Raw genomic sequence first — 57,671 nt, 5'->3', positions numbered from 1 at the left:
CACCCCCGTAATTGTCGTTATTCGAAACAGGGCAGATAACTGTCGGCGCTGTCGTACACCATGGTCAGGACGACGGTGTCGGTGGGCAGTTCCGGGGCGAGCCTGGCGATGGCTACCATATTGGCGGCTGACGACAGCCCCAGGCTGATGGCATCGGTACGCATGATGCGCTTCATCATTTCCAGGCAGTCGAGGCGCGAAACCTTGAGCATGCCGTCCAGTACATTCAGGTTGAGAATGCTCGGGATCAAGCCGATGGACAGGCCCTGGATATGGTGCGGCGCATGGCGGTCGCTGAGCAGGTCGCACTCCTCGGGTTCGACCCCCATCACGCGGATCTGCGGCCAGGTGGCCTTGAGGGTTTCACCGATACCGGTGATATGACCCCCGGTACCGATGCCGCTGACAAAATAGTCGACCTGGCGCTCGCCAAAGGCGCGGATGATTTCCGGGGCGGTGGTGTCGCGATGGGTCTGGGGGTTGGCGCCGTTACGCTGTTGGTTGAGCATGACGAAGCTGGGGTTTTCCAACTGCAGTTCCATGCACTTTTCGCCATGGGAGTTGTTGCCCAGGCGGCTGTCCGACAGCACCACCTTGGCTCCATACAGGCGCAGCAGTTTCTGCTTTTCGGGGCTGTAGTTGTCGGGAATCACCAGCACCACTTTGTAGCCCAGCACATTGCCGGCCATGACCAGGCCGATACCCGTGTTGCCACCGCTGGGTTCGATGATGGTTTGCCCCGAATCGCGAATCAGGATGCCCCGGCGTTCGGCGTCGAGGATCATCCCCAGGGCGATCCGCGCCTTGTGGCTGCCGCCCGGATTCAGGGATTCGAGCTTGGCAAAGACCTCGATGCCGAGGTCTTCGGAGAATTGTTCCAGGCGCACGATGGGCGTTTGGCCAATGGCGTCGAGTATGGAGTTATGCAGCATCAGATAAGTACCCCCAAGGCCCGTGATCAGTACAAAGGCATGTCGGGTTCGACGTCGCGCACCCAGTGTTTCATGCCGCCTTCCAGCACCCGGGTGTTGGCAAAGCCCGCTGCCAGCAAGGTACTGGCGGCTTGCTCGGCGCGGATGCCGGCGTAGCAGATCAGGTAATGGGTATTGTCACGGCTGAGGGTATCGAGCTGATCGTCGAGCTGGGCCAGGGGGATGTGCACCACGCCGGGGAGTTGGCACACCTCCAGCTCGCTGGCGTCGCGCACATCCAGCAGGATGTCGGCGCTGCTACGGCGTTCCAGCAACTGCTTGAGCACCTGGGGCTTGATGTAGTGTTCTTCGGCCAGGCTGGGGGCGTTGCGGATGGCATCGGCACACACGGCGGCTGTGGGTTGGTGCTCATCGCGCAGTTCGGAGCAGCACGGGCAATCGGCGCGACGCTTAAAACGGATTTCACTGAATTTCATGGCCAGGGCATCAAAGCGCATCAACCGACCTGACAACGGTTCGCCCAGACCGATCAGCAACTTGATTGCCTCGGTGGCCTGGATCATCCCGACCACCCCGGGTAGTACACCGATGACCCCGCCGGCGCTGCAATTGGGCGCCAGTTCCGCCGGTGGCGCGTGGGGGTACAGGCAGCGGTAGCAGGGCCCGCCTTGATAATTGAACACGCTGATCTGGCCATCGAAACGATAGATTGCGCCGTACACCAGCGGCTTGCCCAACTGTACGCAGGCATCGTTGACGAGGTAGCGGGTCTCGAAATTGTCGGTGCCGTCGATCACCAGGTCGTAGGCACCGACCAGCTCCAGGGCATTGTCGGCATTCAATGCGGTGTCGTAGGTGTTGATTTGGATATGGCGGTTGAGGTCTTGCAGGCGCTGCTTGGCGGATTCGACCTTGGGCAGGCCCAGGGTGCTGTTGCCGTGGACAACCTGGCGTTGCAGGTTGCTGCTTTCCACCACGTCGAAGTCCACCAGCCCCAGGGTGCCGATGCCGGCGGCGGCCAGGTACAGGCTGATGGGCGAGCCCAGGCCACCCGTACCGATGATCAGCACCTTGGCCTTCTTCAGGCTCAGTTGCCCTTCGCGGCCAACGCCGGGCAGGGTGATATGACGCACATAGCGCTGCACTTCCTCGTTGCTCAGCGAGTCGATATCCATGCCACCGGAGGTGGCCAGCAGCACTTCGATTTTTACCTTTTCGGGTAGCGGCTCGTCGGGGCCGATCAGTTCTTCCCCCGCCGTGAACAGGAAGTGCTCCTTGAGCTGACCGTTGTTTTCGTGGAACAGGTGCGCCCGCAGTTGCGGGTAGCGGGTGCAGGTGTCTTCAATGACTTCGCGCAATGTCGATCCGGCACCCTCAAGGGTCGATTCTGGCAACTTGGCCACGCGCACCAGGATGTCGGGGAAAGAGACAGCGTTCATGTACAACTCCGTTTGCAGGTCGTTGAAGGGGTTGAGGGCGAAGTGCGTGCCATCCCAGGCAAACAGTTTCGACCCAAGGGCCTTGCCCTGGCGGACATCCACCACCAGGTAGCTGACGGGGTAGATGGGTTCCCCCATGTACAGGGCCTTGTCCTGATCCTCGTCGCTGAAGTACGCACCGACATCCGGGTGGGAGTGGTAGATCACCACCACCGGGTTGTCCGTGCGAAAGGCCTTGTTCATCAGCAGCGTGTCGGTCACCGAGAAGGTGTAGCCGTTGGCCGCGCTGCGTGGGTACATCTCTGGGTTCTTGCGGTGCAACTCGTTCTGGATATTGCTGCCCAGGTACACACTGCCGTCGGCGAAGACAAAGCCGCAGCACTCTTCGGGATAGGTGCTGGCGGCGTGGGCGTAGATCTGTTCCAGGGTGGTTTGGCGGAGGACGTCCATGTTTCTCTCGCGTGGTGGGGAAAGGGTCAATTGGGCTTGGCCAGGAGCTTTTCGATGGGCAACTTGGTGATTGCAAAGCCGGCCAGCAGGATCGCGGAGTACAGCATCAGGTCCCGGGACAGCTCCAGGCCTTCGTACCAGGCGCCGATGATCACGGCGAACACCGGGAAAATGATAAAAACGAACGACAGGATGATCGGGCTCAGGCGCTTGAGCAGCATGAAATACACGATAAAACCGCCGACCGATGCCACCAGGCCCAGGTACAGCAGGGCGCTCCAGGAGCGCAGGGTGATGGCCTCGAAGGTCGGGGCTTCGAACCATAGGCCGGCGACGAACAGCATCAGCCCGGCAATCCCGATGGGCAGGGTGTTGTAGGTGATCACGCTGATGGCGCTGCCTTTTTGCTTGGTAATGACATAGCACAAGGCATGCATGATCGCGGCGGTCAGAATCGCCAGCACGCCGAAGAACTCGGCATGGTCAAGGTGCAATCCCTGGCTCCTGATGATCATGTACAGGCTGCCGAAACCGATCCCAATCCCCACGACCTGGGAAAAGTAGATGCGCTCGCGCAGGAACAGCGCCGAGAAAATCAGGATAAACACCGGCATGCAACTGAACAGCAGGGCGGTGAGGCCGGACGAGACGTGCATTTCGCCATAGTTGAGCAGGTAGTAGGGAACACTGAAGTAGCAGAGGGTCACGAATACAAAGAACCAGCGGCTTTCCCGTGGAAACAGGATCGGCTCGCGACGCACCAGGGCAAAACACAGGAACAGTGGAAAGGCGATCAGGAAGCGCAGGCCCGCCGAGGTCAATGGCGGCACGCTTTCCACCGCGATCTTGATCCCCAGCCAGGTGGTGCCCCAGCTCAGGCAGACAATCAGGAACATTACACTGGTGATCAGGCCAGCCAGCCATTGTTTGTGTGATTTGGTTTTTTCGGCATTTTCGAGAACGGCGGACATTGGCATCGTTTATTGCTTCCCTGAGCCGGAATTGAACTCTATATTGAACTTGTAATTAGAGGTTTTACCCGGTGATTGAACCCGTAAAAGCACACTATTAGGGCGAAAGATGGCTGTCAAAACAAATATTGACATGGTGTCAATTATGCGAGAGGGACTGTCCAGCGGGCAGGGCGTGAAGTACAAGCGCCTGTCCGACGTCATGGAACGGGGCATCCTCGAAGGCTTGATCGAGCCGGGACGAAAGCTGCCGCCTCACCGGGTGCTTTCGGACAACCTGGGGGTGACCATCGGTACCATCAGTCGTGCCTACGGCGAACTGGAACGCCTGGGCCTGGTAGTGGCGCGGGTGGGTGATGGAACATTCGTGCGCAAGCGTGGGATGGAGCGCCAGCGTGACGAGGGCTTTCGCAATTTCAGCGAGGAGCCGCGCCAGTACTTCGATATGAGTCGCAACATGCATATTCCGGGTCAGGAAACGACCTTCCTGGCCCAGAGCTTCCAAACCCTGTCGACCAACGCCAAGTTTCTCCAGGACATCAGTGCCTATACTCCGGACGCCGGTTTGCCCCGCTACCGCGAGGCGGGGGCGCAATGGCTGGTGCAGCGCGATTTTCATCCGATTCCAGAGCAGGTCATCTGTGTCAATGGCGGCCAGCATGGGTTGCTGTGCGCCTTGATGGCCTTGGTGCGCGCGGGCGACACGGTGGTGACCGAGCAGCTGACCTACCCTGGCCTGATCACCGCCGCACGGATGCTCGGCATCCGGCTGATTGGCCTGGAAATGGATGAGGAGGGCGTGTTGCCCACGGCGCTGGACGAAGTCTGTCGCAATCACCGGGTGTCGGCCCTGTATTGCACGCCGACCATCCAGAATCCCACGACCGCCGTGTTGTCGGTGGCCCGCCGTGAGGCGCTGGTGAAGGTGTGTCGCGAGCACAACCTGTTGATCCTGGAAGACGAGGCACATGGGGTGCTGGTGGAGGACCGGCCGCCACCTTTGAGTCATTTTGCCCCGGAGCGCACGATTCTGATCAGCAGCCTGAGCAAGGCTGTGTCGGCGGGCCTGCGGGTGGGGTATGTACATGCGCCGCCGGCGCTGGTCAGCCGTATTTCTGCGGCCTTGCGCTCAACCTGCTGGATGGCCACGCCGGTGACCCTGGAGCTGGCCACGCAGTGGATTGAAAACGGCACGGCAGAGTATTTGTTGCATCAGCAGATCAACGAGATCAGCCGCCGCAAAACGTTGGTTGAGGACCTGTTGATGGGCCTGGAGTACCGAACGCACTCCAACAGCCCGCACTTCTGGATTGAAGTCCCGGAGCCCTGGCGTGCGTCGGAAATCGAGGCTGAACTCAAGCAGAACAATTACCTGATCGCCACGGCAGAAGCCTTTGCGGTAGGACAGACGGCGGTGCCGCAGTTCATTCGGGCAAGTATCTGCAATACGTCCGGGGACGATCAGCTGTTACGTGCGGGATTTGATGCGTTGGCCACGGCGCTGGGGCAGGGTGGCGACCGGTTTCATCTGTGAGACCGCGTTATCGTTTATCCCAGGCAAGCCAGCGCCCACATTTTGATGCGTGAACCCCATCAAGTGTGGGGGCTGGCTTGCCTGCGATAGCGATGGACCAGGCAATGAAAACTACTTGAAACGCCGCTCAACACCTTTTTCTACCAGGATCTTCGCCGAAATCTCTTCCACCGAAAAATGCGTGGAATTGATGTGCGCAATATTTTCCCGGCGGAATAGGTTCTCTACTTCCCGCACCTCGAATTCGCACTGGGCATAGCTCGAATAGCGGCTATTGGGCTTGCGCTCATTGCGGATGGCCGTCAGACGATCCGGATCGATGGTCAGGCCAAACAACTTGTGCTGGTGGGTACGCAGCACCGCCGGTAGCTGCAGGCGCTCCATATCGTCTTCGGTCAGTGGGTAGTTGGCCGCGCGGATGCCAAATTGCATGGCCATATACAGGCAGGTCGGGGTCTTGCCACAACGCGACACGCCGACCAGGATCAGGTCGGCCTTGTCGTAGTAGTGGGTGCGGGCGCCGTCGTCGTTATCCAGGGCGAAGTTCACCGCCTCGATCCGCTCCATATAGTTGGAGTTATGGCCAATGGAGTGGGACTTGCCCACGGAGTACGAGGAGTGTTCACTCAGCTCCTGTTCCAGGGGCGCCAGGAAGGTCGAGAAGATGTCGATCATGAAACCATTGGAAGTCGCGAGGATCTCACGAATGTCCTGGTTGACGATGGTGTCGAAAATGATCGGGCGCATCCCGTCTTTTTCGGCGGCCAGATTGATTTGTTGTACCATGGCCCGCGCTTTATCCACGTTATCGATATAAGGCCGGGTGAATTTGGCGAAGGTAATGCTTTCGAACTGCGCCAGCAGGCTTTGACCCAGGGTTTCGGCGGTAATGCCGGTGCCATCGGAGATAAAGAAAGCAGATCGTTTCATTTGAGCCTTGGGCCTTAAGCTGATGACGAATCTTGGATATGATAGGCGCGATTTTGCCGTCCCACAGTGGGCCGCATTCTCACTTATTTTCCAGGTCCAGGCCACAAACGCCGGTAAATGCTCCTATTGAGCCGCCGGCGCCCTGAGCTTTTCCAACACAGTTAGTGGAGAGATCACCTTGGTAGAGTACGTAGTTTCCCTCGATAAGCTCGGCGTCCATGATGTAGAGCATGTGGGGGGCAAGAACGCATCCCTCGGCGAGATGATCAGTAATCTTGCAGGCGCTGGTGTCTCGGTGCCCGGTGGTTTCGCCACCACGGCCCAGGCATACCGCGATTTCCTCGAACTGAGCGGTCTCAACGACCAGATCCACGCTGCCCTGGACGCGCTGGACGTCGATGATGTCAACGCCCTGGCCAAGACCGGCGCACAGATCCGTCAGTGGATCATGGAAGCCGAGTTCCCCGAGAAGCTCAACGCCGAAATCCGCACTGCCTTCGCCAGCCTGTCGGCCGGCAACCCGGACATGGCTGTCGCCGTGCGTTCCTCGGCCACCGCCGAAGACTTGCCCGACGCCTCCTTCGCCGGCCAGCAGGAAACCTTCCTGAACATTCGCGGCGTGGAAAACGTCATCCGCGCGGCCAAGGAGGTGTTTGCCTCGCTGTTCAACGATCGCGCCATTTCCTACCGTGTGCACCAGGGTTTCGACCACAAGCTGGTAGCCCTGTCTGCCGGTGTGCAGCGCATGGTGCGTTCGGAAACCGGTACCGCCGGCGTGATGTTCACCCTGGATACCGAGTCGGGCTTCCGTGACGTGGTGTTTATCACCGGCGCCTACGGCCTGGGCGAAACCGTCGTACAAGGCGCGGTCAACCCGGACGAGTTCTACGTCCACAAGCACACGCTTGAAGCCGGTCGCCCGGCGATCCTGCGCCGCAACCTGGGCAGCAAGGCCATCAAGATGATCTACGGCGACGAGGCCAAGGCCGGTCGCTCGGTGAAAACCGTTGATGTGGACAAGGCCGAACGTGCCCGGTTCTGCCTCAGCGATGCGGAAGTCAGTGAATTGGCCAAACAGGCGATGATCATCGAGAAGCACTACAAGTGCCCGATGGACATCGAATGGGCCAAGGATGGCGACGACGGCAAGCTGTACATCGTCCAGGCGCGTCCGGAAACCGTGAAGAGCCGTACGTCGGCCAATGTCATGGAACGCTACCTGTTGAAAGAAACCGGCACCGTGCTGGTGGAAGGCCGTGCCATCGGCCAGCGCATCGGCGCCGGCAAGGTGCGGATCATCAAGGACGTGTCCGAGATGGACAAGGTCCAGCCAGGTGACGTGCTGGTCTCCGACATGACCGACCCGGACTGGGAGCCGGTGATGAAACGCGCCAGCGCCATCGTCACCAATCGTGGCGGGCGTACCTGCCACGCGGCGATCATCGCCCGTGAGCTGGGGATCCCGGCAGTCGTCGGTTGCGGCAACGCCACCCAACTGCTCAAGGATGGCCAGGGCGTCACCGTATCCTGCGCCGAAGGCGATACCGGCTTCATCTTCGAAGGTGAGCTGGGCTTCGATATCAAGCAAAACTCTATCGATGCCATGCCTGACCTGCCGTTCAAGATCATGATGAACGTCGGCAACCCCGACCGCGCCTTCGACTTCGCGCAGTTGCCGAACGCTGGTGTGGGCCTGGCCCGCCTGGAGTTCATCATCAACCGCATGATCGGCGTGCACCCCAAGGCCCTGTTGAACTACGACGGCCTGCCGGTGGAAATCAAGGACAGCGTCGACAAGCGTATCGCCGGCTACAACGACCCTGTTGGCTTCTACGTCGAGAAGCTGGTGGAAGGCATCAGCACCCTGGCGGCGGCCTTCTGGCCGAAGAAAGTCATCGTGCGCCTGTCGGACTTCAAGTCCAACGAGTACGCGAACCTGATCGGCGGCAAGCTCTATGAGCCGGAAGAAGAAAACCCGATGCTGGGCTTCCGTGGCGCTTCGCGCTACATCAGCGAAGCGTTCCGTGACTGCTTCGAGCTCGAATGCCGTGCGCTCAAGCGTGTGCGCAACGAGATGGGCCTGACCAACGTCGAGATCATGGTGCCATTCGTGCGCACCCTGGGCGAAGCGAGCCAGGTGGTTGACCTGCTGGCCGAGAACGGTCTGACCCGTGGCGAAAATGGCCTGCGCGTGATCATGATGTGCGAGCTGCCGTCCAACGCGATCCTGGCCGAGGAGTTCCTGGAGTTCTTCGATGGTTTCTCCATCGGTTCCAACGACCTGACCCAACTGACCCTGGGCCTGGACCGCGATTCCGGGATCATCGCCCACCTGTTCGACGAGCGAAATCCTGCGGTCAAGAAGCTGCTGGCCAATGCCATCCAGGCCTGTAACAAGGCCGGCAAGTACATCGGTATCTGTGGCCAGGGCCCTTCCGATCACCCGGACCTGGCCAAATGGCTGATGGAGCAGGGTATCGAAAGTGTTTCGTTGAACCCTGATTCCGTACTGGAAACCTGGTTCTTCCTGGCTGAAGGCCAAGCCTCGGCGTAATCGCCATTTGCCGGCCAGCCATTGTGGCTGGCCGGCATTTCTCATTCTGTACAGGGCGGAACTCCCTCCGGACGCCGCCCTTTTTTGTGCAAGAACATTATGCAGAGCAGCAGTAACCTGTTTCCCGTCGCCCTGATCAGCGCTGAGCGTCGTGGCGACCTGAGTGAAGATGTCTATCGCCTCAAGCCTGGCAACAGTCCCGACAGCACCGTAGAGCTGGCGGTGACACGCCTGGGCCTGGCCGATGTCGCGCAAAGCCGTGGTGTCCCGGTGGTGCTGGTGCATGGCAGCTTCTCCAATCGACGTTTCTGGTATTCGCCCAAAGGCATTGGTCTGGGGGCGTATCTGGCGCGCCAGGGCTTTGATGTATGGATCCCGGAAATGCGTGGGCACGGGCTTTCCCGGCGCAACCAGGATTACGCCAAGAATCGTGTCGCCGACTATGCTCGATACGACTTGCCCGCCATCGCCGCCTTTGTGCGTGAGCAAAGCGGGCAGATCCCGCACTGGATCGGCCATTCGCTGGGTGGCACGACCTTGGCGGCAGCCTTGGGTGGCCAGTACCTGGGCGCGCCGGCGGTGGCATCGGTGGCACTGTTTGGCTGCCAGGTCAGTCGTACTTACTGGCCGTTGAAAATTCCGCCGGTGGAGTGGGGTGGGCGCTTGATCCTGAAGCGCTTTGCCCAGCTCTCCGGCTCGCGGCTCAAGCGTGGTCCGGAAGACGAGCCCATTGGGTTGGCCCTGGAAAGCATGCGCTGGCATGGTTTGTTCGGGCGTTTTGGCGATGCCGAGCGCGATTGGTGGAAAGGTCTGGCTGAGGTCGATGTGCCGCTGTTGGCGGTGAGTGCCGCGGGTGACCATCAAGATCCGGACTGGGCCTGCCGCAAGCTGTTTGAACAAGTGGGCAGCGAGCATCGTCAATACCTGTGCCTGGGGCGCCAGCAAGGGTTCAGCGGTGATTTCGGGCATGTCGAGATGCTGGTCAGTAAAGCCGCCCAGGCCGAGGTGTGGCCACTGGTGCTGCGTTGGCTGAAAGATCCATTGACACCCTTGGTGGGCGCGCAGGCGCAGGTGCCCGTGACAGTCTGAGATAAGGCTCTGAGACGGGCGTTTCGCTTGATGGGACTTGCGGCTAAGATATGACGCACCAGGCTGTTCTGGTCATATTCAGTCGCGCAGTGGTTATTGCGTTACAGGCTGGTGGGTCTGATCATTGCGGCCCACGAGGCGGCAGGTCTTAAAGAATGCCCGTTGCGATGCGTTTTCTTGATGTGGCTGTGGATGTTCGACACCTTCTTTCACCGACAGGAGTTTTTCGATGAACCATTACGTTACCCCCGACCTGTGTGACGCCTACCCGGACCTGGTGCAGGTGCTGGAGCCGATGTTCGCCAACTTTGGTGGTCGGGACTCCTTCGGTGGCCAGATCGTGACCGTCAAGTGCTTTGAGGACAACTCCCGCGTCAAGGAGCAGGCCGAGTTGGACGGCACCGGTAAAGTGCTGGTGGTCGACGGTGGTGGTTCGCTGCGCTGCGCCTTGCTGGGTGACATGATCGCCGATCGCGCCGCAAAAAATGGCTGGGAAGGGTTGGTGATCTACGGCTGTGTACGGGACGTTGATGTCCTCGCCCAGACTGACCTCGGCGTGCAGGCCCTGGCCAGCCATCCGAAAAAGAGTCATCGCCAGGGTGTGGGCGACCTGGGCGGGGCCGTGACCTTTGCCGGCGTGACATTCCGTCCAGGCGAATATGTCTATGCCGATAACAATGGCGTGATTGTTTCGCCCAGCCCGCTGAAAATGCCTGAATAACCGCAGTAATCGACGGGGTGAGGATGTTCGAGGAAGAAAACGCGCAGTGGGGGCTGGTGCATGCCCTGGTGCTGGACGGTAAAGGCGGTGCGCGTTCGATTGCCCGGACAGAGCTTGATGACCTGCAACTGCAGCCTCAGGAAAGCCTGTGGCTGCATTGGGACCGCAGTCATCCCCAGACCCAGACCTGGCTGCGCAAATCCAGTGGCCTGAGCGAGTTCGCTTGTGACCTGCTGCTGGAGGAGAACACGCGACCACGGCTGTTGCCGTTGCCGGACGACGAGTTGCTGCTGTTTCTGCGCGGAATCAACCTCAATCCGGGGGCCGAGCCGGAAGACATGGTGTCGGTGCGTATCTTTGCTTCGGCCGACCGGGTCATCTCCCTGCGGCTGCGGCCTTTGCGCGCCACGGACGAGTTGCTGGTGCAACTGGAGGATGGAAAAGGTCCAAGGACTGCTTCCGAACTGATCCTGTGCATGGCGCAATACCTGACCAACAAAGTGCAGGATCTGGTCAGTGACCTGTCTGAAATCGTCGATATCGAAGAAGAAAAACTGGATACCGACGAACGGTATACCCCAGAGCATGGCAGTGTCCTGCAGATCCGTCGGCGTGCCGCCGCGCTGAAGCGTTTCCTGGCACCGCAGCGCGATATTTTTGCGCAACTGACGCGCATAAAACTGCCCTGGTTCGTCGATGACGATGCCGACTATTGGAATGAATTGAACAACAGCCTGACCCGTTACCTGGAAGAGCTGGAACTGAGCCGGGAGCGCGTGGGGCTGGTGCTGGAGGCCGAGGATAGGCGTTTGAGCCTGCGCATGAGTCGCACCATGTATCGCTTCGGGATCATCACCGGGATCTTTTTGCCGATGAGTTTTCTGACCGGTTTGCTGGGGATCAACGTGGGGGGCATTCCGTTCTCCGAGAGCCCCTATGGCTTCGTGATTGCCTGCTTGTTGATGGTCTCGGTGGCCCTTGGGCAGTGGTGGTTGTTTCGACGTTTACGCTGGGTTTGACCTGAACGTGACCTGAACCGCGGGTGAGGTCATGTGACCCGATGAATTTTGCCCTCGTCTTTTAAATCACTTGCGAGAGGTCCCTATGCACGATCCGTTTGAACAGTCTTTGCGTGACATGCTTAACGCTTCGCCGTCCAACCGTGACGACGATGCTTGCCTGGGCCGCGTACTGAAAACCGCCAACCGCCAGGTAGGCGCGGGCGACCTGTTCGGTCTGCTCGGTCGCTGGCTGCCGGCACTGATGATGGCGCTGAACAACGGTTCGGCCCATGTATCACCTGTTTCTCGTCGTAAACCTATTGCTCGCACTGCTGATAAGGCTGATTGAATATGGAACTTGATCTCTGGACGCAGAGTCTGGTCACTGCAATGACTGCGTTGTGGACCAAGGTGGCGAATTTCATTCCCAACCTGTTTGGTGCGCTGGTGCTGGTGTTGCTGGGCTTTGTCGTGGCCAAGCTGCTCGACACCCTGCTTTCCAAACTGCTCGCCAAGCTGGGCCTCGACCGCTTGATGGCCGGCACCGGATTGACCAAGCTGCTGGGGCGCGTCGGGCTGCAAGTGCCGATCTCGACGTTGATCGGCAAGATCGTCTATTGGTTTGTTTTGCTGATTTTTCTGGTTTCTGCGGCGCAATCCCTTGGACTTGAGCGAGTTTCAGCTACGCTCGACATGCTGGCGCTGTATTTGCCGAAAGTATTCGGCGGCGCGCTGGTGTTGCTGGTAGGGGTTTTGCTGGCGCAGTTGGCCAATGGCCTGGTACGCGGTGCTGCCGAAGGTGTCGGCCTGGACTATGCCGCAGGCCTGGGGCGAATTGCCCAGGGGTTGGTGATCATCATCAGTATTTCGGTGGCGATCAGCCAGTTGGAGGTCAAGACTGACCTGCTCAACCATGTGATTGTGATCGTTTTGATTACCGTTGGTCTGGCCGTTGCGCTGGCCATGGGTTTGGGAAGCCGGGGAATTGCCGGGCAGATTCTTGCGGGAATCTATGTGCGTGAGTTGTATCAGGTGGGGCAACACGTGCGTGTTGGCGAGGTCGAAGGGCAGATTGAAGAGATCGGTACGGTGAAGACTACGGTGCTGACCGATGATGGCGAACTAGTGTCGCTGTCCAATCGGGTTCTGCTGGAACAGCAGGTCAATAGCCGCTAACCCGGTAAACCCTGCTAATGTACGCCGCCGCAATCCTGGCAACCCAGGGTGTGGCGGACATTGACCTGACTGTCGGCACGACTTGTTTTGAATAAAGCCCAAACGCTGTCCACGCGCTATGACCCCCGTGAGCTCTCTGATGAGGAGTTGGTCGCGCGCTCGCACACGGAGCTGTTTCACGTAACACGCGCGTACGAAGAATTGATGCGCAGGTATCAACGCACTCTGTTCAACGTTTGTTCAAGATATTTAGGGAACGATCGTGATGCGGATGATGTCTGTCAGGAAGTGATGCTCAAGGTGTTGTATGGCCTGAAGAACTTCGAGGGTAAATCGAAGTTCAAAACCTGGCTCTACAGCATCACGTACAACGAGTGCATCACGCAGTATCGTAAGGAACGGCGAAAGCGTCGCTTGATGGACGCGTTGAGCCTGGACCCCCTTGAGGAGGCGTCTGAAGAAAAGACGCCGGCACCCGAGGAGAAGGGCGGGCTTGATCGCTGGTTGGTGCATGTGAACCCAATTGACCGGGAAATTCTGGTGCTACGATTTGTCGCAGAACTGGAATTTCAGGAAATTGCTGACATTATGCATATGGGTTTGAGTGCTACAAAAATGCGTTACAAACGTGCTCTTGATAAATTACGTGAGAAATTTGCGGGCAGTACTGAAACTTAGTTCGGTGCAAATATCTCTTACGTGTAGGCAAGTTCTGTTAGACTTGTCGCCGAGTTGTCCCCCGGTATGTGGGACTGCTTTACAATCACCAGATGGGGATTTAACGGATGAAACTGAAAAACACCTTGGGCTTGGCCATTGGTTCTCTTATTGCCGCTACTTCTTTCGGCGTTCTGGCACAAGGCCAAGGCGCAGTTGAAGGCGAGCTGTTCTACAAGAAGCAGTACAACGATAGCGTCAAGCACATCGAAGACGGCTTCAATCCTGGCGCTCGCATCGGTTACTTCCTGACCGACGACCTGTCCTTGAACTTGTCCTACGACAAAACCAACCACACCCGTTCGAACGACGGTACTGGCAACCAGAAGATCAAAGGTGATACCGGCAGCCTGACTGCTCAGTACCACTTCGGTCAGGCTGGCGTCGACTCCCTGCGTCCATACGTAGAAGGTGGTTTCGGTCACCAGAGCCGTACCAACGTACTGGCTGACGGTCACAGCGGTCGCGATCAGACCACTCAAGCCATCATCGGTACTGGTGTTAAGTACTACTTCACCAACAACCTGTACGCTCGTGCCGGTGTTGAAGCTGACTACGGTCTGGACAACGGCAAGTGGGATTACTCCGCACTGGTCGGCCTGGGCGTAAACTTCGGCGGTAACGCTGGCGCAGCCGCTCCAGCTCCTACCCCAGCACCAGCTCCAGAGCCAGTTCCAGAGCCAGAAGCTCCGGTTGCTCAGGTTGTTCGTGTTGAGCTGGACGTTAAGTTCGACTTCGACAAGGCCGTTGTTAAGCCTAACAGCTACGGCGACGTGAAAAACCTGGCCGACTTCATGGCTCAGTACCCAGCTACCAACGTAGAAGTTGCTGGTCACACTGACTCCGTCGGTCCAGACGCTTACAACCAGAAGCTGTCCCAGCGTCGTGCTGACGCTGTTAAGCAAGTCCTGGTTAAAGACGGCGTTGACGCTGGCCGTATCACCTCCGTAGGTTACGGCGAATCCCGCCCAGTTGCTGACAACGCAACTGAAGCTGGTCGTGCTGTTAACCGTCGCGTAGAAGCATCGGTTGAGGCTCAAGCTCAGTAATTACTGAGTGGTAGAAAAAAGCCCGGCTCTTGAGCCGGGCTTTTTTTCGCCTGCGATTTACCTCAGGCGCTGGCCAACAATGCAGCTTCACCCGCTGTTGCCGCCACGGCACCGATTACCAGGATAGCCGGGCTCTTCAAGGCGAATGCCTTGGCATCATCCTGCATGCACGCCAGGGAACTGCGGCACTCACGCTGCTGGGGCAGCGAGGCATTCTCGATCATCGCCACTGGCATATCTGCAGCCATGCCACCGTCCAGCAACTGCCGGGCAATCTCTGAAAGCTTCGCCACGCCCATGTAGACCACCAGTGTCGTGCCACCCTCGGCCAAGGCCCGCCAATTGAGGCTGCTGTCGTCCTGGGTATGGGCCGTGACCAGCGTTACGCCGCGACTGATCCCGCGCAGTGTCAGCGGTATATCGCAATGGGTCGCACCTGCCAGCCCGGCGGTGATGCCATTGACCAACTCCACGCTCACGCCTCGCTCCCTGAGCCAGGTCGCTTCTTCGCCGCCACGGCCAAAAATGCACGGATCACCGCCTTTGAGGCGCACCACACATTTACCCTGTCGCGCATAACGCAGCATCAAACGATGAATGAAATCCTGGGGCGTGGAACGGCAGCCGCCGCGTTTGCCGACGGTAATCACCCGCGCGTTCGGGCAATGCTCAAGCACCGCCGGGTTGACCAGGTCATCTATCAACACCACATCGGCCTCGTGCAGGGCCCGTACCGCCTTGAGGGTCAACAGCTCCGGATCACCCGGCCCTGCGCCTACCAACCAGACTTTTGCGCTCATATTCATTGCCCTCACACACTGATTGCGATTGGCTGCGAGGTGCTCGCCAATAGCCGTTTGATTTCTGGCACGCATGAGCCACATTGCGTGCCGCAGCCCAGCTCCTGCTTCAGTCCATCCAGGCCCAGGCCGCGGCTGATGCCTGCACATATCGCGTGTTCACTGACGTTCTTGCAGTTGCAGAGGATTTTGTTGCTGCTCGTACCCGCACCGGGTGGCGCGCTTAACGGGGCCAGCAGCCAGCGGCGCAGTTGTTCATCGGCCCGGCCTTCCAGCCACAGGCTTTGCAGCCAATGGCGGGCCAGGGTTTCGCCGGCCAGACGGATCGCGGTAATCCGGCCTTTCTCGATTTTTACCCGTTTGCCGATGGAGCGCCGTGGGTCGTCATAGGCCATGACCGGGCCGTCGTTGAGGCCCAGCAATTGGTCGATGTTCTTGAGCAACTGCAGGTCCGGCGCCTCGGTATGGGCAGCACGCACCAACAGCGCCGGCCGTTCACGCCCGGTCAAGCTGAGGCTGACGTAGGCAAAGCGCTCGCACAAAGGGCGCAAGGCTTCGAAGTGTTGCTGGACGTCCCCTTCGATCAGCGCAAACAGCTGCCAAGGCAATTGCACCGCTTCCAGGCGCACACCGCTGTGCTTGAGTTCGGGTTGTTTCGACAAGGGGTCGAATGCCGGCTGAGTCAGCAGGTTGACGCCGCCCTTGAGGAAGCGATCACCCCAATGCATTGGCAGGAACGCCTGGCCGGGCCGCACGCTGTCATCACTGGTCACGGCCACAATCACATGGCCACGCCGACTTTTCAGGCAGACCAGATCGCCCTCTTTGAAGCGGTGCCGGCGCAGTTCGTCCGGGTGCAGGCCAAGCAATGCTTCGCTGACGTGGCCGAACAGTTGCGCCGCCGTACCGGTGCGGCTCATGCCGTGCCATTGGTCGCGCAGGCGGCCGGTGATCAGGGTCAGTGGAAAGCGTGCATCACGTTGTTCTTTGGCGGCGCGATAAGGCTCGGCGATAAAGTGCGCGCGGCCACTGTCGGTCGGGAAGATACCGTCGGTGTACAGCCGTGGCGTGCCGATTTGCGCCTCGGCGGGAAACGGCCATTGCTGCGGGCCGATCCGGTCGAGCAGGGCATGGCTGATGCCTGACAGGTCCAGGTCCCGACCGCGTGTCAGCAGTTTGAACTCATCAAAAATCTGCGCCGGTTGCGCAAAGGCAAACAGGCTCGGTAGGCCAGGTCGCAAACGTTGCTCCAGGCGCTGTGCGAAATCCACGGTAATCGCCCAGTCCGACCGCGCCTCACCCGGTGGGGCAATGGCCTGGCGTACGTGGGAAATGCGCCGCTCGGAATTGGTCACGGTGCCTTCTTTCTCGCCCCAACTGGCGGCTGGCAATAGCAGGTCGGCAAAGGCCGCCGTTTCTGTGGTGCGGAAGGCTTCCTGCAACACCACGAATGGGCACGCGGCCAGGGCCAGGCGCACGTTGTTCTGGTCTGGCAACGATTGCGCAGGGTTGGTGCAGGCGATCCATAACGCTTTGATCTTGCCGGCCTGTACCTGCTCGAACAGCTCGATGGCGGTCAAGCCGGTGCTCGATGGCAGTTGCTCAACCCCCCAGTAGGCGGCCACTTGTGCGCGGTGCTCGGGGTTGTTGGCGTCACGATGGCCCGGCAGCAGGTTTGACAGGCTACCGGTTTCCCGGCCGCCCATGGCGTTGGGCTGGCCGGTCAGGGAAAACGGCCCGCAACCTGGGCGGCCAATGGTGCCGGTGGCCAGGTGCAGGTTGATCAGGGCGCTGTTTTTCGCACTGCCGGCGGTGGACTGGTTAAGCCCCATGCACCACAGCGACAGAAAGCTCGCCGAGGTGCCAACCCACTGCGCACACTGGCGCAGTTGCTCGACGCTGATCCCGCACAATTGCGTGACCATCTGCGGCGTGTAGTCGTGGACCAGGCGTTTGAGTTCGACCAGGCCATCGGTATGAGCCTGGATAAAGTCGCGATCGATCCAGTCTTCCCACAGCAGAAGATGCAAAATCCCATGGAACAACGCGACGTCAGTGCCCGGCAGGATTGCCAGGTGCATATCGGCCAGGTCACAGGTATCGGTGCGCCGTGGATCAATGACCAGCACTTTCATATCCGGGCGGCGCGCCTTGGCCTCTTCCAGCCGACGAAACAGTACCGGATGGGCGTAGGCCATATTACTGCCGACGATCATCACGCAATCGCTGGTCTCCAGGTCCTCATAGCTGCACGGCGGCGCATCGGCCCCCAGGCTGCGCTTGTAGCCGACCACCGCCGAGGACATGCACAGCCGGGAATTGCTGTCGATATTATTGGTGCCCACCAGCGCCCGGGCGAGTTTGTTGAAGCTGTAGTAATCCTCGGTCAGCAACTGCCCGGAGATATAGAACGCCACACTGTCGGGGCCGTGCTCGGCGATGGTGTCGGCGAACACCTGGGCGGCGTGGTCCAGGGCACTGTCCCAATCGGTACGGCCACGGGCCAGGCCTTTGCCCAGGCGCAACTCGGGGTACAACGCCCGCGCTGCCAGGTCGCCAGTCAGGTGCAGGCTGGACCCCTTGCTGCACAGTTTGCCGAAGTTGGCCGGGTGCGTCGGATCGCCACTGACCCCGAAGATCTGTGTGCCATCATGCTCGATCAGCACGCCGCAGCCGACCCCGCAGTAGCAGCAGGTCGATGCGGTGGTCTGGCGCTCCATCAACCGGCGTCCCGCAGGGCCAGCATCACCCGGCCGTTTTCAACCCGGGCGTGGTGATGGTGGGCGCAACCGATATCCGGGGCCTGGGCTTCGCCGGATGCCAGGTCGATCTGCCAGTTGTGCAGCGGGCACGCCACGCGTTTGCCATAGATTAACCCTTGGGACAGTGGCCCGCCCTTGTGCGGGCAGCGGTCGTCGAGGGCGAAGACTTCGTCGTCGCTGGTACGAAAAATCGCGATTTCACCTTTCGGGCCACTGATGATGCGCGAGCCCAGGGCGTTGATTTCGTCGAGGGCGCAGATATCCAGCCAGTTCATAGCACTACCTCCAGCTGTTTGACGGCGATGGTGTCGAATTCCTTCTTCAGCAACGGCTGTTCCAGACGTTCTTTCCATGGGTCTTGTTCGAACGACAGGGAGAACTGCAGGCGCTCGTTCAGGGCCTGGCGCCGTGCCGGGTCTTCCAGTACGGCCTTCTTGATATGGTCCATGCCGACCCGCTGCATGTAGTGCACGGTGCGCTCCAGGTAGAAGGCTTCTTCGCGGTACAGCTGTAGGAAGGCGCCGTTGTATTCGCGCACCTCCTCGGCGGTCTTGAGCTTGACGAAGAACTCCGCGACCTCGGTCTTGATCCCGCCGTTGCCGCCGATATACATCTCCCAGCCCGAGTCGACGCCGATAATGCCCACGTCCTTGATCCCGGCTTCCGAGCAGTTGCGCGGGCAACCGGAGACTGCCAGCTTGACCTTGTGGGGCGACCACATATTGAACAGGTCATGCTCCAGCTCAATGCCCAACTGTGTGGAGTTCTGCGTGCCGAAGCGGCAGAACTCGCTGCCTACGCAGGTCTTCACGGTACGAATGGATTTGCCGTAGGCGTGCCCGGAAGGCATGTCGAGGTCTTTCCACACACCGGGCAGGTCCTGTTTCTTGATGCCCAGCAAGTCGATGCGCTGCCCGCCGGTGACCTTGACCATCGGCACGTTGTACTTGTCGGCCACATCGGCAATCCGCCGCAGTTCGGAAGGATTGGTCACACCGCCCCACATCCGCGGGACTACCGAGTAGGTGCCGTCTTTCTGAATGTTGGCGTGGGCCCGTTCGTTGATCAGGCGTGATTGCGGATCGTCCTTGGCTTCCCCTGGCCAGGTGGAGATCAGGTAGTAGTTCAATGCCGGGCGGCAAGTGGCGCAGCCGTTGGGGGTACGCCAGTTCAGGTAGCTCATGGTGTCGGCGATGGTCAGCAGGTGCTGGTCGCGGATCGCCTGGCGAATTTGCCCGTGGTTCAGGTCGCTGCACCCGCAGATGGCTTTTTCGCTCTTGGGTTTGACGTCAGCCGCACCGCCCACGGTGTTGATCAGGATCTGCTCCACCAGCCCGGCGCAGGAGCCGCAGGAACTGGCGGCCTTGGTGTGTTTTTTCACCTCATCGACGCTGAACAGGCCCTGTTCCTGGATCGCCTTGACGATGGTGCCCTTGCACACGCCGTTGCAGCCGCAGACTTCGGCGCTGTCGGCCATGCTCATGGCTTTGTCCTGGCCTTGGTGGCCGACGTCGCCCAAGGCGTTTTCGCCGAACATCAGGTGGTCGCGGATCTCGCCAATGCCATGGTTCTCACGGATCTGCCGGAAATACCAACCGCCATCGGCGGTGTCGCCGTACAGGCAGGCGCCGACCAAGATGTCGTCCTTGATCACCAGCTTCTTGTAGACGCCGCCGATGGGGTCGGAAAGGGTGATGGTTTCGGTGCCTTCGCCGCCCATGAAGTCGCCAGCGGAAAACAGGTCGATACCGGTGACTTTCAGCTTGGTGGAGGTCACCGAGCCTTTGTAGGTGGCGAACCCCAGCTGGGCCAGGTGGTTGGCGCAGACCTTGGCCTGCTCGAACAGCGGCGCCACCAGGCCGTAGGCAATCCCGCGGTGGCTGGCGCATTCGCCGATGGCATAGATACGCGGGTCGTAGGTTTGCATCGTGTCGTTGACCAGGATCCCACGGTTGCACGGGATACCGGACTTTTCCGCCAGTTCGGTGTTGGGGCGGATCCCGGCGGCCATCACCACCAGGTCGGCGGGAATCACGTCGCCGTTTTTGAACTGCACCGAACCCACACGGCCATTGCCGGCATCGTGCAAGGCCTGGGTCTGTTCGCACAGGCGAAACACCAGGCCGCGGCTTTCCAGTTCGGTTTGCAGCAACTGGCCACTGGTCTTGTCCAGTTGCCGCTCCAGCAGCCATTCGCCGATATGTACCACGGTGACGTGCATGCCGCGCAGCATCAGGCCGTTGGCCGCTTCCAGGCCGAGCAGGCCGCCACCGATGACCACGGCGTGCTTGTGGGTCTTGGCGGTGTCGATCATGGCTTGGGTGTCGGCGATATCGCGGTAGCCAATCACGCCCTGCAAGGTATTGCCAGGGATCGGCAGAATGAACGGGGTCGAGCCGGTGGCGATCAGCAGGCGATCGTACTCGGCCTCGGTGCCGTCTTCGGCGATGACTTTGCGTTTGACCCGGTCGATCTGCACCACCTTGCGGTTGAGCAGCAACTTGATGTTGTTTTGCAGGTACCAGTCGAGGTCGTTGAGCACGATCTCTTCGAAGGTCTGCTCACCAGCCAGCACCGGCGACAGCAGGATGCGGTTGTAGTTGGTGTGGGGCTCGGCGCCAAAGACTGTGATGTCGTACAGCTCAGTGCTCAGCTTCAGCAGTTCTTCAAGGGTGCGAACCCCGGCCATGCCGTTGCCGATCATCACCAGTTTGAGTTTCTTCATGTCGTTCTCCGCAATGGCTCGACCAATCACGCGCAAACAAAAAAAGGCGTCCCGCTAGTTGCCTAGCGAGGACGCCTTTGTCCTGGTCCCGTTCTCTCGGGAAAGCCCCACCTTCGTCGTTGAAGGGTGGGCTGTATGTGGGGTGTTGCAGGAGCTAATGCAGTGGTTGTGCCAAGTCGTGAAAAGCCGGATTTACTGAGGTTCTGGCGGATGTCGCAAGGCTTTTTCGCACCATTTAAAGGCGCGACGCCCACAACTGGCGCGCCGACCACCTACAGGGATAACAGATACAGCAACACCAGATTGATCAGCAGCGACACCAGCGCCAGGGTTTGCCAGACCTTGAGAGGCTCGCGCTCCAGCAGCGGCCGGGGGCGCAGGCTCAGCTCGCGGCGGTCGGCCTGTTCCAGTACCAGCAGCCATTCCTCGGCGGTTTCGTAACGTTGATTCGGTTGTGCCGCCACCGAGCGTTCCAGGCTTTGCTGCAACCAGTCGGGCAGGTCCGGTCGATACCGGCTGGCGCTGACCGGCGTGTTGAAACGGGGCCGTTGGAAGGCTTCGATTTCACCGTAGGGATAGTGCCCGGTCAGCAGGTAATACAGGCTCACGCCGACACTGTACAAATCCTGCTGCGGGGTCGGACGTTCACCACTAAAGGCTTCAGGCGCGATAAAGCTGGGGGTGCCGGGTAGCAGATGAGCGCGGTCTTCGGATAACCCAGGGCAATAGGCCAGGCCAAAGTCCAGCACCCGCAATTCACCGTCGTCCCCCAGCAGCAGGTTTTCCGGTTTGATGTCGCGGTGCAGGATCTGCCGGCGATGCAGCATGCCCACCGCGCGCAGCAAACGCTCGGCGATGGACTGCCATTGCGCCAGCGGTAACGGGCCCTGGTGCTGGAACAGGGCGGCCAGGGTTTGCCCGCTGTATTCGCGCATCACATAGTACAAATGCTGGCGCCCGCTGGCCGGATGGACTTCAGGAAACGCCCGTCCGGCCACCCGGCGCAGAAACCACTCCTCCGAAAGCAATGCCTGGGCGGCGTCGTTGTCATCATCGTGGCCAGGGGGCAGGGTTTTCAGCAGCCAGGGTTGCTGCTGGGTGTCGCGTACCCGGTACAGCAACGACTGGCGACTTTGCGCCAGCACACTTTCCACCTGCCAGCCTTCAAAGGATTGCCCAGCCTTCAGGGGCGGCGGCAATGGCCATTGCTGCAACTGCACCAGCGCATCGCCCAGGGTCGCCGCGCCGAGCTGGTCAATGCGCACCAGCAAGGCGCTGGCATTGTCCTGGCTACCTGCCAGGTGGGCGGCACTGACGAGCGTATTCACGGCAAGGTTAAGGTCAGCCTGTTCGCGCAGGATCGCACGGATGCTGTGATCGGCCAGGGTCGACCACACGCCATCGCTGAGCAGCAGGAAACATTCGCCCTGGCGCAGTTCACCGTCGAGAAAGTCCACCACCAGATGCTGATCCAGGCCCAGGGCGCGCTTGAGCACATGCTGCATGCCCGGTTGCTCCCAGACATGCTCTTGAGTGATGCGCTGCAACTCGCCATCGAACCAGCGATACACCCGGCAGTCGCCGACGTGGGCCAGGGTAAAGCGCTGGCCACGAAACACCACGGCGCTGAGGGTGGTCAACAACGGCTGGCCGCCGCCATTGGCCTGCAGCCAGCGGTTCTGGGCCAGCAACAGCCGGTCCAGGGCCTGGGCCACGCTCCAGGTCTGCGGCGTGGCGTAGTAGTCCAGGGCCAGGGCCTGCAAGGTCGAGCGCGCGGCCAGGCCACCGTCGGCACATTGGCTGACGCCGTCGGCGATAGCACACAGGTAGCCTTTGCTCGCGGCCAACTCCAGGGCCGGGGTGACCAGGCGCAGGGCGTCCTGGTTTTCTTCCCGTGGCCCGATGGCGCTGGCCTGGGCAAAGCTCAGTTGCAGGCTCATCAGACCCGCGCTGCGGTGACGGCAGCCGAACCCCAAGTGGTCCTCCAGCGCCGCTTCACGCCATACAGGCCGAACCACGCCAGCACGCCCAGGCTGGCGAACAGCCACAATGCCAACTGGTAGCTACCGGTGCTTTGTTTGATTGCGCCCATGCCCGCTGCCAGGGCGAAGCCGCCGATGCCGCCGGCCATGCCGATCAGCCCGGTCATCACACCAATCTCCCGGCGAAAACGCTGCGGTACCAGTTGGAATACCGCGCCGTTGCCGGCCCCCAGGCCGAGCATGGTGCATACGAACAGCGCCAGTGCGGCGTAGGAACTGGGCAGGTTGAAACCCACGGCAGCGATGCACACGGCCGCTACGCCGTACATGCCCAGCAGCGTGCGGATCCCGCCGAAACGGTCAGCCAGGGCACCGCCCAGAGGGCGCATCAGGCTACCGCCGAACACGCAGGCGGCGGTGTAGTAACCGGCGGTGACCGGGCTCAGGCCATATTGGTCGTTGAAGTAGCCGGGCAGGGCGCTGGCCAGGCCGATAAAACCGCCGAAGGTCACGCTGTAGAAGAACATGAACCACCAACTGTCGCGGTCACCCAGGGCCTTGAAATAGTCGGCCATGGATTTGGCTTTTGGCCGTTCGGGGGCATTGCGCGCCAGCCAGGCGAAGACGATCAGGGTCAGGATCAACGGGATCAGGGCAAAGCCGAACACATTGCTCCAGCCAAATGCGGCGGCGATCAACGGCGCCAGCAGCGCGGCAAATACGGTACCGGAGTTGCCGGCCCCGGCGATGCCCATGGCCTTGCCTTGGTGCTCGGCGGGGTACCATTGGGACGCCAGCGGCAGGGCAACGGCAAACGAGGCCCCGGCCATACCGAGGAACAGCCCCAGCAGCAGCGCCTGTTCATAGCTGTGGATCCCCAGCTTCCAGGCAAAGAACAGCGCCACAATCACGATCACCTGGCCAATCAGCCCGGCGGTCTTGGGCGACAGCTTGTCGGCCAGCATGCCCATCAAGAAGCGCAGGATCGCCCCCGCCAGGATCGGCGTGGCGACCATCAGCCCGCGTTGCTGGGTGGTCAGTTGCAGGTCGGCGGCGATCTGTACCGCCAGTGGGCCCAATAGGTACCAGACCATGAAACTCAGGTCGAAATACAAGAACGCGGCAAACAAGGTCGGGGTGTGCCCGGATTTCCAGAAGCTTGATTTCATCACGCACCTCACGATTGGGGATCTTGTAGAAGGCCTGGTGATGGAACGGCCAGCAAAAGCCGCCCCACCAAAACGAAAAAACGCCGCCACCGGGTTTGTGTATGCAAACCGGATGTGCGACGTCTTTGTCGTGGAGGGGCAACCGCCGTTGGCTACCTGTGATGTTTACATAGCAAGTCTTGCGCCAACCGTGACACCGCTATCTCAGCCCAACAACTCACTCATGGCAATAATCTGCTCGGCCACCTGGATCAGCTTCTGCTGGCGGCTCATGGCCTGGCGGCGCATCAGGGTGTAGGCCTGTTCCTCATTGCAGTCTTTCATCTTCATTAATAGGCCCTTGGCCAGTTCGATGCGCTTGCGTTCTGCCAGTTGCTGGTCGCGGGCTATGAGCTGCGCGCGCAAGGCCTGGTCGCTCTCGAAACGGGCCATGGCCACATCGAGGATCGGTTGCAGGCGCTGAGCCTGGATGCCTTCGACGATATAGGCGCTGACCCCGGACTTGATCGCCTGGCGCATCACGCCGGGGTCATGTTCGTCGGTAAACATCACGATGGGCCGGGGCTGGTCGCGGCTGACCAGCACCACTTGCTCCATCACATCGCGGCCGGGTGACTCGGTATCGATCAGAATCACGTCCGGGCGCACCGTTTCGACGCGCGCCGGCAGGTCGATGATCAGGCCGGACTCGTCGATCACTTCAAAGCCGGCCTCGGTCAGCGCGCTCTTGAGGCGCCCGACTTTGCGCGGGGTGTCGTTGATCAGCAGGATTCGCAACATGGGTCGGTCTCCCATCAGCGCAAGGCGTGGCGGACGACATCGTCGGCCAGGGCATGCAGGCGGAAGCTGCGGGCATAGGCGGCCGGGTCCGAGCCATCCCAGACCTTGCCGTCGATCAATTGGCTGCTGCGCATTTCCTCGCCCCAGGCGGCGACGCCCACGGCTGTCGCGGCCTGGCGATAGATATCCAGTTGTTGCACCTGGCGAGCAACGGCAAGGTAGTCGGGGTCTTCACGCAGCAGGCCCCAGCGGCGAAATTGGGTCATGAACCACATGCCGTCGGACAGATAAGGCAGATTGACCTCGCCACCCGCGTGGAAGCGCAGTGCGTGGGCGTCCTGCCAGTGATTGCCCAAGCCGTCGTTATACAGGCCCAGCAGGCGCGGCTCGATGCAGTCGAGTGGGGCGTCCAGGTAGTCCCCGGCACTGAGCAGTTGCGCAGTGGAGCGGCGGTTCTCGATGCTGTCGTCGATAAAACGGCTGGCCTCCAGAACCGCCATCACCAGCACGCGTGCGGTGTTGGGGTATTGCTCGACAAACGCCTGGGTGCAGCCCAGGACTTTTTCCGGGTGGTCCGGCCAGATCGCCTGGCTGGTGGCAAGGGTGAAGCCCTGGTTCTGCTGCACCGCGCTGGCACACCAGGGTTCGCCGACGCACAGGCCATCGATCCGCCCGGCTTGCAGGTGCGCGACCATTTGCGGCGGTGGGACCACCACACTTTCGACATCGCGCAGCGGATGAATGCCCTGGCTGGCCAGCCAGTAATACAACCACATGGCGTGGGTGCCGGTAGGAAACGTCTGGGCGAAGGTGAGTTTTGTTCGGCTTTGGTGCGCCTTGCGCTCCAGTGCCTCAGGACTGGTCACGCCCTGTTGTTGCAGGCCCTGGGACAGGTTGATGCCTTGGCCGTTCTGGTTCAGGCCCATCAGCACCGCCATGTCGGTCGCAGCGACCCCGCCGATGCCCAGGTGGACCGCATAGATCAGGCCGTACAGGCTGTGGGCGGCGTCCAGTTCGCCGCTGACCAGCTTGTCCCGCAGGCCGGCCCAGGATGACTGGCGCTTGAGGTTCAATGTCAGGCCGTACGGTTGGGCAAACCCCTGTGTCGCCGCGACCACCAGCGAAGCGCAGTCGCTCAGGGCCATGAAGCCCAGGTCGAGGCTGCTCTTTTCCGGGGCATCGCTGCCGTTGACCCAGGCCAGGGGATTGGTTGCCTGGCTGTTGCCGACCTGATCACTCATCAACACCTACCTTCTGTGTGAAAAAGGCGTCGTTCCGTAGGGTGGCTTGCAAGCCTCCTGCCGGTAACGACGCCTTTGTCTTTGCGCCCGTTCCGTCATTGGCACGGGCCGCCATAGCCAAGGCAAAGCAAGGCACATGCCACGGTGTGCAAGTGGGCACTGGAAGGTCAGAATTTCATCAAGATTGCACTACGGGGGCCTTTCACTATGGCGCTCCTTCATGCAAGACCATTCAGGAATCCCCCGCGTGCTCCTTGACCGATATGCCGCAGCGACCTGCCGGGCCTTTTTGCAGCGCTGGTTGCTTGGCGGGCTGTTGCTGCTCAATGCCCTGCCTGTGGCGGGCGAGTCCTACCTGGTGTGGAACGAGAGCCTGCAGGGCTTCTTCTCCCGGCTCGCGGTGCCCCTGGGCCAGCCCATCGTGGTCAGCAAGCTGGCGGCGGGTAAGCGTATTACCGGGCAGTTTGATTTTGCCGACCCGCAAGCGGTCCTGGAGACCGTGGTGTTGCAGCACGAACTGATCTGGTACAGCGACGGCCAGGTGCTGCATCTCTACGACGCCAGCGAGGCCAAGAGCTCCGGGGTAACCCTGCGGCACATGACTGTCGACCGGTTGCGCAAAGTCATGCGGCGCTCGGGACTCGACGAGGCGCGCTACCCCATTCGCAAGGCCGGTCCTCGATTGTTTTATGTGTCCGGGCCTGCCAATTATGTCGATCACGTATTGCGCCTGGCCCAGCTCATGGATCGCCAGCGTCCAGCGCGCCGGCAGGCGTTGCCCGGCGTCGGTGTTGTCCAGGTGCTTAATGCTGACGTCGCGGACCATCAGTACGACAGAGGGGCGCAAACGATCACCGTGCCCGGCATGGCGACGATGGTCGAGCGGCGGCTTGCCGAGCTTGGGCGCAAGGCCGGTGCGGGCGCTGCGGTCATAGCCTACCCGCAGCTCAACAGCCTGTTGATCAAGGGCAGTGAACAGCAGTTGAAACTTATCAAAACGCTGGTGACTGAGCTGGATAACCCTGCGCCTGCCGTGGTCGAGGGGCGCGTCGCTTCGGTCCCCCTGAGCACCGAGCAGTACGAGCGTGTACGACGCGCATTTGCACGGGTAGCCGAGCAGTAAAGCGAGGCGCAAGGGCTGGTGTCGTACAGGCTTCGAAAGGTCCTACGCGATACTCCTGGAAAACTTCGAAGCAGCGGGCTTTTTCCTAGCGTGAAATTGGCTGCGGGTTTTTATAGTCGCGACATCTCCCAGGCGGTGCGATATGTCCGCAGACAGGTATAGAGGTTTGAATGGTTGTTGCAATTGAGGGCTTGATGATGGCGTCCCTCGTCTTTGGGCAGTGGACGTTGCAAGGGGATGGCAGGCTGACCACCCAAGGGCGCGATGTTCAATTGCCACCCAAAGAGTGTCATGTCTTGCGCCTCTTGCTGGCCACGCCCGGCATACTGGTCACCAAGGACTGGTTGCTGGAGCAGGTGTGGCCCGATATCGATATCGCCGAAGAATCCCTGACCCGGTGCATCTACTCGTTGCGCAAGCAATTGCAGAGTGACCGGGGCTTGATTGCGACGGTGTATGGCCGCGGTTATCGCTTCAATGGCAGGGTACGGATGGTTGAGCTGCCTGGCCAGGCAGCGCGAACTGCGGGGACACCACCGCGTTTTTGCCCGGCCTGTGGATGGGGCGCCGAAGTGGATGTCGACCTGGCATGAAGCGGGCCTGTTGGCTGGGGCTGCTGTTCATCGTGGGCGTGGCAAGTGAGGCCAGGGCTTATTGCTGGGCAGAGGCTGCTCGCCAATACGATATCGAGCCGCAACTGTTGCAGGCGATTGCTGCCGTAGAGTCCGGCTACCGCGCCGAGGCCATGAACTACAGCAATACCAATGGCTCCCGTGATATTGGCCTGATGCAAATCAACAGCATTCATTTGCCGCGCCTGCTCAAGCAGGGGATTACCGAGCAGCGGTTGCTGGATGAGCCGTGCCTGTCGGTGGAAGTGGGGGCGTCGATCCTGGCCGACTTCATCAAGCAGTTCGGCTACAACTGGACCGCCGTAGGTGCCTATAACGTCGGGCCCGGGGCAGGGGCCGAGCGTGATGCACTGCGCCTGCGTTATGCGCAGAAGATCTGGAGCCGTTATGAAGAGTTGATGGCCCATGGCAGTGGATGATCGACCGGCGTTGTGTCACGCCTCGCACGGACTCGCCACCCCGGCTATAATCGCCGCCACCTTTCGCCGCCATCCGAGTCAAGCCCGCCCATGTATACCCTGGCCCGCCAGCTGTTGTTCAAACTCTCCCCGGAAACTTCCCACGATCTGTCCCTGGACCTGATCGGCGCGGGCGGCCGCCTGGGGCTCAATGGCCTGGTGTGCAAGGCGCCGGCGAAAATGCCGGTCTCGGTGATGGGGCTCGATTTCCCCAACCCGGTTGGCCTGGCGGCTGGCCTGGACAAGAACGGCGCGGCCATCGACGGCTTTGCGCAGTTGGGGTTCGGTTTTGTCGAGATCGGCACGGTCACGCCGCGTCCGCAGCCGGGCAATCCCAAGCCGCGCATTTTCCGCCTGCCGGAAGCCGAGGCGATCATCAATCGCATGGGCTTCAACAACCTGGGCGTTGACCATCTGCTGTCACGGGTGCAGGCCGCCAAGTACAAGGGCATCCTGGGGATCAACATCGGCAAGAACTTCGATACCCCGGTTGAACGTGCGGTGGATGACTACCTGACTTGCCTGGACAAGGTTTACGCCCATGCCAGCTATGTAACGGTCAACGTCAGTTCCCCCAACACCCCGGGACTGCGCAGCCTGCAGTTTGGCGATTCCCTCAAGCAACTGCTCGAAGCCCTGCGCCAGCGCCAGGAAGACCTGGCGGTACGGCATGGCAAGCGTGTGCCGTTGGCGATCAAGATCGCCCCGGACATGAGCGACGAAGAAACCGTGCTGGTGGCCCAGGCCCTGGTGGATTCGGGGATGGATGCGGTGATTGCCACCAACACCACGCTCAGCCGTGTAGGCGTTGAAGGCCTGGCCTACGGTGATGAGGCCGGTGGGCTGTCCGGTGCGCCGGTACGCGACCAGAGTACCCATATCGTCAAGGTGCTGGCGGCCGAGTTGGCCGGGCGTCTGCCGATCATCGCCGTGGGCGGGATCACCGAAGGCCGGCACGCAGCAGAGAAAATCGCTGCGGGTGCAAGCCTGGTGCAGTTGTATTCCGGTTTTATCTACAAGGGGCCGGCGCTGATTCGCCAGTCGGTGGACGCCATTGCGGCCTTGCCCAAATCCTGAACCCATAAAAAAGGGCTCCTCGAAGGAGCCCCTGGGCCGAAGCCCGCCGCCCGGATGGGGCGTGCGTGGTTAAGTCGTTACATTCTTCAAGGTGGTTGTCGGAATTAAGTGCCCTGATTAGCCGACGGCGTGAAGTTCGTTGAGTCTGTGGATCCCCGCAGTGCCGGTCATACCGTCCCAGTTGTCGCCGCGTCCTTCGCGCCACCCGTTAATCCAGGCCTGGCGTACCGACGGTAGAGTAAATGGGCAAAGCTCACGGGATTTGCCATGAACGCCATACTGATATCCGCGTAAAAATGCTCTTTCCAACGGATCACGCTTAAGTCTTCTCATAGGGTGTTTCCCTCACTTGTTGACTGTCTTGATATCCTTCGACCTCATCCGAGGCCGGGCAGAGTTTTTCTGCCGTTGGTGTGGCTCGCTGCCGGCGTGGCGAGCCGATGTGTCAGCGTCGTTGCGGCGCTGACCTGTGTTGAGTTCTAACCAATAGGTCACATGGATTCAATGATCGTTTTGTCATAAGCACGTAACGATAACGATGCTATAGCCATAAGCTGGGATGGCTTTTCGCCCCATTTATTGGGCAAAGCCAGCTATGATGTGCCCTGTAAAGAGGATGGGTTTAATCCTTTAGTGAGAATACCCGCCGCTTGCAGTCGGTTATTATTCGACGAAGGGTCGGAATATTTCCTTTTGTTGCGCGAATTATCTCTCTGCCCTGGCAATCAAGGCCTACAGGTCTGGACACCGGGGTGGAACGGCACACATTCGTGCCACGCGAGCGCTCTTCAAGAAAAGCGCTTGATTGAAAACCGAACGCGCGATGCGTCGCCCGTTCATTTATTGCTGAAAAGCCTGGAATGCCCATGTCGGACCGTTACGAACTCTTCCTCACCTGCCCCAAGGGCCTCGAAGGCCTGCTGATCGAGGAAGCCGTCGGGCTTGGCCTTGAAGACGCCCGCGAGCACACCTCGGCCGTGCGCGGCATGGCCGACATGGAAACCGCCTACCGCCTGTGCCTCTGGTCGCGCCTGGCCAACCGCGTGTTATTGGTACTCAAGCGCTTCCCGATGAAGGATGCCGAAGACCTGTACCACGGCGTGCTGGATATCGAATGGCAAGACCATATGGTCCCGGATGGCACCCTCGCGGTGGAATTCAGCGGCCATGGCTCGGGCATCGACAACACCCACTTCGGCGCGCTGAAGGTCAAGGATGCGATTGTCGACAAGCTGCGCACCCCGACCGGCGAACGCCCGTCCATCGACAAGATCAACCCCGACCTGCGCATTCACCTGCGCCTGGACCGTGGCGAAGCGATCCTCTCCCTCGACCTGTCCGGCCACAGCCTGCACCAGCGCGGCTACCGCCTGCAGCAAGGTGCAGCGCCGTTGAAGGAAAACCTCGCGGCGGCGATTCTGATTCGTGCCGGCTGGCCGCGCATTGCTGCAGAAAACGGCGCACTGACGGACCCGATGTGCGGCGTCGGTACCTTCCTGGTGGAGGGTGCGATGATTGCCGCCGACATGGCGCCCAACCTCAATCGCGAGCAGTGGGGCTTCACCGCCTGGCTCGGTCACGTGCCAGCCCTGTGGAAAAAACTGCATACCGAGGCCAGCGAGCGTGCGGCCATCGGCATGAACAAGCCACCACTGTGGATCCGTGGCTACGAAGCTGACCCGCGCTTGATCCAGCCCGCGCGCAACAACATCGAGCGCGCCGGCCTGAGCCACTGGATCAAGATCTACCAGGGCGAAGTCGGCACCTTCGAACCGCGCCCGGACCAGAACCAGAAAGGCCTGGTCATCTGCAACCCGCCGTACGGCGAGCGCCTGGGTGATGAAGCCAGCCTGCTGTACCTCTACCAGAACCTCGGCGAGCGTCTGCGCCAGGCGTGCATGGGCTGGGAGGCGGCGGTGTTCACCGGCGCCCCGGACCTGGGCAAGCGCATGGGCATCCGCAGCCACAAGCAGTATTCGTTCTGGAACGGCGCCTTGCCGTGCAAGCTGCTGCTGATCAAGGTCAACCCGGACCAGTTCGTCACTGGCGAGCGTCGTACCCCGGAACAGCGTCAGGCCGAACGTGAGCAAGCCGCTTACGATCAGGCCCCGACCGAGCCGCAAGAGCGTCAGTACAACAAGAACGGTAACCCGATCAAACCTGTACCGGCACCGGCTCCGGTGGTCGAACAGGCGCGCTTGAGCGAAGGCGGGCAGATGTTTGCCAACCGCCTGCAAAAGAATCTCAAGCTGCTGGGCAAGTGGGCCAAGCGCGAAGGTGTCGATTGCTACCGTGTGTACGATGCCGATATGCCGGAATACTCCATGGCTATCGACCTGTACCACGACTGGGTGCATGTGCAGGAATACGTGGCGCCCAAGTCCATCGACCCGGAAAAAGCCTCGGCGCGCATGTTTGATGCCCTGGCCGCGATTCCCCAGGCGTTGAACATCGACAAGAGCCGTGTGGTGGTCAAGCGCCGCGAGCGCCAGAGTGGCACCAAGCAGTACGAGCGCCAGAGCGCCCAGGGCAAGTTCACTGAGGTCAGCGAAGGCGGGGTGAAGCTGCTGGTCAACCTGACCGACTACCTGGATACCGGCCTGTTCCTCGATCACCGCCCGATGCGCATGCGCATCCAGAAAGAAGCCGCCGGCAAGCGCTTCCTCAACCTGTATTGCTACACCGCCACCGCCAGTGTGCACGCGGCCAAGGGCGGTGCGCGCAGCACCACCAGCGTCGACTTGTCGAAAACCTACCTGGACTGGGCGCGCCGCAACCTGTCGCTCAATGGCTTCTCTGACAAGAACCGCCTGGAGCAGGGTGACGTGATGGTCTGGCTGGAAGCCAGCCGTGATGAGTTCGACCTGATCTTCATTGACCCGCCGACCTTCTCCAACTCCAAGCGCATGGAAGGCGTGTTCGACGTTCAACGCGATCACGTGCAACTGCTCGACTTGGCCATGGCGCGTCTGGCGCCAGGCGGGGTGTTGTATTTCTCCAACAACTTCCGCAAGTTCCAGTTGGAAGACAACCTGGGCGAGCGCTATGCCGTCGAGGAAATCAGCGATAAAACCATTGATCCGGATTTTGCCCGTAACGCGAAAATCCATCGTGCCTGGAAAATCACCGCACGCTGATCGACCTTGATGCTGCAGGCCTGGATTTTTCCGGGCTTGCGGCTTTTTTGCACTGGTCAAAACTGGACCCGATGGCTATAACTAATCACCTAGCCAAAGTGGCGCTCCTGCACGCTGGTGTTTCGAGTTTTGCCTATGCCGTTGCAAGCCGTCCGCCCGAAAATACTGGGATTTATCAGCGAACAGGCGTCGGCTTGGCTGGTGGCATTGGTGGTCTTGCTGGTGGGGGTGGCACTCACCGCCGTGCTGGCGCTGACCACGGCCGATGTTTATCAGCAGCAGGTTCGCCAGCGGTTCCAGTTGCTGGTCAATGAGCGCTACACTCGTCTGGAAGAGCGTTTTGAAGACCAGGAACAGCGCCTTGGCAGCCTGCGACGCTTTTTCGTCAACTCCCATAATGTTTCCCGCGAAGATTACGATGGGTTCGCCCAACCGCTGCTGTTGCGTGCGCGTGCCTACGCCTGGGCGCCACGTATCTTTCACGATCAGCGCCAGGCTTTCGAGCAACAGGTGTCACTCCAGCGTGGCATGGCGTTTTCCATTCGCGAGCTGAACGAAGCCGGGACCCTTGTGCCTGCGGGCGAGCGCGACGAATACGTGCCGGTGTTGTACAGCCAGACCCAGAGCCTGCTCGGCTCACCCTTGGGGTTTGACCTGCTCTCCCAGCCACTGCGCCGCTCGACGATAGAGCGCGCATACCGTTCCGGGGCCATTGCGGTGTCCCAGCCCATGTCGCTGGTGGGGGTGGAACCGGCGTATGCCACGGGGGTGTTGCTGGTCGCTCCGGTCACGCGACCGCCCACCGCGCAAATGCCCTACAGCGAACCCTATGGTTTTGTCATGGCGGTGATCAGCATGCGCCAATTGGTGGCCGACGGTTTGCCCAAGCCCTCGCGGGACAACCTGGTGATGCAGATTGTCGATACCTCAGATACGCAACAGCGGGTGCTGTATGAGTCGGACAATGCGGTGGGCGATAGCAGCCTGAAGGCGATCCGCCGGCTGACCCTGGGCGATCATGTCTACGCCCTGAGCCTGCGCCCCAGCCAGGTGTTTGAGCAGGCCAATCGTTCCTCGGTCACCAGCATCCTGGCCATGGGCAGTTTGCTCAGTCTGCTGCTCAGTGCCTTGCTCTACGTACTGGTCAGCCAGCGTCAGCGGGCGGTGCGGCTGGTGCAGCAGCGCACGGGGCAATTGCATCAGCGCGAGTATGAATTGCGCGGGGCCCACGCCCAGTTGCGCAGTGTGCTCAACGCCGCGACCCAGGTGGCGATCATTGCCACGGACCTTCGCGGCGTGATCAATACCTTCAATGCAGGTGCCGAGCAGATGTTGGGTTACCAGGCCGAGCAGGTGCTCGGCCACATGACCCTCGAAAGCCTGCACCTGGCACCCGAGCTGGAGGCCCGGGCCGCGCAGTTGAGCCAGGTCCTCGGTAAACGCATCATGCCAGGCCAGGCGATGCTGGTGGAGGGCTCCGACAGCCTGCATGAAGCTCGGGAATGGACGTTGGTGCGCCACAATGGCAGCCAGTTGACCGTGAATATGCTGGCAACGGCATTGCTTGACGATCATGGCCTGTGGATCGGGCACCTGGCGATCTGCCTGGATGTCACCGAGCAGAAGCGCGCCTATGAGGCCCTGGCGGCGCGGGATCGCCTGTTGAAAAAACTCAGTGCCCATGTGCCGGGCGGGATCTTCCAGTTCACCCTGGAGCCCAACGATAACTGGCGGTTTATCTACGCCAGCGACGGCATTCGCGATATCTATGAAATCGATCCGGGGCTGCTGCAGCAGGATGCCAAGCAAGTCTTCGAACGCATTCATCCCCTGGACGCTGAACGCATCCGTGCGTCCATCCGCTTGTCAGCGCTGCAATTGAGCCAATGGCGTGAAGAATATCGGGTGCAACTACCAGGCCGGGGCCTGCGCTGGATCCGTGGCGAGGCGACGCCGGAAGAATTACCCGGCGGCGGTACGTTATGGCATGGATATGTGTCGGATATCTCCGATCTCAAACGGGTGGAGGAAGAGCTGCGCGCGCTGTCCATCACCGACTCGTTGACGGGTATCCATAATCGTCGCTACTTCCAGGACCGATTGAAGGCCGAGATGAGTCGGGTCCGGCGTACCTCGGGCACATTGGCGGTGATCATGCTGGATATCGATCACTTCAAGCGCATCAATGACCAGCATGGGCACGCAGTAGGGGATGGGGTATTGCAGGAGCTGTGCCGGCGAATCGCCCAGCGCTTGCGCCGTAGCGATGTGTTCTGCCGCCTGGGCGGCGAAGAATTCATGGTGCTGTGCCCGAACACCGATGGCGCGCAGGCCTACAGCCTGGCGGTTGAATTGTGGGAAGTGTTGCGCAGTACGCCGATCGAGAATGTCGGGACAGTGACGGCCAGCTTCGGCGTGGCCAGTTGGCGTATTGATGAGGGGGTGGATGGCTTGTTGCTGCGCGCGGACTCGGCGGTGTATGCGGCCAAGCAGGCGGGGCGGGACCGGGTTGAGGCAGAACGCTTGCCTGTGTGAGCGCCGCATACCTAATGTGGGAGCGGGCAAGCCCGCTCCCACATTTAGTCCGTAGCGGTTTTTAAAGGTGGGTAAGCCAACCGTTCTATAGACCCGGAGCCGCGGCCGCCAGCTTCGGCTGGCGATACAGATCCAGCAGCACCTGGTCCAGCACCGACGATGCACCCCACGGCTTCGGATCGTTGAGAATCGCCACTACCGCCCAGGTATTGCCATTGTTGTCACGGCTGAAGCCGGCAATCGCACGCACCGTGTTCAGGGTGCCAGTCTTGACGTGGGCTTCGCCGCGCAGGGCCGTGGTTTTCAGGCGCTTGCGCATGGTGCCGTCACTGCCGGCAATCGGCATCGAGCTGATGAACTCTGCGGCATACGGGCTTCTCCAGGCGGCTTGCAGCATGGTCGCCATTTCCCGGGCGCTCACGCGCTCGGCACGGGACAGGCCGGAGCCGTTTTCCATCACCAGGTGCGGTGCGGTAATGCCCTTTTTCGCCAGCCACTGACGAACCACGCGCTGGGCGGCCCTGGCGTCGTCGCCGTCGGCATCGGTGCGGTATTGCGCGCCGAGGCTGAGGAACAGTTGCTGGGCCATGGTGTTGTTACTGTATTTGTTGATGTCGCGGATGATCTCCGCCAGGTCCGGGGAGAACGCCCGGGCCAGGACCTTGGCGGTTTTCGGCACTGGGGCCAGCACGTCGCGGCCCTGGATAGTGCCACCCAGCTCTTTCCAGATCGCCCGCACGGCACCGGCGGTGTAGGTGGCATGGTCGAGCAGCGACAGATACGTCTGCGAGCTGCAGCCGTCGCCCAACTGGCCGCTGACCGTCACGGTGACGCTGCCATCGGCGGCAGTGACCGGGTTGTAGCGCACGTCACCGGTGCATTGCTTGGCGTTGGTGGCTTTGACCTGATTGTCGATCTGGATGCTGGCAATCGGCGGTTCGACCGAGACCAACACCCTTCCTGAATCATTGCGGGTCACGAAGCGCAGGGCCTTGAGGTTGACCAGCAGGGCGTCCGGCTTGACCAGAAATGGCTTGTTCGCGTCGTTGCCGTCGTCGTTGAACTCTGGCAGTTGCGGCTGGATAAAGAAGCCGCGGTCAAGCACCAGGTCGCCGGTGACTTGCTGTACGCCATTGGCACGCAGGTCACGCATCAGCAGCCAGAGTTTCTCCATGTTCAGCTTGGGGTCACCGCCGCCCTTGAGGTACAGGTTGCCCCGCAGGACACCGCCGCTGAGAGTGCCATCGGTGTAGAACTCGGTTTTCCACTGATGGTTGGGCCCGAGCATTTCCAGGGCGGCGTAGGTGGTGACCAGCTTCATGGTCGAAGCCGGGTTGACCGAAACGTCGGCGTTGAACACCGTGGCGGTGCCGGGCCCATTGAGCGGAATCATTACCAGGGACAGCGCATTGTTTTGCAGTTTGGCTTTCTGCAGGGCTTCCTGGACTTTAGGTGGCAGGGTGGTATTGATCGGGGCAGCGGTGACGGAGAGCGCCAGGGGCAAAAGGAAACTGGCGAGTAACAATGGACGCAAGGATTTGATCATAAGAAGTAAGACCCTACTGCTGAGGAGGGTGAATATGGCGGGGGTTATGTAAGAAAATCCCCCAGTGGTCATGAAAGTGTCGGCATTATGCCCCAAGGTGGGGCTACTTGTGCCTCAACGATAGCTGCAAATGATGGTTTTTTTCGCGGGTTCATGCCACCCGTCTTGGATAGCCGGGCAATTACCGCCTTAAACTGGTAGAGTGCCGGCCGTTAATACTTAAGAGGATTGTTCCAATGGCGACTAACCGTTCCCGGCGTCTGCGCAAAAAACTGTGCGTTGATGAATTTCAAGAGCTGGGTTTCGAACTGAACCTGGATTTCAAAGAAGGTTTGGACGACGAAGCGGTTGACGCTTTCCTCGACGCCTTCCTGACCGAAGCGATGGATGGCAATGGCCTGGACTACGTGGGCGGCGACGACTTCGGTCTGGTTTGCAAAGCCACCCGTGGTTCGGTTACCGCTGAGCAGCGTGCAGCTGTTGAAGCGTGGCTCAAGGCTCGCCCAGAGCTGACCCGCGTTGAAGTCAGCGAACTGCTGGACGCCTGGCACCCAGAAAAGCCGATCAACCCGGCTGTCTGATGTCATGAAAAAGCGACCCGCCCGGGTCGCTTTTTCGTTTCAGGGTAATTATCAGGCCTTGCGCCAGTTCAGAATCACCAGCGTCAACACCCCCGCGACAATCCCCCAGAATGCCGAACCGATGGAAAACAGCGTCAACCCCGACGCCGTGACCATAAAGGTGACCAGCGCGGCTTCCCGTTCCTTGGGCTCATTCATGGCAATGCTCAGGCCATTGATGATCGAGCCAAACAACGCCAATGCGGCGATCGACAGCACCAGCTCCTTGGGCAGCGCTGCGAACAAGGCCGCCAACGTGGCGCCAAACACTCCGGCAAACCCGTAGAAAATCCCGCACCAGACCGCCGCGGTATAGCGCTTGTTGCGGTCCTCATGGGCATGCGACCCGGTGCAGATAGCGGCGCTGATCGCGGCCAGGTTGATACCGTGGGAGCCGAACGGGGCCAGCACCAGCGAGGCCAGGCCCGTGGTGGTGATCAGCGGCGAGGCCGGCACGTTGTAGCCGTCGGCGCGCAATACCGCGACCCCTGGCATGTTCTGCGAGGTCATCGCCACCACAAACAGCGGGATGCCGATGCTGATGGTCGCGGCCAGGGAAAAGTGTGGGGTGGTCCATACCGGCGTCGCCACTTCCAGGCTGAACCCGCTGAAATCCAGCAGCCCCATCAGCCCGGACAAGGCGGTGCCGATCAGCAGGGCGGCCAGCACCGCATAACGGGGCGACAGGCGCTTGATGATCAGATAGGTGAAGAACATGCCCAGCACCAGGGCAGTGCGGTGCTGCGCGGCGACGAAAATCTCGCTGCCGATCTTGAACAGAATCCCGGCCAGCAGCGCGGCGGCAAGCGAGGCGGGGATCTTCTTCACCAGCTTTTCAAAGCTGCCGGTGAGGCCGCAGATCGTCACCAGCACCGCGCAGGTGATGTAGGCGCCGATGGCTTCGCCATAGCTGACCCCGCCCAGGCTGGTGATCAACAGTGCTGCGCCTGGGGTCGACCAGGCGATGGTGATCGGCGTGCGGTAACGCAGGGACAGGCCGATGCTGCACACCGCCATGCCGATGGAGATCGCCCAGATCCACGAGGAAATCTGTGCGCTGGTGAGGCCGGCAGCCTGGCCGGCCTGGAACATCAGCACCAGGGAGCTGGTGTAGCCGGTCATCATGGCGATGAAGCCGGCAACGATGGCCGAAGGCGAAGTATCGGCCAAAGGGCGCAGGGGCGCCTGGGTCGCGTCGGTCATGGAAAAGTCTTCCTTGTACCCGGCACCCTGTAGGAGCCGGCTTGCCGGCGAAGACCGTCAACGATGACACGGGCATTCTGGAGGAACGCGGCGCTCTCGGGTTCTTCGCGAGCAAGCTCGCTCCTACAGGGGGGGTGATTGATGATTGTGGGAAATCGTGGAATCAAGCCTAAACTCAAACGTAACTGACTGTTGCAATACAGCCGGCTACGCAAACAGCCGTACAGTGTGTTGGCGCAACGGGTTGTGTACAATGTGCGCTGTTTTTACGCGATACTTGCCAGCGACCCTCTGTGCCGTATTACAGTCAACGTCAATTCGCCGCCGTTCTCCCGACCCGAGTGCCCATGAACGAACAGTTGCAGCCCCTCAAGAAACAGCCGCGAGCCGGTAAGGCCGGTCGCAGTGGAACCCAGGACGATATCGTCTACGCGCATATCTTCGAGGCCATCCTCGAACAACGCCTGGCGCCCGGCACCAAATTGAGTGAAGAGGCACTGGGCGAAATCTTTGGCGTCAGCCGCACTATCATTCGCCGTGCACTCTCGCGGCTGGCCCATGAAGGTGTGGTGTTGCTGCGCCCCAATCGTGGCGCCGTGGTAGCCAGCCCGAGTGTCGAGGAGGCCCGCCAAGTGTTCATGGCGCGGCGCCTGGTAGAGCGGGCCATCACCGAATTGGCGGTGCAACATGCCACGGCCGAAGAATTGGCCGCGCTGCGTCAGATGGTCAATGATGAGCGCGACAGCTTCTCACGCGGTGATCGTGGGGCCGGCATCCGGCTTTCTGGCGAGTTCCACCTCAAGCTGGCCGAGGCGGCGAAGAATGCACCGCTGATCAGCTTCCAGCGCAGCCTGGTGTCCCAGACCTCGCTGATCATCGCCCAGTATGAAAGCGGCAACCGCTCACACTGTTCCTACGATGAGCACACCCAGTTGATCGACGCGATCGAAGCTCGGGATGCGGTGCTGGCGGTGGACCTGATGATGCATCACATGGATCACATCGACAGCAAGCTCAACCTCGATGAGGAAAGTGCGTCGGATGATTTGCATGCGGTGTTCTCGCATTTGCTGCAGACCAAGAAGCCGAGTCGCTCGTCGATCAAGCTGTAAACCCGATCAAACTGTAGGAGCTGGCAAGCCAGCTCCTACAGGGTTTTGTGGTGTTCTCTGGATCAGCGCTGGTGTACCAGATTGCCCGCTGCATAGGTTTGCATCACTGCCCGATCATCCCCCAGCGTCATCAACACAAACAACGTCTCGGCAATGTTATTGGCCTGCTTCAAGCGATAGCTGAGCAGCGGCGTGGCGTTGTAGTCCAGTACCAAAAAGTCCGCATCGGTGCCCGGCTGCAGGGTGCCGATCTTGTCTTCCAGGCGCAGCGCTTTTGCACCGCCCAGGGTCGCCAGGTACAGCGATTTGAACGGGCTCAGGCGTGCGCCCTGCAATTGCATGACCTTGTAGGCTTCGTTCAGCGTCTGTAGCAGCGAGAAGCTGGTGCCGCCCCCCACGTCCGTGCCCAGGCCTACATTGAGCTGGTGCTTCTCGGCCATCGGCAGGTTGAACAAACCGCTGCCGAGGAAGAAGTTCGATGTCGGGCAGAACGCCACCGCCGAACCGGCTTCGGCCAGCCGCGCGCACTCGTCGTCGCACAGGTGTACGCCATGGGCGAATACCGAACGCTCCCCCAGCAGCTTGTAGTGGTCGTACACGTCCAGGTAGCCACTGCGCTCCGGGAACAGTTCCTTGACCCATTGCACTTCCTGCAGGTTTTCACTGATGTGGGTCTGCATGTACAGGTCTGGATATTCCCCCAGCAACTGCCCGGCGAGGGTCAACTGTTCAGGTGTGCTGGTAGGCGCGAAGCGCGGCGTCACTGCATAGTGCAAACGGCCCTTGCCGTGCCAGCGCTCGATCAGCGCCTTGCTTTCCTGGTAGCCGGATTCGGCGGTGTCGGTCAGGTAGCCCGGCGCATTGCGGTCCATCATCACCTTGCCGGCGATCATGCGCAGGTCGAGCTTCTCGGCCGCTTCAAAGAATGAATTTACCGATTGCGGATGCACGCTGCCGAACACCAGGGCGGTGGTGGTGCCGTTGCGCAGCAGTTCCTTGATAAAGATATCCGCGACTTCTTCGGCGTGGGCCTTGTCGGCGAACTGGCTTTCGCAAGGGAAGGTATAGGTGTTCAGCCAATCCAGCAGTTGTTCGCCGTAGGCACCAACCATGCCGGTTTGCGGCAGGTGGATATGGGTGTCGATCAGGCCGGGGGTGATCAGCGCATCCTGGTAATGGGTGATTTCGATATCGGCGTCCAGCGTCGGCAGCAGGTCGCTGGCATGCCCCAGGGCACTGATCTGGCCGTTGTCGATCACCAGCAGGCCATCTTCGAAATACTCATACGAGGCTTCGATCCCTACGATGGCGGGGTCGGCGAGGCTGTGCAGGATGGCAGCACGGTAGGCTTTGCGAGTCAAAGGCATGGTCGTCTCAATTGATAGCTTGGCTGCGGCGCGAAGCCGGCAGCAGTTTGGCAATGGGTTCGGCACTCGCGGTGTGCTGGCCGAAGTTGGCGTTATAGGTGGCGATGATCTCGCCGGCGATGGAGATGGCGATTTCCACCGGCAATTTGCCCTTCACCTCGGTGAGGCCCATGGGGCAGCGCATGCGTTGCAACTGTGCGGCCTCGAAGCCGCGCTCGCGCAGGCGGTGTTCAAACTTGACGCGCTTGGTCTGCGAGCCGATCAGGCCGAAGTAGGCAAAATCATTGCGCTTGAGCAGGGCGGCGGTCAGTTCCAGGTCGAGCTGATGATTGTGGGTCATGACGATGCAATAACTGCCGGCGGGCAGGTCGGCAATTTCATCCACCGGCTCTTCGCTGACGATTTTACGCACGCCCGGGGGGATATGCTCCGGGAATTCCTGTTCCCGCGAGTCAATCCAGCGCACCCGGCACGGCAGGCTCGCCAGCAGCGGCACCAGCGCGCGACCGACATGGCCGGCGCCGAATACGGCAATCTGTGCCTGCACCTGGCCCATGGGCTCGAACAGCAGCACGGTCACGCCGCCACAGCATTGGCCGAGGCTGGCCCCCAGGCTGAAGCGCTCCAGGTGGGTGTTGTGCTGGCCACGCACGAGCATGTCGCGGGCGATCTGCATCGCCTTGTATTCCAGGTGGCCGCCGCCGATGGTGTCGAAGGTGTGACTGGCGCTGACCACCATCTTGGAGCCTGAGTTGCGCGGCGTGGAGCCGAGCTCTTCGATGATGGTCACCAGCACGCAGGGTTCGCCCTGGGTTTGCAGGTTGGCGAGGGCGCTGATCCAGTTGTTCATGTCTACCTCAACATTTCTGTTGTCAGTTCGGCCGTCTTCGCGAGCAAGCCCGCTCCCACAGGGGAATGCATTCCAAATGTGGGAGCGGGCTTGCTCGCGAAGGCAGCACCTCGGTCTAGAGCGAAGCCATCTCGGCCTGTGCCTCAACCGCCTTCGCCGCCTGCAACTGGCGCATCTGCTCGCACCCCCACAACACCCGCTCCGGCGTGGCCGGCGCATCGATCTTCGGTTGATGGCGATAGTCACCCAGGCTCGCCACCGCATCCTTGATCGCGCACCACGAGGCAATCCCGAGCATGAACGGCGGCTCGCCCACGGCCTTGGAGTGGAACACCGTGTCCTCCGGGTTCTTGCGGTTTTCCACCAGCTTCACCCGCAAATCCAGCGGCATGTCCGCCACCGCCGGGATCTTGTAGCTGGCCGGGCCGTTGGTCATCAGCTTGCCCTTGTTGTTCCACACCAGCTCTTCCATGGTCAGCCAGCCCATGCCCTGGATAAAACCGCCCTCGACCTGGCCGATATCGATGGCCGGGTTCAGCGAGGCGCCCACATCATGGAGGATGTCGGTGCGCAGCATCTTGTATTCACCGGTCAGGGTATCGACGATCACTTCGCAGCAGGCCGCGCCGAAGGCGAAGTAGTAGAACGGCCGCCCTCGTGCCTGGCTGCGGTCATAGAAGATTTTCGGGGTTTTGTAGAACCCGGTGCTCGACAGCGAGACCTGGGCGAAATACGCCTGCTGGATCAGTTCCTCAAAGGTCAGGATCTGCTCACGCACCCGCACATGGCCGTTGTGGAACTCAACATCCGCCTCGCTGACGTCGTACTTGCGCGCGGCAAATTCCACCAGGCGCTGCTTGATGGTCTCGGCGGCATTCTGCGCGGCCTTGCCGTTGAGGTCGGCGCCGCTGGATGCGGCGGTCGGCGAGGTGTTGGGCACCTTGTCGGTGTTGGTCGCGGTGATCTGCACCCGGTCGATTTCCACCTGGAAGATCTCGGCCACCACTTGCGCGACCTTGATGTTCAAACCCTGGCCCATTTCGGTGCCGCCGTGGTTCAAGTGGATGCTGCCGTCGGTGTAGATATGGATCAAGGCGCCGGCCTGGTTGAGGAAGCTGGCGGTAAACGAAATGCCGAACTTGACCGGGGTCAGCGCCAGGCCTTTTTTCAGGATCGGGCTGTTGGCGTTATAGCGGCGAATGGCTTCGCGGCGCTCGGCGTATTGGCTGCTGGCTTCCAGTTCGGCAGTCATTTCTTCGAGCATGTTGTGCTCGACGGTCTGGTAGTAATGGGTGACGTTGCGTTCGGTCTTGCCGTAGTAGTTGGCCTTGCGCACGGCCAGTGGGTCCAGCGCCAGATGGCGGGCGATGGCGTCCATCACTTCCTCGATGGCCACCATGCCTTGCGGGCCACCGAAGCCACGGTACGCGGTGTTGGACGCGGTGTTGGTCTTGCAGCGATGGCCATTGACCGTGGCATCGCCCAGGTAATACGAGTTGTCGGAGTGGAACATCGCACGGTCGACAATCGAGTTGGACAGGTCCGGCGAACAGCCGCAGTTACCTGCCAGGTCCAGATTGATCCCATGCAGACGCCCGCTGTCGTCGAAGCCCACGTCGTATTCGATATAGAAGGGGTGGCGCTTGCCGGTCATCAGCATGTCTTCGACGCGCGGCAGGCGCATCTTGGTCGGCTGGCCGGTCAGGCGCGCCACCACCGCACACAGGCATGCAGGGCTGGCGGCCTGGGTTTCCTTGCCGCCAAACCCACCGCCCATGCGGCGCATATCAACGACGATCTTGTTCATCGACACGTCCAGCACTTCGGCCACCAGCTTCTGCACTTCGGTGGGGTTCTGGGTGGAGCAGTAGACGATCATGCCGCCGTCTTCGGTGGGCATCACCGAAGAGATCTGGGTTTCCAGGTAGAAGTGTTCCTGGCCGCCGATATGCAGGGTGCCCTGGATACGGTTTTTCGCGCTCGCCAGGGCGCCTGCCGAATCACCGCGCTGGTGGGTGTGGCTGTCCAGTACGAAATGTTTTTTGCGAAAGGCCTCGACCACATCCAGCACCGGTTCCAGGTCTTCGTATTCGATCACCGCCGCCATGGCGGCCTTGCGCGCGGTTTCCAGGTCGCGGGCGGCCACGGCCAGCACCACCTGGCCGACGAACTGCACGGTGTCGATGGCCAGCAACGGGTCGCCGGGCATCAGCGGGCCGATGTCTTTCAGGCCCGGCACGTCTTCGTGGGTGATGACGATGCGCACACCCTCGAAGGCGTAGCAGGGCGCGGTGTCGATACTGAGGATTTTGGCGTGGGCGCGGTCGGACATGCGCGCATACAGGTGTAGCTGATTGGGGAATTCCAGGCGGTCATCGATGTATTGCGCTTCGCCCGACACGTGTTTGGCGGCGCTGTCGTGCTTGACGCTGCGCCCGACTCCGCTCGTAAGGTCCTGGGCAAACAGTTCGGCCATTTCGGCTTGGGTTTTTACCACGGCGTGATGGTTAGACATAAGCGGTCACCCGAGTCTCGATGTGTGGCGTTTGCAGTTCGATGAAGTATTTGCGTAGCAGGTTCTGTGCGCTGAGCAGGCGGTATTCCTTGCTCGCCCGGAAGTCCGACAGCGGGGTGAAGTCCTCGGCCAGGGCGGCGCAGGCGTTCTCCACGGTGGCGGCGTTCCAGGTGGCGCCGATCAGTACCGTTTCACAGTGTTTCGCACGTTTGGGCGTGGCCGCCATACCGCCGAAGGCGACACGGGCATCGCTGATCACCCCGTTGTCGATCTTCAGGTTGAAGGCTGCGCACACCGCAGAAATGTCATCGTCCAGGCGTTTGGAAACCTTGTAGGCGCGAAACAGCGCGTGGCCCTTGGGCACGATGATTTTCTCGATGAACTCGCTGTCCTGGCGGGCGGTGACGCGGTAGTCGATGAAATAGTCTTCCAGGGCCAGGGTACGGCGCACGTTGCCCTTGCACAGCACGATCTGCGCGCCGAGGGCGATCAGCAGCGGCGGCGAGTCACCGATCGGCGAGGCGTTGCCGATGTTGCCGCCGAGGGTGCCCTGGTTGCGGATTTGCAAGGAGGCGAAGCGGTGCAGCAGGTCGCCGAAGTCCGGGTATTCGTGGTGCAGTGCGCCGTAGCAGTCGGAGAGGGCGGTAGCGGCGCCGATTTCCAGGCGATCGTCAAAGGTCTCGATGCGTTTCATGGCCTCAATGTTACCGACGTAGATCATCACCGGCAGCACCCGGTGGAACTGGGTGACTTCCAGCGCCAGGTCGGTGCCGCCGGCCAGCAGCCGGGCTTGAGGGTAGGCGTCGTAGAGGTCGGCCAGGTCGGCGACGGTCAGGGGCACCAGGCAGCGTTTGTCGCCGCTGTTCAGCTCGCCGGTCTGGGTCGGTGCGATGGCCTTGAGGCGGGCGATGGTCTGCGCTTCGCGGCTGTCGAACTGGTCCTGGGGTTTGTTGCAGCAGGCTTGTTCGGCGGCGGCCAGGATCGGGCGGTAGCCGGTACAGCGGCACAGGTTGCCGGCCAGGGCTTCGTGGGCCTTGGCACTGTCCGGGGCGTCGCTGTTCTTTTGCAGGGCGAACAGCGACATCACAAAACCAGGCGTGCAGAAACCACACTGCGAGCCATGGCACTCGACCATGGCCTGTTGCACGCTGTGCAGTTGACCCTGGTGCTTGAGGTCTTCGACAGTGATCAGTTGCTTGCCGTGCAGGGACGAGACAAAGGTCAGGCACGAATTGAGGCTGCGATAGCGAATCTGCTCGGCGCCCTGTTCGTCACTATGCAGTTCGCCGACCACCACGGTGCAGGCGCCACAGTCACCGCTGGCGCAGCCTTCCTTGGTACCGGATTTGCCCAGGTGCTCACGCAGGTAGTTGAGCACAGTCAGGTTCGGGTCCAGGGCATGCTCGCTACGGAGTTCCTGGTTAAGTAAAAACTGGATCACGGAAGGCCTCGCAGACTCATTATTGTTGTTAACCGCTTTGCGCCGAATCTAGTCATGTCTGACTTTTCGGTCAATGATTTTCTGACCTAGGGGTCAAGAAAATGCGATTGCAACACCTTTGATTATGGTTCATATCCCTGTAACCACCGTTTTCAGCGGCGCCTGGGCTTTATCGTCTGCTTATTTCATGCCAAATTCGGCGTTGTGGGCCCAGCGATTGCGCTACACTGCCGCCCTTGTACCGATAGAAGATTTTGAAGGGAAAACATGACGTTCAAGGCGCCGGACAGTCTCGCCGAGCAAATCGCTCACCACCTCGCCGAACGCATTATCCGCGGCGACCTTAAGCCTGGGGAGCGGATCCAGGAGCAGAAAGTCACGCTGGCACTCAATGTCAGCCGTGGCTCCGTGCGCGAAGCCTTGCTGATCCTTGAGCGGCGGCATTTGATTGCCATCCTGCCGCGCCGTGGCGCCCACGTCACCGAACTCACCGCGCACAAGGTGCAGAGCCTGTGCACGCTGATGAGCGAGCTGTACATCCTGCTGGGCAATGCGGTTGCCGACGGTTGGCAGACCCAGGCCGACATGGCGCCGTTCATGCAGATCCAGCAACGCCTGGTGAGCAACTTCGAGCGCCAGGACATCCGTGCCTTTGTCGAAGAGTGCTTCAACGTGATGCGCGCCGCGTACCCGTTCGCCAATAACCCGTACTTGCAGGAAACGGTCGAGAACCTGCAACCGGCGATGAACCGTGCCTATTACCTGGCCCTGGATCAGCGCAAGGCCTCCATGAGCGAGTACCTGGCGCTGTTCGAGCAACTGCTCGCCGCCGTCCTTGCCCGTGACCTGCCGCAGATCCGAAAGGTGCTCTCGGCTTACTGCCAGCGCAGTGCCACGTTGGTCATCGCAGCCCTGGCGGACGCCTAAGCGTGCGTCTCAAGTGCATCAAACTGGCGGGGTTCAAATCCTTCGTCGACCCGACCACGGTGAACTTCCCCAGTAATATGGCGGCAGTGGTCGGGCCTAATGGTTGCGGCAAGTCGAACATCATCGACGCCGTCCGTTGGGTGATGGGCGAGAGCTCGGCAAAGAACCTGCGTGGCGAGTCGATGACCGACGTCATCTTCAACGGCTCCACCAGCCGCAAGCCGGTAAGCCAGGCCAGCATCGAACTGGTGTTCGACAACTCCGACGGCACGCTGATTGGCGAGTATGCGGCGTATGCGGAAATTTCCATCCGCCGCAAAGTGACGCGCGACAGCCAGAACAGTTACTTCCTCAACGGCACCAAGTGCCGCCGCCGGGACATTACCGACATCTTCCTCGGCACCGGCCTGGGCCCGCGCAGCTACTCGATCATCGAGCAGGGCATGATCTCCAAGCTGATCGAAGCCAAGCCTGAGGACTTGCGCAACTTTATCGAGGAAGCGGCCGGCATCTCCAAGTACAAGGAGCGCCGTCGCGAGACTGAAAACCGCATCCGCCGCACCCACGAGAACCTGGCTCGCCTGACCGACCTGCGTGAAGAGCTGGAGCGCCAGTTGGAGCGCTTGCACCGCCAGGCCCAGGCCGCCGAAAAATACCAGGAATACAAAGGCGAAGAACGCCAGCTCAAGGCGCAACTTTCGGCGCTGCGCTGGCAGGCCTTGAATGACCAGGTGGGCCAGCGCGAAGCGATCATCGGCACCCAGGAAATCAGCTTCGAGGCCCTGGTGGCCGAGCAGCGCAATGCCGATGCGAGCATCGAGCGCCTGCGCGACGGTCACCATGACCTGTCCGAGCGCTTCAACCTGGTGCAGGGACGCTTCTATTCGGTGGGCGGCGACATTGCGCGGGTCGAGCAGAGCATCCAGCACGGCCAGCAGCGTTTGCGCCAGTTGCAGGATGACTTGAAGGAAGCGGAACGGGCGCGCCTGGAAACCGAATCCCACCTGGGGCATGACCGCACCTTGCTGCTGACCCTTGGGGAGGAGTTGGACATGCTCACCCCCGAGCAGGCAATCACCAGCGCTGCTGCTGAAGAAGCCGCCGCCGCCCTGGAAGAATCCGAAACCACCATGCACGGCTGGCAGGAGCAGTGGGACGCTTTCAACCTGCGCTCCGCCGAACCGCGTCGCCAGGCTGAGGTGCAGCAATCGCGCATCCAGCAACTGGAAACCAGCATGGAGCGCCTGGCCGAGCGCCAGCGCCGGGTCCTGGAGGAGCGCGCGTTGCTTGCCGCTGCCCCGGAAGATGCGGCGATCATGGCGTTGAGCGAGCAGTTGGCTGAAAGCGAAATGACCCTGGAAGAGCTGGAGGCCAGCGAAGAACAACAAGTGGAGCGCCTGGAGCAATTACGCCAGGAGCTGCACCAGGCAACCCAGGCGCAGCAGCAGGCCCAAGGTGATTTGCAGCGGCTCAACGGTCGTTTGGCATCCCTTGAAGCCTTGCAGCAGGCGGCCCTGGACCCGGGCACCGGCACCGCCGAATGGCTGCGCGACCAGCACCTGGCCGAACGCCCGCGCCTGGCCGAGGGCTTGAAGGTTGAAGCGGGCTGGGAGCTGGCGGTGGAGACCGTGCTCGGTGCCGATCTGCAGGCGGTACTGGTGGACGATTTCGCCGGGTTTGATCTGGCCGGCTTTGCCCAGGGCGATTTGCGCCTGCTCAGTCCGTCGGCTGATGGCACCCGCGTACCGGGCAGCCTGCTGGATAAAGTCGAGGCGCAGATTGACCTGTCGCCGTGGCTGGGCCAGGTAAAACCGGTGGATTCCCTGGAGGAGGCCCTGGCATTGCGTGGCCAATTGGCCTCTGGCGAAAGCCTGATCAGCCGCGACGGCTATTGGGTTGGCCGGCACTTTTTACGGGTGCGCCGCGCCAGTGAGGCTGAAAGTGGCGTATTGGCCCGAGGCCAGGAAATCGTCAACCTGGGGGCCGAGCGTGAAGAGCGCGAGGCCACTCTGGAGTCCCTGGAAACCCAACTGCAAACCCTGCGCGCTACCCAACGCCAGCAAGAGACCGGCCGCGAACACTTGCGCCGCCTGCTGCAGGACGAAGCGCGCCAGCAGGGCGAATTGAAAGCCCAGCTCTCGGCGAGCAAGGCCAAGGCCGAACAATTGACCCTGCGCCGTACCCGTCTCGATGAAGAAGTGGCCGAGATGGGCGAACAGCGTGCCCTCGAACACGAACAAGTCGGCGAAGCGCGCCTGCAATTGCAGGGCGCCCTCGACAGCATGGCGCTGGACACCGAGCAGCGTGAACTGCTGCTGGCCCAGCGTGACAGCCTGCGCGAACGACTCGACCGGGTGCGCCAGGAAGCGCGCCAGCACAAGGATCACGCCCATCAGTTGGCCGTGCGCCTCGGCTCGTTGCGGGCCCAGCACGATTCCACGCGCCAGGCCCTTGAGCGCCTTGAAATGCAATCCGAGCGCCTGACGGAAAAACGCGAGCAGTTGAGCCTCAACCTGGAGGAGGGCGAGGCGCCGCTGGAAGAGTTGCGGCTCAAGCTTGAAGAATTGCTCGACAAGCGCATGAGCGTTGACGAAGAACTCAAGACCGCGCAAATCGCCCTGGAAGATGCTGACCGCGAACTGCGTGATGCAGAAAAGCGCCGGACCCAGGCCGAGCAGCAATCGCAATTGATCCGCGGCCAGCTCGAACAGCAGCGCATGGAATGGCAGGCACTGACGGTGCGCCGCAAAACCCTGCAAGAGCAGTTGCTGGAAGATGGCTACGACCTGCACGGCGTACTCAATACGCTGACCGCCCAGGCCAATGAAAAAGAGGCTGAAGAAGAACTTGAGCGCATTGCTGCACGTATTCAACGTCTGGGGGCGATCAACCTCGCGGCCATCGATGAATATCAGCAGCAGTCCGAGCGTAAACGTTATCTGGATGCCCAGAACGCCGATCTGGTGGAAGCCCTGGACACGTTGGAAAACGTCATTCGCAAGATCGACAAGGAAACCCGCAATCGTTTCAAAGATACCTTTGATCAGATTAATGGCGGTTTACAGGCGTTATTCCCGAAAGTTTTCGGTGGTGGCAGCGCTTACTTGGAACTGACGGGCGAAGATCTACTCGATACAGGGGTAACGATCATGGCGCGGCCTCCGGGCAAGAAGAACAGCACCATCCATTTGTTGTCCGGTGGCGAGAAGGCCCTGACTGCACTGGCGCTGGTATTTGCGATCTTCAAGTTGAACCCGGCGCCGTTCTGCATGCTCGACGAAGTTGACGCGCCGCTGGATGACGCTAACGTTGGACGGTATGCCCGCCTGGTTAAAGAGATGTCCCAGACGGTGCAGTTCATCTATATCACCCACAACAAGATCGCCATGGAAATGGCGGATCAATTGATGGGGGTGACCATGCATGAGCCGGGTTGTTCGCGACTGGTGGCGGTGGATGTTGAAGAGGCAATGGCAATGGTGGAAAGTTAGCGGCAAGTTGCTGGCTTCCAGCGCCAAGGGCGTCAGTTTGGGGCTTATGGTTTGTAGCCTGATTCCTGCGCCAGCCGACACATTTTGCGCCAACTGTGTAAAGTTATCTTTGGTCGTGCTAGTTTAATGTCAATTTTTCGTATGCGTGGGCAAAACGTCAGTCAGAACATAGAGTTGGCGCCACGTTTTAAAGCGGTTTGCACGGTGCTAAACCCCTTATTTTTCAGCATTTTTTATAGAGGCAAGGGATTACATGGAAATCGGTCTGCGCGAGTGGCTGATCGTCATCGGCATTATTGTAATTGCCGGTATTCTTTTTGATGGCTGGCGCCGTATGCGCGGCGGCAAGGGCAAGCTGAAATTTCGCCTGGACCGCAACCTGTCCAATTTGCCCGACGATGACGGTGCCGCCGAGCTGCTGGGGCCGCCCCGTGTCCTGGATACCCATAAAGAACCGCAGCTGGACGAGCACGACTTGCCGTCGATGAGCGCACCGGTGCGTGAAGCCCGCGAGCCGTCGTCCAAGCGCGGCAAGCGTGGCAGTGCCGCTGTCGCCGAGCCGCATCAGGGTGACCTGAACCTCGACGTGGATGATGGCCCGAGCTTCAGCAGCCGTGATGGTGACTTCCCGGATGAAGCCCCGGCCAAGGGCGCATCGCGTGAGTCCGCCAAGGATCAGCCGGCGGCCGAAGAAGTGCTGGTGATCAGTGTGATCTGCCGCGACGCGGCTGGCTTCAAGGGCCCGGCCCTGTTGCAGAACATCCTGGAAAGCGGCCTGCGTTTTGGCGAGATGGATATTTTCCACCGCCACGAGAGCATGGCCGGTAACGGTGAAGTACTGTTCTCCATGGCCAATGCGGTCAAGCCGGGCACGTTCGACCTGGACGATATCGACCTGTTCAGCACCCCGGCGGTGAGTTTCTTCCTCGGTCTGCCAGGCCCGCGTCATCCGAAACAGGCGTTCGACGTCATGGTGGCCGCAGCCCGCAAGCTGTCCCAGGAACTCAACGGCGAGCTCAAGGACGACCAGCGCAGCGTGCTGACCGCCCAGACCATCGAACATTACCGTCAGCGTATCGTCGAGTTCGAGCGTCGCGCCCTGACACAGAAGCGCTAAGGTTCAATCCTAAGCGTTGCCTGTAGAATCCGTGCACTACATATTGAGCAGCTTCGGCTGCTCTTTTGCTTTATGAGAGAACACCCATGACCGCCGCCCACACCCGCATCCTCGAACTGCGCGCTGAACTGGATCAGCACAACTACCGCTATCACGTACTCGACGAGCCGAGCATCCCGGACGCCGAGTACGATCGGTTGTTCCACGAACTCAAGGCCCTTGAGGCCGAGCACCCGGACCTGGTTACCCGTGATTCGCCCACGCAGCGGGTCGGCAGCGCGGCGTTGTCGGCCTTTACCCAGGTGCGCCACGAGATCCCGATGCTCAGCCTGGGCAACGCCTTTGATGAAGCCACCATGCTGGAATTCGATCGCCGGGTCACCGAGGGCCTCGACCTGCCAGTGGGCGATCTGTTTGGTGGTGGCGCGGCGGTGGAATACAGCTGTGAGCCCAAGCTCGATGGCCTGGCGGTCAGCCTGCTGTATCAGGACGGCGAGCTGGTACGTGGCGCGACCCGCGGCGATGGCACCACGGGCGAAGACATCAGCGTCAATGTGCGCACCGTGCGTAATATTCCGTTGAAGCTGCAAGGCAGTGGCTGGCCGGCGACCCTGGAAGTGCGCGGCGAAGTGTTTATGTCCAAGGCTGGTTTTGAGCGTTTGAATGCCACGCAGTTGGAAGTCGGCGGCAAGACGTTCGCCAACCCACGCAACGCAGCCGCCGGGAGCCTGCGCCAACTCGACTCGAAGATCACCGCCAGCCGCCCGCTGGAGTTCTGCTGCTACGGCGTGACCACGGATATCAGCGACACCCATATCGGTAACCTGCAGCAGTTGCAGAAGTGGGGCATGCCCATCAGTCACGAGCTGAAGCTGGCCAAGGGCATTGAGGATTGCCTGGAGTACTACCGCGATATCGGTGAGCGGCGTAACAGCCTGCCGTATGAAATCGACGGTGTGGTGTTCAAGGTCAACAGCATCGCCTACCAGCGTGAACTGGGCTTTCGAGCCCGCGAGCCGCGTTGGGCCATCGCCCATAAATTCCCGGCGATGGAGGAACTGACCGAGTTGCTGGACGTTGAATTCCAGGTCGGTCGCACCGGCGCCGTGACGCCAGTGGCGCGCTTGAAGCCGGTCAAGGTCGCGGGCGTCACCGTGTCCAATGCGACGTTGCACAACATGGACGAAGTGGCGCGCCTGGGCTTGATGATTGGCGACACGGTGATCATCCGCCGTGCCGGTGATGTGATCCCACAGGTCGTGTCGGTGGTTGTCGAGCGTCGCCCGGAAAATGCCCGCGCCGTGCAGATCCCGCAGAGCTGCCCGGTGTGTGGCTCCCACGTGGAGCGCACGCAACTGGTCAAGCGCAGCAAGGGCAAGGAAACCGTCAGCGAAGGCGCGGTGTATCGCTGCGTCGGGCGCCTGGCCTGTGGTGCGCAGCTCAAGCAGGCGATTATCCATTTCGTTTCGCGCCGGGCCATGGACATCGACGGCCTGGGTGACAAGACCATCGAGCAGTTGGTCGATGAAAAGCTCATTGGCTCGCCGGCCGACCTCTACAAACTCAAGTACGAGCAGATCATCGACCTGGAAGGTTTTGCCGATGTTTCCAGCAAGAAACTGATCGCTGCCATCGAGAGCAGCAAGACCCCGACCCTGGCGCGTTTCATCTACGCCCTGGGCATTCCGGATGTGGGCGAGGAAACCGCCAAGGTGCTGGCGCGCTCCCTGGCGTCCCTTGAGCGTGTCCAGCAGGCGCTGCCAGAAGTGTTGACGTACTTGCCGGATGTTGGCCTGGAAGTGGCTCACGAGATCCACAGCTTCTTTGAAGACAGCCACAACCGGCAGGTGATTGGCGCGCTGCTGTCGCCGGATGAATGTGCGCTGGTCTTGCAGGACCAGGGCGAACTCAGTGCCGAGTTTGCCGCCAGTACCACCCTGGGCGGCTTGCTCGACAAGTTGCACGTACCTTCCGTGGGGCCGGGGGCTGCGCAGAAGCTGGCAGACAAGTTCGGCTCTCTGGAGGGCGTGATAAAGGCTGACTGGCTGGACATGCGCCAGGCTTTGCCGGAGAAGCAGGCCAAGTCCGTGCGTGAGTTCTTTGATAATGAAGAGAATGCCCGTCGTGCGCTGGCCATTGAGCAGCAGCTCAAGGACTTCGGCATGCACTGGCAGAGCGAGAAGAAGGTGGTCGAGGGCCTGCCTGAGGCGGGCCGCACGTGGGTCTTGACCGGGTCGCTGGAGTTGATGAGCCGCGACGTGGCCAAGGAAAAGCTCGAAAGCCTGGGCGCCAAGGTGGCGGGCTCGGTATCGGCGAAAACCTATTGTGTGGTCGCAGGGCCGGGCGCCGGGTCGAAACTGGCCAAGGCCAGCGAGCTGGGGGTGAAGGTCTTGGACGAGGAGGCGTTCGTCGCCTTCCTGGCCAAGCACCACATCACTGTCTGATACCGACCCGCTCCTGCAGGGCATTCACTTTGAACGATCTTGCGTGGGAAATGATCTAGTCTTGGGCACGCCCTAGGGAAAGATCGCCATGTTCCGCTACTTCGAGCAACTCAGTTCGCGCATTGCTGCGCCGCACATGGCCGGGATTTCGCGCAACAGCAAGGTCTGGCAATGCCGTTGCGGGCAGTCGCTGTTCTTTCGCAACAGCCAGTGCCTGGCCTGCTCGGCGCTGTTGGGCTATCAGCCTGAGCACAGCCGCCTATCGTCCCTACAGCCGGGCCCCGTGGTCGATACCTGGTTGCAGGACGATAACCTGCAGGCGGGCGCCTTCCGCCGTTGCGCCAACCTCGACACCGCGGCCGCCTGCAACTGGCTGATTCCGGCCCAGAGCACCGCGCAGTTGTGTGTGGCGTGTAGCCTCAATCGCACCATTCCCGACCTGTCGATCCCGCAAAACCCAGAGCGCTGGCGCAAGGTCGAAACCGCCAAGCGCCGGCTGGTGGCGCAATTGATCAGCCTGGGGTTGCAGGTCATCCCCAAGACGGTTGATGAGGACAGCGGCCTGGCGTTTGACTTCGTGGGCATCGACCTGGAAGGCAAGGCCCCCACCACCGGCCATGCCAATGGCCTGATCACCCTGGATATCAAGGAGGCTGACGACGAGCACCGTGAGAAAATTCGCGTGCAGATGCGCGAACCGTACCGCACCTTGCTTGGCCATTTTCGGCATGAGGTCGGCCACTATTACTGGGATCGCCTGATCGCCGGCAGCCACTGGCTAGAGCCCTTTCGCAACCTGTTCGGCGATGAACGCGCCAGCTACGCCGACGCACTTGACCAGCACTACCAGAACGGCCCGCGACCGGACTGGCAGCAAAGCTGCGTCAGCGCCTACGCCACCATGCACCCCTGGGAGGACTGGGCGGAAACCTGGGCTCACTACCTGCACATGATGGACGCCGTCGACACCGCCTTGGGCTTTGGCATGAGCGCAAGGGAGATGGACCTGGACTACCAGTCGTTTCCCCTTGCGACCCTTTACGACCCGGAACACCCAGGCGGCGCGGCGTTCCTGTCATTCGTCAACGCCTGGATCGAACTGGCCGGCATGCTCAACGAACTGTCCCGCAGCATGGGGCAGCCGGATTTCTATCCGTTCGTGCTGCCGCCGGCGGTGATCGCCAAGCTGCATTTCATTCACCTGGTGATTCAAGAAGAGGGCGGTCGGGCCGACGAAGTCGTTCATCTGTAGGAGCGAGCTTGCTCGCGAAGATCGTTAACGATAACGCGGGCATTCTGGATGAATGTGGAGCATCCGGATTCTTCGCGAGCAAGCTCGCTCCTACAGGGCCTCTGCGAAACCAGTGGGCAAGTACTTGAACCTCATAAGATTTTTAATCCTGCGCCAACGGTTGTAACTTCCGATGAGATCGGTACAATGGCCCCGCTTGCCGAGAGGCCAGCGTCGTTATGGTGACCCCATCGGTCCCCCCGCAACGATTACCCGTGAACCTGGTCAGAGCCGGAAGGCAGCAGCCACAGCGGGAACATTGTGTGCCGGGGTGTGGCTGGTGGGGTTGCCTCCATAACGCTCTCCTTCGCAACAACCCTCCTGCTTTATCCCTGACTCATCAGAACTTTTCACTTGCCCATGCCTGATTGCGCACGGGGCCAAGTTGTCTGTACGCCGCGATTTCCCGCGGCGTTTTCGTGTCTGGCAATCAGTCCTTGTTGCGATTGAAGAACTTGCGCGCGCCTGCCAGCAACGCCACCACACCAATCACCAGAAATTTCTTCGCTGCCAGCAGGAAGATGCCGATCTTGGCAAACAGTCCGGCCTTGCCGGCAATCCCGCCGGCGACCAGCGCGGCCAGGCCGTACGAGGCCAGTTTGTCGGTGCCTGGGTTGTAGTCGGTGTAGAGGTTGTCGTCGGTGAAGTTGGTGAAGGCCAGGACCTTGGGCAGTTCCTGTTTGATGGTGGGCAGGTCGGCCATGGCGGCGACGGCGTTGAGTTCCAGCACACCCTCGCGGCCGAGCACGCGGATGCTGTAGTTGAGCGTGTTCTGCTCGGCGTCGTCGGCTTTCAGTTCGCGGGCCCAGTACATCTTGTGGGACTGCTGGTCGTAGTGCGGCGGTTCGGCCCAGCCCAGCAGGTGCAGGCCGGCGTAGCCCTGTTTCTGGCGTTCCTTGTTGTCCTCGGCGTCGTCCTCCTGCATTTGCTTGAGCAGTTCGGCGTAGTCGATTTTTGCTGCGTCTTCGTCGGCAATATGCCCGTCGTCCTTGTAGCTGACGATCACGCCCCAGCCGCGTTCCGACAGCGGGCTGACGGCCTTGGGCACGATCATGCCCAGGGTGTTGAAGCCCGGCGGGTTGCCCCAGCCGTCGGTGAGCAGGCGCTCGGTGTTCTTGGGGTCAAGGTAATAGAACTCGTCGTTGAGTTTGAGCGTGGCAATGCCGCCGGGCAGGGTGACGGTGCCGGTTTGTTGCTTGAGGGAGGCGAGGAAGTGCTCGGCGGTTTCGGCGGGCGCGCTGGTTTCGACCGGTGCCGGGGCTGTGGTGGCATAGGCTGGCGCGGCAGGCAGGCTTAGTGCGGCAGCCGCCAGCAGCAGGCGGAAGTAGTTCATGGTAGTCCCTTACATTTTGAAATGATTCTGCGAAAGGATATCGAATCCGCCTGGGGCGCGCGAGCATGCTGGCAAAAGGCGTGGCCCAGCGCCTGCCAAAAGAGGGGCTGTCCGGTCGGATCATGTCTGGAGGCTGAGGGCAGGCTGCATCAGCGGCCTGCTCTTGTTATGTCGTACGAGCTCTAAGGCTTGGACAAGGCCTGGTCTACCGCCGCTATCAGCTTTCCCAGATCCTTCGGGGTGGCTTTATGAATGACACCGAACAGATAAGCGCGCTGTTCGTCTTCATCGCCCAGATCGGCAAAAAAGACTTTCAGCTTCACTCCCAGAGCCTCCGCAAACAAGAACAGAGCGTCAACGCTGGGTGTATAGGTGCCGGTTTCGAAGCGGCTGATGGTTTTAGGGTCAAAACCGGTTTTCTCACCTAGTTCAGCCTGAGTAAGCCCCGCTACCTTTCGGTAGCGTCTGATGGCTGGACCCAAACTTGAAATTTGCATCGCTCAATTCCCATTTAGAATCAAGAACTTAACGATAAATATTGGCATTAGACAACGGCACGCACCATCACCTTTTCTTGCAAAATGTGATGTAATTCGTAGAATCGGCGTTTAGGACAAGTATTTGGCGGTGTCGTTTCACAGGGCAGCTTTATGAAACAGGAAATCATTGCTTTCTCCTCACTTTCATAAAGGTGGCTGCAAAACAGTTGCTTGGCCGCAGCGCCAGGCTTGCTCTTGCGTGCCCGTGCAGCCCCCGCCTTTCACACCAGACGCTCGAATTAAAGCCTAGTTGATCTTCGTCGAACCGAAGGTCAAGTGCTGGGTAAAACCTGGTTTGGCTGCCAAATGGCGCCAGCCAGCCGATTGACGGTTTACCCGTCTGGAAATACCTCTCTACCTACGGGACCTATCCGGTCCCGGCCGGGTAGATCGAATGCTGTCCATGGAGTTTCAAAGTGCGCGTCAACTTGCCGGTCACCACTGTTGAACAGACTTTCGGGGAGCAGCAACGGCTGATTTCCGCGACTGACATCAACAGTCATATTACCTACTGCAACGCCGAGTTTGCTGCGATGAGCGGCTTTACCCAGGCCGAGCTGATCGGCAGTACCCACAACCTGGTGCGTCATCCGGACATGCCGCCAGCGGTTTTTGAACTGATGTGGCGCTACCTCAAGGCCGGCCACAGCTGGATGGGCGTGGTCAAGAATCGCTGCAAGAATGGCAACTTCTATTGGGTCAGCGCCTATGTGACGCCGATCCTCGAAGGGGGCCGCTTGGTGGGCTACGAATCGGTACGGGTCAAACCGACGCGCGAGCAGGTCCGGCGAGCCGAAGCGCTCTACGCACGCTTGCGTGCCGGGCGTTCGGCGGTTGCGCCGCTGCAACGCCTTGGTGCGATCAGTCAGGCGCTGGCAGTGCCCGCCCTGG

44 protein-coding genes and 1 other RNA gene are annotated in these 57,671 nt (G+C 60.8%); 24 read left to right on the top strand and 21 right to left on the bottom strand.

From position 1 onward, the window contains the following. Positions 1-17: 17 nt before the first annotated feature. The 3 genes from BFQ03_RS14490 to BFQ03_RS14480 are packed head-to-tail and all read right to left on the bottom strand — an operon-like array spanning position 18 to position 3,741. A complete protein-coding gene (locus tag BFQ03_RS14490) occupies positions 18-932 on the bottom strand; it encodes a PLP-dependent cysteine synthase family protein (protein ID WP_032863393.1) in 915 nt (304 codons plus the stop codon). 26 nt (positions 933-958) lie between these two features. Further along, positions 959-2,821: a molybdopterin-synthase adenylyltransferase MoeB gene (moeB, locus tag BFQ03_RS14485; protein ID WP_032863392.1), complete on the bottom strand. Its 1,863-nt coding sequence runs from the start codon at positions 2,819-2,821 to the stop codon at positions 959-961. Positions 2,822-2,847: 26 nt separating this feature from the next. Beyond that, positions 2,848-3,741, bottom strand: a complete 894-nt coding sequence (locus BFQ03_RS14480; RefSeq protein WP_162237661.1) for a DMT family transporter — start codon at positions 3,739-3,741, stop codon at positions 2,848-2,850. A gap of 160 nt (positions 3,742-3,901) precedes the next feature. Here BFQ03_RS14480 and BFQ03_RS14475 point away from each other — a divergent pair, with 160 nt between their 5' ends. Next, positions 3,902-5,326 carry an aminotransferase-like domain-containing protein gene (locus tag BFQ03_RS14475; protein ID WP_065943401.1) on the top strand — a complete coding sequence of 475 codons (1,425 nt, stop codon included), beginning with the start codon at positions 3,902-3,904 and terminating at the stop codon, positions 5,324-5,326. 111 nt (positions 5,327-5,437) lie between these two features. On the opposite strand, the gene BFQ03_RS14470 is transcribed toward BFQ03_RS14475, so the two are convergent. After that, a complete protein-coding gene (locus BFQ03_RS14470) occupies positions 5,438-6,256 on the bottom strand; it encodes a posphoenolpyruvate synthetase regulatory kinase/phosphorylase PpsR (protein ID WP_032863389.1) in 819 nt (272 codons plus the stop codon). A gap of 178 nt (positions 6,257-6,434) precedes the next feature. On the opposite strand from BFQ03_RS14470, the gene ppsA reads away from it, so the two are divergent. The 8 genes from ppsA (at position 6,435) to BFQ03_RS14430 (ending at position 14,563) form a co-directional block, all read left to right on the top strand. Continuing rightward, on the top strand, positions 6,435-8,810 hold the full coding sequence (gene ppsA, locus BFQ03_RS14465) for a phosphoenolpyruvate synthase (RefSeq protein ID WP_065943400.1): 2,376 nt from the start codon (positions 6,435-6,437) through the stop codon (positions 8,808-8,810). A 99-nt stretch (positions 8,811-8,909) separates the two neighbouring features. After that, positions 8,910-9,899, top strand: a complete 990-nt coding sequence (locus BFQ03_RS14460) for an alpha/beta fold hydrolase (RefSeq protein ID WP_032863387.1) — start codon at positions 8,910-8,912, stop codon at positions 9,897-9,899. A gap of 229 nt (positions 9,900-10,128) precedes the next feature. Next, entirely contained in the window at positions 10,129-10,620 is a 492-nt protein-coding gene (rraA, locus tag BFQ03_RS14455) for a ribonuclease E activity regulator RraA (RefSeq protein ID WP_029298280.1), read from the top strand. A 23-nt stretch (positions 10,621-10,643) separates the two neighbouring features. Then, positions 10,644-11,639, top strand: coding sequence for a zinc transporter ZntB (locus BFQ03_RS14450; RefSeq protein WP_032863386.1), 996 nt, complete (start codon positions 10,644-10,646; stop codon positions 11,637-11,639). Positions 11,640-11,724: 85 nt separating this feature from the next. Beyond that, the gene (locus tag BFQ03_RS14445) at positions 11,725-11,970 is read left to right on the top strand and encodes a hypothetical protein (protein WP_029298275.1); all 246 of its coding nucleotides are present in this window, start codon (positions 11,725-11,727) and stop codon (positions 11,968-11,970) included. 2 nt (positions 11,971-11,972) lie between these two features. After that, complete coding sequence (locus BFQ03_RS14440) at positions 11,973-12,797, top strand: mechanosensitive ion channel family protein (RefSeq protein ID WP_032863385.1); 825 nt, start codon at positions 11,973-11,975, stop codon at positions 12,795-12,797. Positions 12,798-12,884: 87 nt separating this feature from the next. After that, positions 12,885-13,475: an RNA polymerase sigma factor SigX gene (gene sigX / locus BFQ03_RS14435; RefSeq protein ID WP_032863384.1), complete on the top strand. Its 591-nt coding sequence runs from the start codon at positions 12,885-12,887 to the stop codon at positions 13,473-13,475. A gap of 107 nt (positions 13,476-13,582) precedes the next feature. Further along, positions 13,583-14,563 (top strand): OmpA family protein, encoded by a 981-nt coding sequence (locus BFQ03_RS14430; RefSeq protein WP_032863383.1) that lies wholly within the window; start codon positions 13,583-13,585, stop codon positions 14,561-14,563. A 62-nt stretch (positions 14,564-14,625) separates the two neighbouring features. Here BFQ03_RS14430 and cobA read toward each other — a convergent pair whose 3' ends face one another. The 8 genes from cobA to BFQ03_RS14390 form a co-directional block, all read right to left on the bottom strand. Further along, complete coding sequence (gene cobA / locus BFQ03_RS14425; protein ID WP_065943399.1) at positions 14,626-15,363, bottom strand: uroporphyrinogen-III C-methyltransferase; 738 nt, start codon at positions 15,361-15,363, stop codon at positions 14,626-14,628. Between the two features lie 11 nt (positions 15,364-15,374). Further along, positions 15,375-18,083 carry a nitrate reductase gene (locus BFQ03_RS14420; protein WP_065943398.1) on the bottom strand — a complete coding sequence of 903 codons (2,709 nt, stop codon included), beginning with the start codon at positions 18,081-18,083 and terminating at the stop codon, positions 15,375-15,377. Next, the gene (gene nirD / locus BFQ03_RS14415; RefSeq protein ID WP_032863380.1) at positions 18,083-18,400 is read right to left on the bottom strand and encodes a nitrite reductase small subunit NirD; all 318 of its coding nucleotides are present in this window, start codon (positions 18,398-18,400) and stop codon (positions 18,083-18,085) included. The genes BFQ03_RS14420 and nirD overlap by 1 nt, the downstream gene beginning before the upstream one ends. Next, positions 18,397-20,850, bottom strand: coding sequence for a nitrite reductase large subunit NirB (nirB, locus tag BFQ03_RS14410; RefSeq protein ID WP_032863379.1), 2,454 nt, complete (start codon positions 20,848-20,850; stop codon positions 18,397-18,399). Before nirB ends, nirD begins: the two co-directional genes overlap by 4 nt. Before the next feature lie 272 nt (positions 20,851-21,122). Beyond that, positions 21,123-22,790, bottom strand: a complete 1,668-nt coding sequence (locus tag BFQ03_RS14405) for a bifunctional protein-serine/threonine kinase/phosphatase (RefSeq protein ID WP_032863450.1) — start codon at positions 22,788-22,790, stop codon at positions 21,123-21,125. Further along, complete coding sequence (locus BFQ03_RS14400) at positions 22,790-24,001, bottom strand: nitrate/nitrite transporter (RefSeq protein WP_032863378.1); 1,212 nt, start codon at positions 23,999-24,001, stop codon at positions 22,790-22,792. The genes BFQ03_RS14405 and BFQ03_RS14400 overlap by 1 nt, the downstream gene beginning before the upstream one ends. Before the next feature lie 204 nt (positions 24,002-24,205). Next, a complete protein-coding gene (locus BFQ03_RS14395; RefSeq protein WP_032863377.1) occupies positions 24,206-24,781 on the bottom strand; it encodes an ANTAR domain-containing response regulator in 576 nt (191 codons plus the stop codon). Positions 24,782-24,795: 14 nt separating this feature from the next. After that, positions 24,796-26,022, bottom strand: coding sequence for a CmpA/NrtA family ABC transporter substrate-binding protein (locus BFQ03_RS14390; protein WP_065943397.1), 1,227 nt, complete (start codon positions 26,020-26,022; stop codon positions 24,796-24,798). Positions 26,023-26,269: 247 nt separating this feature from the next. Here BFQ03_RS14390 and BFQ03_RS14385 point away from each other — a divergent pair, with 247 nt between their 5' ends. The 4 genes from BFQ03_RS14385 to BFQ03_RS14370 all read left to right on the top strand — a co-directional run bounded on the left by BFQ03_RS14385 (position 26,270) and on the right by BFQ03_RS14370 (position 29,312). Beyond that, the gene (locus BFQ03_RS14385; protein WP_223232711.1) at positions 26,270-27,145 is read left to right on the top strand and encodes a secretin N-terminal domain-containing protein; all 876 of its coding nucleotides are present in this window, start codon (positions 26,270-26,272) and stop codon (positions 27,143-27,145) included. A gap of 170 nt (positions 27,146-27,315) precedes the next feature. Then, the gene (locus BFQ03_RS14380; protein ID WP_032863374.1) at positions 27,316-27,738 is read left to right on the top strand and encodes a winged helix-turn-helix domain-containing protein; all 423 of its coding nucleotides are present in this window, start codon (positions 27,316-27,318) and stop codon (positions 27,736-27,738) included. Beyond that, positions 27,735-28,196 (top strand): transglycosylase SLT domain-containing protein, encoded by a 462-nt coding sequence (locus BFQ03_RS14375; protein ID WP_032863373.1) that lies wholly within the window; start codon positions 27,735-27,737, stop codon positions 28,194-28,196. Before BFQ03_RS14380 ends, BFQ03_RS14375 begins: the two co-directional genes overlap by 4 nt. Before the next feature lie 90 nt (positions 28,197-28,286). Then, positions 28,287-29,312, top strand: coding sequence for a quinone-dependent dihydroorotate dehydrogenase (locus BFQ03_RS14370; RefSeq protein WP_032863372.1), 1,026 nt, complete (start codon positions 28,287-28,289; stop codon positions 29,310-29,312). Positions 29,313-29,429: 117 nt separating this feature from the next. Here the strand turns inward: BFQ03_RS14370 and BFQ03_RS29065 are convergent, their stop codons facing one another. Then, complete coding sequence (locus BFQ03_RS29065; RefSeq protein WP_002553055.1) at positions 29,430-29,645, bottom strand: ribosome modulation factor; 216 nt, start codon at positions 29,643-29,645, stop codon at positions 29,430-29,432. A 533-nt stretch (positions 29,646-30,178) separates the two neighbouring features. Between BFQ03_RS29065 and rlmKL the strand changes: the two genes are divergently transcribed. Both rlmKL and BFQ03_RS14360 read left to right on the top strand, forming a co-directional pair. Continuing rightward, positions 30,179-32,449 (top strand): bifunctional 23S rRNA (guanine(2069)-N(7))-methyltransferase RlmK/23S rRNA (guanine(2445)-N(2))-methyltransferase RlmL, encoded by a 2,271-nt coding sequence (rlmKL, locus tag BFQ03_RS14365; RefSeq protein ID WP_065943395.1) that lies wholly within the window; start codon positions 30,179-30,181, stop codon positions 32,447-32,449. A 135-nt stretch (positions 32,450-32,584) separates the two neighbouring features. Further along, positions 32,585-34,984 (top strand): sensor domain-containing diguanylate cyclase, encoded by a 2,400-nt coding sequence (locus tag BFQ03_RS14360; RefSeq protein WP_065943394.1) that lies wholly within the window; start codon positions 32,585-32,587, stop codon positions 34,982-34,984. An 85-nt stretch (positions 34,985-35,069) separates the two neighbouring features. On the opposite strand, the gene dacB is transcribed toward BFQ03_RS14360, so the two are convergent. Further along, on the bottom strand, positions 35,070-36,530 hold the full coding sequence (dacB, locus tag BFQ03_RS14355; protein WP_032863369.1) for a D-alanyl-D-alanine carboxypeptidase/D-alanyl-D-alanine endopeptidase: 1,461 nt from the start codon (positions 36,528-36,530) through the stop codon (positions 35,070-35,072). Positions 36,531-36,766: 236 nt separating this feature from the next. Between dacB and BFQ03_RS14350 the strand changes: the two genes are divergently transcribed. Next, positions 36,767-37,111: a YggL family protein gene (locus BFQ03_RS14350; RefSeq protein WP_032863368.1), complete on the top strand. Its 345-nt coding sequence runs from the start codon at positions 36,767-36,769 to the stop codon at positions 37,109-37,111. A gap of 51 nt (positions 37,112-37,162) precedes the next feature. Here the strand turns inward: BFQ03_RS14350 and BFQ03_RS14345 are convergent, their stop codons facing one another. Next, positions 37,163-38,353 (bottom strand): benzoate/H(+) symporter BenE family transporter, encoded by a 1,191-nt coding sequence (locus BFQ03_RS14345; protein WP_065943393.1) that lies wholly within the window; start codon positions 38,351-38,353, stop codon positions 37,163-37,165. A 347-nt stretch (positions 38,354-38,700) separates the two neighbouring features. On the opposite strand from BFQ03_RS14345, the gene BFQ03_RS14340 reads away from it, so the two are divergent. After that, positions 38,701-39,465, top strand: coding sequence for a GntR family transcriptional regulator (locus BFQ03_RS14340; protein ID WP_032863366.1), 765 nt, complete (start codon positions 38,701-38,703; stop codon positions 39,463-39,465). 62 nt (positions 39,466-39,527) lie between these two features. On the opposite strand, the gene guaD is transcribed toward BFQ03_RS14340, so the two are convergent. The 4 genes from guaD to xdhA form a co-directional block, all read right to left on the bottom strand. Next, on the bottom strand, positions 39,528-40,832 hold the full coding sequence (guaD, locus tag BFQ03_RS14335; RefSeq protein ID WP_065943392.1) for a guanine deaminase: 1,305 nt from the start codon (positions 40,830-40,832) through the stop codon (positions 39,528-39,530). A gap of 7 nt (positions 40,833-40,839) precedes the next feature. Beyond that, the gene (xdhC, locus tag BFQ03_RS14330; protein WP_065943391.1) at positions 40,840-41,682 is read right to left on the bottom strand and encodes a xanthine dehydrogenase accessory protein XdhC; all 843 of its coding nucleotides are present in this window, start codon (positions 41,680-41,682) and stop codon (positions 40,840-40,842) included. 115 nt (positions 41,683-41,797) lie between these two features. Then, a complete protein-coding gene (xdhB, locus tag BFQ03_RS14325; protein ID WP_065943390.1) occupies positions 41,798-44,197 on the bottom strand; it encodes a xanthine dehydrogenase molybdopterin binding subunit in 2,400 nt (799 codons plus the stop codon). Further along, a complete protein-coding gene (xdhA, locus tag BFQ03_RS14320; RefSeq protein ID WP_032863362.1) occupies positions 44,190-45,638 on the bottom strand; it encodes a xanthine dehydrogenase small subunit in 1,449 nt (482 codons plus the stop codon). Before xdhA ends, xdhB begins: the two co-directional genes overlap by 8 nt. Positions 45,639-45,905: 267 nt before the next feature. Between xdhA and BFQ03_RS14315 the strand changes: the two genes are divergently transcribed. From BFQ03_RS14315 to ffs, 6 genes are all read left to right on the top strand, one after another. Continuing rightward, a complete protein-coding gene (locus BFQ03_RS14315) occupies positions 45,906-46,565 on the top strand; it encodes a GntR family transcriptional regulator (protein WP_065943389.1) in 660 nt (219 codons plus the stop codon). A 2-nt stretch (positions 46,566-46,567) separates the two neighbouring features. Continuing rightward, on the top strand, positions 46,568-50,056 hold the full coding sequence (gene smc, locus BFQ03_RS14310) for a chromosome segregation protein SMC (RefSeq protein ID WP_065943388.1): 3,489 nt from the start codon (positions 46,568-46,570) through the stop codon (positions 50,054-50,056). A gap of 253 nt (positions 50,057-50,309) precedes the next feature. Beyond that, positions 50,310-51,173 (top strand): cell division protein ZipA, encoded by an 864-nt coding sequence (zipA, locus tag BFQ03_RS14305; protein WP_032863359.1) that lies wholly within the window; start codon positions 50,310-50,312, stop codon positions 51,171-51,173. 86 nt (positions 51,174-51,259) lie between these two features. Continuing rightward, the gene (ligA, locus tag BFQ03_RS14300) at positions 51,260-53,617 is read left to right on the top strand and encodes an NAD-dependent DNA ligase LigA (protein ID WP_065943387.1); all 2,358 of its coding nucleotides are present in this window, start codon (positions 51,260-51,262) and stop codon (positions 53,615-53,617) included. A gap of 88 nt (positions 53,618-53,705) precedes the next feature. Then, a complete protein-coding gene (locus tag BFQ03_RS14295; protein WP_065943386.1) occupies positions 53,706-54,869 on the top strand; it encodes a zinc-binding metallopeptidase family protein in 1,164 nt (387 codons plus the stop codon). 228 nt (positions 54,870-55,097) lie between these two features. Then, positions 55,098-55,194: signal recognition particle sRNA small type (gene ffs, locus BFQ03_RS14290), an RNA gene on the top strand. Positions 55,195-55,338: 144 nt separating this feature from the next. Here ffs and BFQ03_RS14285 read toward each other — a convergent pair. Both BFQ03_RS14285 and BFQ03_RS14280 read right to left on the bottom strand, forming a co-directional pair. Continuing rightward, entirely contained in the window at positions 55,339-56,241 is a 903-nt protein-coding gene (locus BFQ03_RS14285; RefSeq protein ID WP_065943385.1) for a DUF2167 domain-containing protein, read from the bottom strand. A gap of 182 nt (positions 56,242-56,423) precedes the next feature. Further along, positions 56,424-56,738, bottom strand: coding sequence for a helix-turn-helix domain-containing protein (locus BFQ03_RS14280; RefSeq protein ID WP_032863355.1), 315 nt, complete (start codon positions 56,736-56,738; stop codon positions 56,424-56,426). A 458-nt stretch (positions 56,739-57,196) separates the two neighbouring features. On the opposite strand from BFQ03_RS14280, the gene BFQ03_RS14275 reads away from it, so the two are divergent. After that, a partial coding sequence (locus BFQ03_RS14275) for a PAS domain-containing protein (RefSeq protein WP_139115693.1) occupies positions 57,197-57,671 on the top strand: 475 nt, incomplete at its 3' end.

This window comes from Pseudomonas sp. 25 R 14 (assembly GCF_900004755.1).
GTDB classification, from domain to species: Bacteria; Pseudomonadota; Gammaproteobacteria; order Pseudomonadales; family Pseudomonadaceae; genus Aquipseudomonas; species Aquipseudomonas brenneri.
The sequence above is the reverse complement of the archived record's forward strand: the minus strand, read 5'-3'. Positions and strand labels throughout refer to the sequence as shown.

What these genes read in the sequence shown, in the direction of transcription:
- xdhB (WP_065943390.1), bottom strand. Translation starts at nt 44,197, where the DNA reads ATGTCTAACCATCACGCCGTGGTAAAAACCCAAGCCGAAATGGCCGAA.
- nirD (WP_032863380.1), bottom strand. Translation starts at nt 18,400, where the DNA reads ATGAACTGGCTGGATATCTGCGCCCTCGACGAAATCAACGCCCTGGGC.
- BFQ03_RS14295 (WP_065943386.1), top strand. Translation starts at nt 53,706, where the DNA reads ATGTTCCGCTACTTCGAGCAACTCAGTTCGCGCATTGCTGCGCCGCAC.
- rlmKL (WP_065943395.1), top strand. Translation starts at nt 30,179, where the DNA reads ATGTCGGACCGTTACGAACTCTTCCTCACCTGCCCCAAGGGCCTCGAA.
- BFQ03_RS14350 (WP_032863368.1), top strand. Translation starts at nt 36,767, where the DNA reads ATGGCGACTAACCGTTCCCGGCGTCTGCGCAAAAAACTGTGCGTTGAT.
- BFQ03_RS14280 (WP_032863355.1), bottom strand. Translation starts at nt 56,738, where the DNA reads ATGCAAATTTCAAGTTTGGGTCCAGCCATCAGACGCTACCGAAAGGTA.
- BFQ03_RS14445 (WP_029298275.1), top strand. Translation starts at nt 11,725, where the DNA reads ATGCACGATCCGTTTGAACAGTCTTTGCGTGACATGCTTAACGCTTCG.
- BFQ03_RS14460 (WP_032863387.1), top strand. Translation starts at nt 8,910, where the DNA reads ATGCAGAGCAGCAGTAACCTGTTTCCCGTCGCCCTGATCAGCGCTGAG.
- nirB (WP_032863379.1), bottom strand. Translation starts at nt 20,850, where the DNA reads ATGAAGAAACTCAAACTGGTGATGATCGGCAACGGCATGGCCGGGGTT.
- BFQ03_RS14470 (WP_032863389.1), bottom strand. Translation starts at nt 6,256, where the DNA reads ATGAAACGATCTGCTTTCTTTATCTCCGATGGCACCGGCATTACCGCC.
- zipA (WP_032863359.1), top strand. Translation starts at nt 50,310, where the DNA reads ATGGAAATCGGTCTGCGCGAGTGGCTGATCGTCATCGGCATTATTGTA.
- BFQ03_RS14380 (WP_032863374.1), top strand. Translation starts at nt 27,316, where the DNA reads ATGGTTGTTGCAATTGAGGGCTTGATGATGGCGTCCCTCGTCTTTGGG.
- BFQ03_RS14400 (WP_032863378.1), bottom strand. Translation starts at nt 24,001, where the DNA reads ATGAAATCAAGCTTCTGGAAATCCGGGCACACCCCGACCTTGTTTGCC.
- BFQ03_RS14405 (WP_032863450.1), bottom strand. Translation starts at nt 22,790, where the DNA reads ATGAGCCTGCAACTGAGCTTTGCCCAGGCCAGCGCCATCGGGCCACGG.
- moeB (WP_032863392.1), bottom strand. Translation starts at nt 2,821, where the DNA reads ATGGACGTCCTCCGCCAAACCACCCTGGAACAGATCTACGCCCACGCC.
- BFQ03_RS14315 (WP_065943389.1), top strand. Translation starts at nt 45,906, where the DNA reads ATGACGTTCAAGGCGCCGGACAGTCTCGCCGAGCAAATCGCTCACCAC.
- BFQ03_RS14475 (WP_065943401.1), top strand. Translation starts at nt 3,902, where the DNA reads ATGGCTGTCAAAACAAATATTGACATGGTGTCAATTATGCGAGAGGGA.
- BFQ03_RS14440 (WP_032863385.1), top strand. Translation starts at nt 11,973, where the DNA reads ATGGAACTTGATCTCTGGACGCAGAGTCTGGTCACTGCAATGACTGCG.
- BFQ03_RS14395 (WP_032863377.1), bottom strand. Translation starts at nt 24,781, where the DNA reads ATGTTGCGAATCCTGCTGATCAACGACACCCCGCGCAAAGTCGGGCGC.
- BFQ03_RS14285 (WP_065943385.1), bottom strand. Translation starts at nt 56,241, where the DNA reads ATGAACTACTTCCGCCTGCTGCTGGCGGCTGCCGCACTAAGCCTGCCT.
- ligA (WP_065943387.1), top strand. Translation starts at nt 51,260, where the DNA reads ATGACCGCCGCCCACACCCGCATCCTCGAACTGCGCGCTGAACTGGAT.
- BFQ03_RS14450 (WP_032863386.1), top strand. Translation starts at nt 10,644, where the DNA reads ATGTTCGAGGAAGAAAACGCGCAGTGGGGGCTGGTGCATGCCCTGGTG.
- dacB (WP_032863369.1), bottom strand. Translation starts at nt 36,530, where the DNA reads ATGATCAAATCCTTGCGTCCATTGTTACTCGCCAGTTTCCTTTTGCCC.
- BFQ03_RS14390 (WP_065943397.1), bottom strand. Translation starts at nt 26,022, where the DNA reads ATGAGTGATCAGGTCGGCAACAGCCAGGCAACCAATCCCCTGGCCTGG.
- BFQ03_RS14370 (WP_032863372.1), top strand. Translation starts at nt 28,287, where the DNA reads ATGTATACCCTGGCCCGCCAGCTGTTGTTCAAACTCTCCCCGGAAACT.
- BFQ03_RS14375 (WP_032863373.1), top strand. Translation starts at nt 27,735, where the DNA reads ATGAAGCGGGCCTGTTGGCTGGGGCTGCTGTTCATCGTGGGCGTGGCA.
- BFQ03_RS14345 (WP_065943393.1), bottom strand. Translation starts at nt 38,353, where the DNA reads ATGACCGACGCGACCCAGGCGCCCCTGCGCCCTTTGGCCGATACTTCG.
- guaD (WP_065943392.1), bottom strand. Translation starts at nt 40,832, where the DNA reads ATGCCTTTGACTCGCAAAGCCTACCGTGCTGCCATCCTGCACAGCCTC.
- BFQ03_RS14430 (WP_032863383.1), top strand. Translation starts at nt 13,583, where the DNA reads ATGAAACTGAAAAACACCTTGGGCTTGGCCATTGGTTCTCTTATTGCC.
- BFQ03_RS29065 (WP_002553055.1), bottom strand. Translation starts at nt 29,645, where the DNA reads ATGAGAAGACTTAAGCGTGATCCGTTGGAAAGAGCATTTTTACGCGGA.
- BFQ03_RS14420 (WP_065943398.1), bottom strand. Translation starts at nt 18,083, where the DNA reads ATGGAGCGCCAGACCACCGCATCGACCTGCTGCTACTGCGGGGTCGGC.
- BFQ03_RS14490 (WP_032863393.1), bottom strand. Translation starts at nt 932, where the DNA reads ATGCTGCATAACTCCATACTCGACGCCATTGGCCAAACGCCCATCGTG.
- rraA (WP_029298280.1), top strand. Translation starts at nt 10,129, where the DNA reads ATGAACCATTACGTTACCCCCGACCTGTGTGACGCCTACCCGGACCTG.
- BFQ03_RS14360 (WP_065943394.1), top strand. Translation starts at nt 32,585, where the DNA reads ATGCCGTTGCAAGCCGTCCGCCCGAAAATACTGGGATTTATCAGCGAA.
- xdhC (WP_065943391.1), bottom strand. Translation starts at nt 41,682, where the DNA reads ATGAACAACTGGATCAGCGCCCTCGCCAACCTGCAAACCCAGGGCGAA.
- BFQ03_RS14340 (WP_032863366.1), top strand. Translation starts at nt 38,701, where the DNA reads ATGAACGAACAGTTGCAGCCCCTCAAGAAACAGCCGCGAGCCGGTAAG.
- cobA (WP_065943399.1), bottom strand. Translation starts at nt 15,363, where the DNA reads ATGAGCGCAAAAGTCTGGTTGGTAGGCGCAGGGCCGGGTGATCCGGAG.